The organism is Lentzea sp. NPDC006480 (assembly GCF_040611995.1).
GTDB lineage: Bacteria > Actinomycetota > Actinomycetes > Mycobacteriales > Pseudonocardiaceae > Lentzea.
In genome coordinates, this window is sequence record NZ_JBEXPJ010000032.1 from 1 (window position 1) to 57,671 (window position 57,671).

Genomic DNA, 57,671 nt, shown 5'->3' on the forward strand with positions numbered 1-57,671 from the left:
GCTTCGTCGTCGGGCTGCCGCGGGACTTCTTCGCCGCGGTGCGTGCGGACGCCGCTGAGCGTTCGGTGAAGTTCAGCCCGCAGACCAGGGACATGAATCCCGTCTACACCGGCAAGGACGTCTCGTACATCGACACCAAACAGGCGCAGCGTGCCGCTGAGGTGGCGGTGCTCGACGGTGAGCGGATGGCGGCGCTGTCGACGTTGCTCGGCGCGGGACATCCGGCGTTCGCGCTGGACAAGGCGTGGCGGCAGCTGGTGTACGGCGCGCACCACGACGCGATCACCGGTACCGAGTCGGACCAGGTGTACCTGGATCTGCTGACCGGGTGGCGGGAAGCCGACGAGCTCGGCCGTGCGGTGCTCGGCGACGCGATCTCGCACTTGGCCTCCTGTGCCGACACCTCCGGCGAGGGTGAGGCGGTGATCGTCGTCAACTCGCTGGCCTTCGCCCGCGATGCCGTGGCGACCGTGGAACTTCGTCTGCCCGGGTTCAAAGGCGCGCGCGTGTTCGACGCCGATGGCGCAGAGGTCGCCGCGGTGACCGAGGCGGTGATCAGGCATCCGGACGACACTCTCGAACTGACGCTGACGTTCGTGGCTCAGCAGGTTCCCGCTTGTGGTTACCGGGTGTACCGGGTGGTCGACGACGCCAGGATGCCGCCGTACTGGATGCCTCAGCCCGGGGTGACGATCGAGTCCTCGTCGTTCATCGTCGAGGCCGATCCGGAGCGCGGTGGTGCGTTGTCCCGCGTGTACGACGTGGCGGCCGATCGTGAGCTGCTGCGGCCCGGCGGTCTCGCGGCGGAGCTGCTCGTGCAAGAGGAACATCCCGGGCATCCGGTGTGGGGTGAGGGGCCGTGGCACCTGCTGCCCAAGGGCCCCGGGACGACCGCCGGACCGGCCGTCGTGCGTTCCGAGACGAGTCCGGTCGGCGAGCGGCTGATCAGCTCCTGCCAGCTCGGGGAGCTGCGGATCAGGCAGCAGGTCACGTTGTGGCACGGGGTGCCGCGCGTCGACGTCCGGTCCTTCGTGGACGGTTCGATCGGCCAGGACCGGTTGCTGCGCAGCCGGTTCGCCTTCGACCTGCCCGGCGCACTGCCCGTGGCCGAGGTCGGGTTCGCCGCGGTGGGCCGCTCGTTCGGCTTCCCGGACGTCGACGCGGCCACGCATCTTTGGACGCTGGACAGCCCCGCGCACACCTGGGCCGGGCTGTCCGCACCCGTGCGGCTCAGGCTGCCCGACGGCGTTGTCCACGCCATCGGGGTCGCGGAGGTGATCGCCGACGACGCCCGCGAGCTCATGGCCGCGTTGGTGGCCAAGGGTGTCACGGCCACCTGCACCAGCGCCGCGGGGCCGCGCTACGGCTCGCTCGACGTGGACTCCAACCTGCCCGACGTGCGCATCGTCGTCGGCCACAACGACTTCACGGCGGCGGTGCTCGACAGCGCGCCCGAGTACCGCGCCGCGCTCGACACCACCGGACGAGTGCTCGTGCCCGCCTCCTGTTCGCGAGCGCGGCGCTGGGTGCCGGACGCCGACCTGCGCGGGCCGCGTGACCTGCCGGTGCTGATCGTGACCGACGTGCTCGCCCTGATCGACGACCTCGCGGACGCGTGCGTCGAGGTGTCCGGCGGCACCACCGATCCTGCCGTGGACTTCTCCGCGGCCGTCGTCAACCGCGGCACCCCGGGTTTCGTCGTGGCACCGGACGGCACGCTGCACGTGTCGCTGATGCGTTCGTGCAGTGGCTGGCCTGCGGAGGTGTGGGTCGACGGCGACCGGCGCACGGTGCCGGACGGGTCCAGCTTCGCCTACCAGCACTGGTCCCACACGTTCGACCTCAGCGTGGTCGCCGGAGCGGGTGACTGGCGCCGGGCCGGGTTCGCCCGCGCCGGCCAGGACGTCAACCATCCGCTGCACGCCCGCCAGGTGCCGTCGAGTCCTGGCGACCTGCCTGCCTCGTTGAGCCTGCTGGCCGTGTCCCCGCCCAGCGTGCTGCTGACCGCGGCCAAGATCCGCGGCAACCCTCTCGCGTCCTGCACCGACGACCACGGCTCAGACCTCTCGGTGCGGCTGTACGAGTCGACCGGAACGCCGGTGACCGCCTCGGTGTCGCTGCACGGCGGAATCGAAGCGGTACAACGCGTGGATCTCCTGGAGGAACGCGATGTCGAAACGCTTCCGGTCCGCTCCGGGCAGGCCGAGGTCCCACTCGGCGCGGCGGACGTCGTGACACTGCGGCTGGCGCCTTCGGCACCGCTTCCCGTCGCGCCGGCCGAAACGCTGGAACCCGTCCAGCCGGTCTACACCCGCTACTGGCGGCACAACTCCGGCCCCGCGCCGATCGGCAACCTGCCGGTCTCCGTGCACGTCACGCCGTCGTTCACCCGACTCGCGCCTGGCACCACAGCCCAGGCGCGGATCACCGTGAGCTGCAGCGGTACACCCGCCAAGGGGCGCTTGGAGTTCAGCGACGGTCAGTCGTGGGACTACGACCTCGCTGCCGGTGAGTTCGCCGAGTTCACCGCCAAGCTCAGGGCCCGCCCGGGGCGCCACCTGCACGCCGCCCGCATCCGCGACCACCTAGGCCAGGTGCTGGAGGACAGCGTCGAGGTGGTGTCGGGCCCCACCACCGACCGGGAACTGGTCGACGTCCTGCTCAGGGCAGGCGCCCTCCTGCTCGCACCGGGAGAACACTCCCTGCTGCCGGTGACCCTGCACAACCGGATCCAGAGCGAGGTGCGCGGGGAGATCACCGTGATCAGCCCGTTCGGCACCTGGGGCGACGACGTCACCATCGGCCCGCGCACTCAGCCGTTCGTGATCCCACCGGCGGGCAAGATCACCGTGCCGGTGACCGCCACCGCGGCACCCACCGCTCGCCGTGGCGCGCACTGGTGGGCGCTGGTGCGGGTGGCCTCGCACGGCAGGCTGCACTACTCCCCCGCGATTCCCGTCAGCATCCGGTAGTCGGCGCGGCGGATGACGGCGGGATGCGCATCCACCGGCTGACCGCGGAGGACCACGACCTGCTCGACGCCGCGGTGCGGAAGTTCCGCGGCGTCGAGGTGCGGGACCACACGCCGTTCCTGGCGGACCTGGCGACCATCGCGTTGCTGGCAGGTGTACGAGATCGGCGTCGACCACGCAGCGCGGCGACGCGGCATCGGGCGCGCGCTGCTGACGGCCTTCCGCGACCAGGCCGTCAGCGAGGGGCACCGGAAGATGTGGCTGTTCACCGACGAGGACAACCACGCCGCGAAGGCGCTGTACGAAGCAGCCGGCGGGCAGCCATCACCTCACGACGACGACGGCTACCGGTGGCGGCTGGATGATCACTGGAGAGCTTCGCGGTAGATGAAGCCGGAGAAGTCGGCCCACGAGTCGCTCGGCACACCGTTGCTCGTCGCATACAGTCCGATGTGGACTCCGGTGAACCCACCGGCTACCGGCGTGCTGAGGAACAGGCCGTCGAACGGCGCGCCCAGTGGTCGTCCGTCGACCAACGCCTGGTGCTCCTGCCCGTGCGCCTCCACACCGAGCCTCACCGCCCCCTCGCCGACCTCGGTCTTGGCGAGCGCCTCGTCGTGCCCGCCGACCCGGCGCACCAGCGTGACCTCGCGACCGGCGCCCAGCATCAGCCGCACGTGATGGTCGTTGTTCTGCAGCAGCACCAAACCCGCGGCCTCGGATCCGGCGGGCGAGAAATCGAGCGAGCACGACGCGTGGAACGACTGGTGTTGCTGACGTCGCACCACCGCACTCGGGTTGACCAGATCAGTGATCGACTCTGGACGCAGGCGCAGGCGTACGTGACCGGAATCGAGCGACAGGAAGTCGGACTCCGGTGTGCGCACGAACATCCACGCCGGCTCCTCCTCGGGCCACGGGTGCGCAGGCAGGTCCGGCACGGGGTACGAGACCTCGACCCGCCCGGTGCCGGGACTGAACACCGGACCGTCGGCCTCCCACCGCACCGGCACGAGAAAGGTCTCGCGCCCGAGGTTGTAGTAGTAGCCGCCGTACGGCCGCACGGCCAGCAACACCGCGTACCACTGACCGTTCTGCGTGCATATGAGATCCGCATGCCCTACCGCAGCGATCGGATGCGAACGGCCGAGATGCCGATGGGTCAGCACCGGGTTCAGCTGCGACCCGCGATACGGCCCGGTGACCTCGTCCGCGAACGCCACCACCACCGAGTGCTCGAAGTCCGTGCCACCCTCGGCGCACACCAGCACATATCGTCCATCCACTTTGTACAGATGTGGAGCTTCGAGCCACCGGGACTCCGCCATCGCCCCGCGGAACACCACGTGCTCCGAGCCCGTCAGGGAAAGCGTCTCCACGTCGAACTCGCGCAGGTAGACCTCGGTCCGGCCGTCGCGAATCTCCCGCGTCGCCGTCCACCACGCCCGCCCGTCGTCATCGAAGAACAACGACGGATCGAACCCCTCGGCCTCGGCAAGCCACGTCGGCTCGGACCACGGCCCGGCCGGATCAGTGGCCGTCACGACGAAGTTGCCGTTCTCCCGCGTGCCGTGCACCAGCGTGCACACCACGTAGAACACACCGTCGTGGTGCCGGATCGTCGGGGCGTACAGCCCGCCGGAGGCCCGCACCCCCTGCAACGGCAGCTGCGACGGCCGGTCCAGCACGTGGCCGAGCTGCCGCCAGTGCACCAGGTCGCGGCTGTGGTGGACCGGCAGGCCCGGGAAGTACTCGAAGGTGGACGTGACCAGGTAGTAGTCCGGTCCCACCCGGCACACCGACGGATCGGGGTGCGAGCCGGGCAGGACCGGGTTCGAGAACTGTGCCAAGTGGACTCTCCAGCTACGGGTTGAGCCTGGTGTAGGCGGGTTTCGGCCGCAGGTTCGAGTCGAACAGGCAAGCCGCGCCCTCACCGGGGAACGTGCCCGGCACCCACGAGTGGCGGTCGGTGTAGCCCCACGTCGTGAACTCCACGCACCGCGGGACGGCGTGGCAGGCGTCCCAGATCTGCCGGTAGTAGCTCGCCTGCGTCGCGAGCTTCCCCGAGTCCGCGGGCAACGGGATGCGCACGTCCGCCTCGGTGATCGCGATGTCGAGACCGAGAGCGGCGAACCGCTCCATGTTCTGCCGGAAGCTCGTCGGGAACCCGTACTTCGTCGCCAGGTGCGTCTGGATGCCGATGCCGTCGATCGGCACGCCCTGCTGCTTCAACGTGCGCACCAGGTCGTACAAGCCGGTGCTCTTGGCGTTGATGCCTTCGGTGTTGTAGTCGTTGATGTAGAGCTTGGCCGACGGGTCAGCCGCACGAGCCCAGCGGAACGCGTCGGCGACATAACCGTCACCGAGCTTCTGCTGGAAGATCGACTGCCGCCGCGACCCGTCCTCGTTGAACATCTCGTTGACGACGTCCCACGCCCGGATGCGGCCGCGGTACCGGCCCATCTCGGTGTTGATGTGCTGCTGCACCACACCTCGCAGCTCAGCAGAACCGAGGTTGTTGAGCCAGCCGGGGTACTGGCTGTGCCACACCAGCGTGTGCCCGCGCACCGACTTCCCGTTCTGCTGCGCGTAGTTCACGATCGCGTCCGCACCGGACCAGTTGAACTGGCCGCGGTTCGGTTCGACGACCGCCCACTTCATCTCGTTCTCCGGCGTGACGTTGTCGAACTCGCGCGTCAGCACCGACCTGAAGTCGGCTTCGTTCAGGTTCTGGGCAGCCACCGCGCTACCCACATACCTGTTCGTGATGTCCTTCAACGGTCCCGCGGCGTGCGCAGGAGCGGGAACCAGCAACAGCAGGGCAACCGCGACCGTTAATCGACTGATCATCTCTATCCCTTCACCGAACCGGTGAGACCACCGACCATGCGGCGTTCGGCGAGCACGAAGAACGTGAGCGCCGGAATCATCGACAGCGCCGTGAAGGCGAGCACCTTCGCGGTGTCCTGGGTGTGCTCCGACTGGAACATCGCGACGCCCAGCGGAAGCGTGAAGTTGGTGGAGTCGTTGAACACGAGCAACGGCAAGAGGTAGAAGTTCCAGCTGCTGACGAACGCGAGCACGGAGACCGTGATCAGCGCGGGACGCGACAGCGGCAGCAGGATCCGCCAGAAGAACCCGAGCTTGGCCGCGCCGTCGAGCAGCGCGGCGTCCTCCAGCTCGCCCGGGATGGCGTGCATGAACGGCCGCAGGATCACGATCGTGACCGGCAACGAGAACGCCGCCTCGGGAATCGCCACGCCGAGCGGGTTCTCCAGCAGCCCGAGCAGCCGCAGCCACAGGTACAACGGCAGCGCGGCCACGCCCAGCGGGAACAGCAGGCCGAGCGTGAACAGCGTGTAGAACGCCTCCCGGCCGCGGAAGGCGTAGCGGGACAACGCGAACGCCGCCATCGAGCCGAGCGCGACCGCGAGCGTTGTCGCGATCACCGCGATCAGCGCGCTGTTGCCGAGCAGCCGCCAGAACACCGGCGAGGTCAGCACGGCCCGGTAGTTGTCCCACACCCACGGGCCGGGCAGCCCGGCCGGTGCGGAGTTGATCTGCGCCGTGGTCCGGAACCCGCCCAGCAGCACGAACAGCAGCGGCACGACCGTGACGCCCACGACGGCGAACGCGGCGAGGTAGCCGGCGGTGTTGCGACGTGCCATCTCAGCTCACCGCCCTGGTCAGCGCGCCCTCGGTGTCGCGGCGCAACGCGAACCGCTGGTACAGCAACGCGAAGGTGAAGCAGATGATGAACAGGATCACCGCGACCGCGCTGCCGAACCCGAACTCGTAGCGCTTGAACCCGTGGTCGGTCAGGTAGCTCACCATGGTCGCGGACGCGTTGGCAGGTCCGCCGAGCGTCATGATCCAGACCAGGTCGAACAGCTGCAGCGACCCGATCACCGACAGGAAGATCCACACCCGGATCGTCGGCCCCAGCAACGGGATCACGACGTGCCGGGTCGCCTGCCAGCTCGAAGCGCCGTCCAGCGCGGCGGCCTCCCGCAGTTCGGCCGGGATGCCCTGCAACCCGGCCAGCAGCAGGATCACGCCGAACCCGATGTACTTCCAGGTGATCACGACGAACAGCGTGTAGAGCACGATCTTCGGGTCGGCGAGCCACTGCCGCACGAGGAAGCCGAGCCCGGCGCCGCGCAGCACCTCGTCCATGAACCCGCCCGGCTGCAGGATCAGCAACCAGATCACGGCGGTGACGGCCTCCGACAGCACGTACGGCGCGAAGACCACCATCCGCAGGAACGTCCGGCCGCGCAGCCTCCGGTTGAGCAGCAACGCCAGACCGATGCTCAGCGGGAGCTGCACGACGATCGAGAGGACCACGATGATCAGGTTGTGCCCGATGGCGCTCTGGAACACGTCACCGGAGAACGCGTCGACGTAGTTGCCCAGCCCGACGAACTCCGTCAGCGGGCCGAAACCGTTCCACGAGTAGAGGCTGTAGTACGCGGCCACGCCGATCGGGATCAGCACGAACGCCGTGAACAGCACCAGACCGGGACCCAGCAGGACCGCGAGCTCGAGCCGCGTGCGGGTGTGGGACCGCCGCCGGGCGCCCCCAGCCGCGGGCGCGTGCGGGCTGGGGGCGGTCAACGGCCGCGAACTGGTCGCGGTGCTCATCACTTGTTCCCGGCGGCCGCCTGGCTCACCGACTTCACGATCGTGTCCGGCCCGCCCTGCCCGGCGAAGAAGTTCGCGATCGCGTCGTTGAGCGCCTGGCCGACGTTGGTCGGCATGGCGATGTCGAAGTAGAACTGCAGGTGCGGCGCCTTCGACACGTACTCCGAGATCTTCTTGTGGGTCTCGGTCTTCAGTGATGCCACGGCGGCCGGGTGCACGGGCAGGCCGGACCCCGTCGCGGCGAGCTTCTTCTGCACGTCCTCGCTGACCAGATGGCCCAGGAAGTCCGCGCACGCCTTGGCAGCGCGCGTGGTGCAGGAGAAGCCGTCACCACCGCCGAGGACCGAGTTCGGGTCGCCCTGCCCGCCCGGCACCGCCGGGAACGGGAACCAGCCGATCTTCGAGTCCAGGTCCTTGTCCTCGGACAGCGACTGCATCACGTCCGGGTTCCAGTCGCCCTGCAGTTCCATGGCGGCCTTGCCGTTCGCGAGCATGCCGGCTGAACTTCCGGCTCCCTGCTGGGCCGGGGTGCCGACGAAGCCGTCCTGGAACGGCTTGGTGTCCAGGAACGCCTTGAGGTTCTCCCCCGCCTTGGTGAAGCACGGGTCGGCGAAGTCCTTCTTCTCCACCGCGGTCTTCAGCGCGTCAACCGAGCACTGGCGGATCGCGAAGTAGTTGAAGTAGAACGCGTCCGGCCAGCGGTCCTTGCCCCCGACCGCGATCGGCACCAGGTTCGCGGTCTTCAGCTTGGCGACCGCCGCGTTCAGCTCGTCCAACGTGGACGGCGGACTGGTGACGCCGGCCGTGGCGAAGAGGTCCTTGCGGTACCAGAAGCCGACGGCGTGCATCTGGTACGGCACGCCGTACTGCTTGCCGCCGGACTGCCAGCCCTGGGCCGCCTGGCCGAGCGGGCCGATCCAACCGGACGACGCCTGCGTGATGTCGGCGATCTTGCCGGAGCTGAGCTGCGAGACGAGCGAGCCGCCGCCCCACTGCTGGAAGATGTCCGGCGGCGTGCTGCCCTGCAGCGCGAGCGGCACCTTGGTCTGGAACTGCTCGTTCTGCAGCGGTTCGACCGTGAACGAGACGTCCGGGTGCGTCTTGTGGAAGTCGTCGGCGATTCCCTGCCAGATCGACTTCATCGGTTCGGTCGTGCGGTTGTGCCACCAGGTGAGGGTCACCGGGCCGGTGGCAGAGGCATCGCCGCCGGAGCCGCTGCACGCGGCCAGCAGGAGCGTCGCCGCGGCGGCTAAAGCGACGGACAGCTTGTGCGAACAACGCATTGGGTCCACTCCTGACGACGTCGGCCGAGTGTGACGGTCCGCGACGATGCGCGACGGCTAGTGAGAATTCCCCGTCGATCTCGCCGTGTCAATCGTTGTCGATAACGTTTTACACGGCTAGGGTGACCCGGTGCCTCCTCGCTCTCGTGTCACCATCCGTGACGTCGCGGCTCAAGCCGGCGTCTCGGTCGCGACCGTCTCCAAGGTCCTCAACCAGCGCTACGGTGTCGCCGCCGAGACGCTCGCGCGGGTGCAGGCCGTGATCAAGGAGCTGGGGTACGAGGCGAGCCTGGTCGCGCAGAGCCTGCGCAACCACCGCACCAACGTCATCGGGATCCTGGTCGCCGACATCGAACCGTTCAGCACCGAACTGCTCAAAGGCGCGGCGGATGCCATCCGCGGCACCGGTTTCGAGCTGGTCGTGTACTCGGCGGGCGGACGCACCGGTGATCCGCAGGGCTGGGAACAGCGGTACCTCACGCGGCTCAGCGGCACCCTGGTCGACGGCGCCGTGCTGGTCACGCCCGCGGTCGATCTCGAAGGACTGCCGGGCACCCCGGTCGTCGCGGTCGACCCGCACACCGGCCGCTCGCCGCTGCCCACGGTCGACTCCGACAACCTGCACGGCGGGCAGCTCGCGACCGAGCACCTGATCTCGTTGGGGCACAGCCGGATCGCGCTGCTCACCGGCCGCGAGGACCTGAAGTCGGCCCAGCAGCGCGAGACCGGCTACCGGCGCGCGCTGGCCGCCGCCGGCATCGCCGTGCAGGAGAACCTGATCCGCCGCGGTGACTACGACCACGACATCGCCGCCGAGTCGGCCCGCGAACTGCTGGCCGGCCCCGATCGGCCGACGGCCGTGTTCGCAGCCAACGACATCACGGCCATCGCCACCATCGAGGCGGCTCTCGAACTCGGCCTGCGGGTGCCCGACGACGTCTCGGTGGTCGGCTTCGACAACATCCCGGAATCCGCCCTGTGCACCCCGCCGCTGACGACGGTGCAACAGCCGATCCGCGAGATGGGCCGGCGCGCGATCACGTTGCTGGTGCGGCTCATCAACGGCGAGTCGCCGGACGAAACGCACATCACGCTCGGCACCGAGCTGATCGTGCGCCACTCGGCCCGCGCGTTGACCCTCTCCGAAGACAGGCGGTTCTCGTGACGACCGAAGCCACCACGCCGGCCGAGCGCTGGCGCGACCCGCGCGTGCCCGTCGCCGAGCGGGTGCGGGACCTGATGGCACGGATGACCCCGCGCGAGAAGGTCGCCCAGCTGTACGGCGTCTGGGTCGGCATCGACTCCGGCGGCGAGGTCGCCCCGCACCAGCACGACTTCGTGGCACAGCTGGACTTCGACGAGTTGCCGCAGCACGGCATCGGTCAGCTCACCCGCGTCTTCGGCACCCGGCCGATCGCGCCGGAGGTGGGCGCGCACAGCCTCGCCCGCACCCAGCGGCAGATCATCGAGGGCGGCAGGTTCGGGATTCCCGCGGTGGTGCACGAGGAGTGCCTCACCGGGCTGGCCGCGTGGCAGGCGACGGTGTACCCGTCACCGCTGTGCTGGGGAGCGAGCTTCGAGCCGGACCTGGTGCGGCGCATGGCTTTCCACATCGGCCGCTCGATGCGCGCCCTCGGCGTGCACCAGGGTCTCGCCCCGGTCCTCGACGTCACGCGGGACCTGCGCTGGGGCCGGGTCGAGGAGACCATCGGCGAGGACCCGCACCTGGTCGGCACGATCGGCGCCGCGTTCGTCGAGGGCCTGGAGTCGGCGGGGATCGTGGCCACGCTCAAGCACTTCGCCGGTCACTCGGCCTCGCGGGCAGGCCGCAACCTCGCGCCGGTGTCCATCGGCCCGCGCGAGATGGCCGACGTGATCCTGCCGCCGTTCGAGATGGCGCTGCGGGCGGGCGCGCGCTCGGTGATGAACTCCTACTCCGGCGTCGACGGTGTCCCGGTCGCCGCCGATCCCACGATCCTGACCGACCTGCTGCGCGGTGAGTACGGCTTCACCGGAACCGTGGTGGCGGACTACTTCGCGGTGCCGTTCCTGCACATGCTGCACGGCGTCGCCACCGGCCGCGAGGACTCGGCCGGCCAGGCGCTGACCGCGGGCATCGACGTCGAACTGCCCACTGTGGACTGTTACGGCGATCCGCTGCTGGCCGCGGTGGAGTCCGATCAGGTCGACGGCGCGCTGATCGACCGGGCGCTGGAACGCGTGCTGCGGCAGAAGTGCGAACTCGGGCTGCTGGACCCCGGCTACTCCCCCGACCCCGCCGCGAACCTGGACCTCGACGACGAGGAGTCCCGCGCGCTGGCCGGCGAGCTGGCCGAACGCTCGATCGTGTTGCTGCACAACGACGGCGTGCTGCCGATGACCGGCAGGCGCGTCGCCGTCGTCGGCCCGAGGGCCAACGATCCCGGCGCGCTGATGGGCTGCTACTCGTTCCCGTTGCACGTCGGCGTGCACCACCCGGACGTGCCGATGGGCATCGACGTGCCGACCGTGCTGGACTGCTTGCGCGGTGACCACGACGTCACGTTCGCACTCGGGTGCCCGGTCCTCGGCGGTACCGACGACGAGATCGCGGAAGCCGTCGAGACCGCCCGGCACGCGGAGGTCTGCGTCGCGGTGCTCGGCGACCAGGCCGGCCTGTTCGGTGGCGGCACGTCCGGCGAGGGCTGCGACGCCGCGGACCTCACACTGCCCGGCAGGCAAGAGGAACTCCTCGAAGCGCTGCTCGCCACCGGAACCCCGGTCGTACTCGTCCTGTTGTCCGGACGGCCTTATGAGCTCTCCCGGCAGATCGACCGGCTCGCCGCGGTCGTGTGCGGCTTCTACCCCGGTGAGGAAGGCGCGGCCGCGGTCGCCGGAGTCCTCAGTGGACGGATCAATCCGTCCGGCCGGCTGCCGGTCGGCTTCCCCGGTGCCGGCGCGAGCCAGCCGTCGACCTACCTCACCGCCGCGCTCGGCGCCCGCAGCGAGGTCAGCACCGTCGACCCGACGCCGCTGTTCCCGTTCGGCCACGGCCTCTCCTACGCCCCCGCCACCTGGATGCGGGTGACCGGGGAGACGCGGGAATGGCCGACCGACGGCGTCACCCGCGTCGTCACGACCCTGCACAACGGCAGCGGCACCAGCACCAGCGAGGTCGTCCAGATCTACCTGCACGACCCGGTGGCCGAGGTCGCCCGGCCCGTCCGGCAGCTGATCGGCGCGGTGAAGGTCGACCTCGCCCCCGGCCAGACGCGCACCGTCACCGCCGTGCTGCACGCCGATCTGACCGCTTACACCGGCCGGGCCGGTCACCGGCAGGTCGACGCCGGTGAGGTCGAGCTGCACGTGGGCAGGTCGAGCGCGGACATTCACACCACGGTGCGCCTCACGATGACCGGACCTCGTCGCGAGGCCGGCTTCGACCGCGTCCGCACGCCGGAGTTCGAGATCGACTGTTAGCGCTAACATAGCGGGATGCTGGTCGACACAGAGCACTTCGGCAGGGTCGGTGACGCGGACGTGCACCGATACGCGCTGGTCAACCCGGGCGGCATCACCGTGCGGGTGCTGGACCTCGGCGGCGTCGTCCAGTCGGTCGACGCACCGGACCGCGACGGCGCGCTCGCGAACGTCGTGCTCGGTTTCGGCGACCTCGACGGATACGTGGCCAACAACCGCCCGGACGCGGGCCGCGTGTTCTTCGGCGCGCTGATCGGCCGGTACGCCAACCGGATCGGCGGCGCGGCGTTCACCCTCGACGGCGAGCAGTACCGGGTCAAGGCCAACGAGAGCACCAACTGCCTGCACGGCGGTCCCGAAGGCTTCGACACGCACGTCTGGCAGGCGAGCCCGTTCCGCGACGACGACGGCGTCGGTGTGCGGCTCAGCCACGTCAGCCCGGACGGCGACCAGGGCTTCCCGGGGCGGGTCACGACCGCGGTGACGTACCACCTCGACACGCGGAACCGGTTGACCATCGGTTATCGCGCGGAAACCGACGCGCCGACCGTGCTGAACCTGACCAACCACACGTACTGGAACCTGGCCGGCGAGGGCTCGGGCGACATTCACGACCACCTGCTGACGATCCGCGCGGGGTCGTTCTGCGCGGTCGACGACTCGCTGATCCCGGCCGGCCTCCCGGTTCCGGTCGGCGGTACCCCGTTCGACTTCCGCGAGCCGACGCCGATCGGCGCCCGCATCGAAGCGCCGGACGACCAACTGCGGATCGCGCACGGGTACGACCACAACTGGGTGCTCGACGGGGCGGGTTCGCTCGCGTTCGCCGCACGCGCGCACGATCTGGGTTCCGGCCGGATGCTCACCGTGCACACGACCGAGCCCGGTCTGCAGTTCTACTCCGGCAACTTCCTGACCGACGCGCTGGTCGGCACGAGCGGCCGGCCCTACCGGCGCGGCGCGGGTTTCGCGTTGGAGGCACAGCACTTCCCCGACTCGCCGAACCGTCCGGACTTCCCCAGCACGGTGTTGCGTCCCGGCCAGACCTACCACCAGGAGACGGTGTACGAGCTGACCGTCCAGTGAGAATGGTCGAATTCGAGTCGAAGGAAGTTATCGGCAAGAAGTCCACCGCACCGCCGGATTGAGTGCACCACAACGCTTCCACCACGCTGACTGGATGAGATCAGCAGTGTCCGTCCTGGCGTTGCTCCTCATGAGCACGCTCGTCTCCCCCACCGCACACGCTGCCACGACGATCACCGTCGACGGCTCCGGAGAGCACCAGACGATCGACGGGTTCGGGTTCTCCGAGGCGTTCGGCCGCGGTGAGATCATGCACGGCTCACAAGGCCTGTCCGCGCCGAAACAACGTGAGATCCTCGACCTGCTGCTCTCGCGCAACACCGGCGCGGGCATGTCGATCCTGCGACTGGGCATCGGGTCGACCTCGGCCAACTCCATCCAGCCGACGAACCCGGGCGGCCCCGATGCGACCCCGCGGTACGTGTGGGACCGCGACGACGAGAGCCAGGTGTGGCTCGCCCAGCAGGCCAAGGCGTACGGGGTGGACCGCTTCTACGCCGACGCCTGGAGCGCGCCCGGTTACATGAAGACCAACGGCGACGAGGCCAACGGCGGCAGTCTGTGCGGGCTGGCCGGCGCGTCGTGCGCGAGCGGTGACTGGCGCCGCGCCTACGCGAACTACCTGGTGCAGTACACCAAGTTCTACGCGCAGGAAGGCATCAGGATCACCGACCTCGGGTTCACCAACGAACCCGACTACACCAGCGACTACTCGTCGATGCGCTTCACCCCGGCCCAGGCGGCGGAGTTCGTGAAGGTGCTCGGGCCGATCGCCGCCGGTCTCAAGGTCACGTGCTGCGACTCGTTCGGCTGGAACCAGCAAAGCGCCTACACCAAGGCGATCGAGGCCGACCCGGCCGCGCGTGGGATCGTCGCCACGCACACCGGCCACACCTACGCGTCCCAGATCACCGGTCCGCTGCCGACGACCCGGCGCAGCTGGATGTCCGAGTGGTCGCCGAACGGCACGACGTGGAACGAGAACTGGGACGACGGCAGCGGTTACGACGGTCTCACCATCGCCAAGGCCGTGCACACCGCGCTCACCACCGGCAACGTCAACGGCTACGTCTACTGGTACGGCGCTTCGACCGGCGCCACCCGCGGGCTCATCCAGCTGAACGGCGACGGCTACCGCGTGTCGAAACGGTTGTGGGCGCTGGCGAACTACAGCCGCTTCATCCGTCCCAACGCGACTCGGATCGACGCGACCTCGTCCGGCGATCTGCTGATGTCCGCCTTCCGCAACACCGACGGCACTCTCGCCGTGGTGGCCCTGAACACCGGCACGACCGCCAACTCGGTGTCCTACAAGCTGAAGAACGTCATCGCCGGCACCGCGACCCCGTACCTGACGAACACGACCGGCAACACCACGGCTCAGTCCTCCGTCCGCGTCACCGGCGGCACGTTCACCGCGACCGTCCCGGCCCGTTCGCTGATCACCTACCGGATCACGCCATAACCGCCCTGCGCACTCGAACCGCTAGTACATCCCGGCAGAACGCCTTCCCGCGACAAACCAGAGAACGCTTCCCAAGAACGGCAAAGCGAACACCACGAGCAGCCAGAGGATCTTGGCACCGCATCCGATCGGCGCACCCAGCACGCTGATCAACGCGGCGATCCAGAAGATCAGCAGAGCGACGGCCCCGAGCAGCACGAGCACGAGGCCGCCGCCCTCCAGCAACCTGGTCTGCTGATCGGACAAAGCCTGCACCACCTGATGTGACATGGCGCAAAGGTTAGGTCCGTTCGGACGCGCAAGGCATCGGCCTGCAGGACGATCGCCAGTCCTACCCGGAGCGGACAACCGATCGACGAACGTCCATTTTGCACTGTGCGGTGTTGCGCCGTTCAGTCCTGGTGGCGGGTGTTTTTCGAACATAGATTCCCGGGACTCGCTTCGGCGTCCGACCAACTGGGGGTTGGCAATGCTGCGTTCTCGTCGGTCTGCGCTCAGACGCCGGATGGTCCTCCTGCCGTTGCTGGCCGTGCTCAGCCTCATCGCCCCAGCGCTCCAGGCCACCGCCGCGGTGCCCACCACCATGTCGGCGGCCCAGCTCAACACGATGTTCGCCAACTACGGCAACCAGGGCGGCCACTGGACCGGCGCCGACAGCACGACGTCGATCCCGCTGCCGGACGGGCGCATTGCCTGGCTGTTCTCCGACACGTTCCTCGGCACGGTCAACCCGGACTTCTCCCGGCCGCAGGGCACGCCCATGGTGCACAACACGATTGTCGTGCAGGACGGGACCGCGCCCACCCAGACCATCCACGGCGGCACCCCCACGGCACCGAAAGCCGTGGTGGAGGCCACTGATCCGGCGGACATGTACTGGGTCGGCGACGGCACTGTCACGGGCAACGAGCTCAAGGTCTTCTACAACCGCTACCACCGCACGGGCGACGGCCCGCTCGACTTCGCTCTCGCCGGGACCGCGCTCGTCACCTTCGCGCTGCCCGGTCTCACCGTGTCGGGCATCCAGGCGCTGCCGCTCGGCGCGACGATCGGCTGGGGTTCCGCCGTGCTGGACGACGGTGGCTACACCTACGTCTACGGCACGGAGTCCGCCGGCGCGCTGAAGTTCGCGCACCTCGCGAGAACCCCGGCCGGGCTGGCCGGGGCGTGGCAGTTCTGGACCGGCAGCGGCTGGTCCGCGGACGAGAGCGCGTCCACCAGGATGATGAGCGGTGTCGGAACGGCGTTCTCCGTCGACAAGATCGGCGCGCAGTACGTGCTGGTCACGCAGGACGCCAACACCGGTTTCTCGCCGTCGATCGTCGCGCACGTCGCGTCCTCGCCGACCGGGCCGTTCGACGCGCCGCGCTACCTGTTCGACGCGCCGGAACCCAGCAACGGCAAGCAACAGCAGATCTACGACCCCCGGACGCATCCCGAACTGGCTGCGAGCGGCAAGCTGCTGATCTCCTACAACGTCAACTCGCTCGACAACGCCCAGAACTTCGCCGACGCCCGCATCTACCGCGCCCGTTTCGTCGAGGTCGCCTGGCCGCCACCCGCTCCCGGCGCGGTGCCGGCCGCGCCGTCCGGACTGACCGCGACCGGCACCGGCAGCCCCGTCACGCTGTCCTGGCAGGCGGTGAGCGGTGCGACCTCCTATCGCGTCTACCGCCGGGACGTCACGCACGGCCAGACCTACTTCAGCCGCATGCCGTCGAGCTACACCGCCACGAGAGCCGACCTCGACTTCCTGGCCGACGGGGTGACCTACGAGTTCAAGGTCGCCGCGGTGAACGCCGCGGGTGAGGGCCCGCCGAGCGCGGTCAGGAGCGTCGACGTCCACGTCGTGCCACCGCCCGCGCCGACGAACCTGCGAGCCACCGCCAACGGATCCGGTGGGGTGTCGCTCAGCTGGACCGGAGTTCCCGTCACCGCGCGGTATTCGGTCTACCAGCGCGACGTCACGGGCGGGCAGACGGACTTCACGCAGGTCGTCGTGCTGGATCCGCTCGCCACCACCGCGACCGCGCCGGACCTCGCGAACCAGCACGCCTACGAGTTCAAGGTGACCGCGAGCAACGGCGGTGGCGAGAGCGGGCCGAGCAACCTGGTCCAGGCCACCGCCCGGTACGACGCACCGCTGGCACCGGGCAACCTGACCGCCACGCCGGACGGGCTCGGCGCCGTCCAGCTGTCCTGGTCCGCACCACCCGGCCGCAACTGGTACTGGATCTACGAACGCGACGTGACCGCGGGCGAAACCGACTTCACGCGGATGACCTACCCGGTCACCGACGGAACTTCCGCCAAGCCGGGCGGGTTCGTCAACGGCCACGAGTACGAGTTCGCCGTCTCCGCGATCAACTCCGGCGGTGAGGGGCCGCGCAGCGCACCGGTCCGCGCCACCGTCCGTTACGACAAGCCAGGCGCGCCAACAGGTCTGACCGCGACCGCGAACAACGATGGTTCGATCAGTCTGCAGTGGACGGCGCCGACCCCCGGCGACAACCTCTGGTACTGGATCTACCAGCGGGACGTCACCGGCGGCGAGACCACCTTCACCAAGCTCGAATATCCCATCACGGACGGGACCTCGTTCCGCCCCGGCTACCTCATGGCTGGCCACGAGTACGAGTTCCAGGTCGCCGCGATCAACGCGGGCGGCGACGGCCCGCTCAGCACCACCGCCAGGGCGACGGCCAGGTACGACAAGCCACCGGCACCGACGGGGCTGACCGCGACACCGGGCGACGGCCAGGTCTCGCTGTCGTGGACGGCACCGGGACCCGACCTCTGGTACTGGATCTACTACCGCGACGTCACAGCCGGCGAGGCGAACTTCACCCGCGCCCAGTACCCGATCACCGACGGCACGACCGCGACGCTCGGGTTGCTCGCCAACGGGCACAACTACGAGTTCAAGGTCGCCGCGATCAACGCGGGCGGTGAGGGCGACGCGAGCGCCGTCGTGACGGTGAAACCGCTGCCACCGCTGCCCGCCAAGGTCACCGGACTGGCCGCGGCCCCGCAGGCCGACGGCACGGTCAAGCTGACCTGGGACGCGCAGAGCTCCGTCTACTACTGGGTCTACTACCGCGACAGCGCCACCGGTGGCGCCTACACCAAGCTCCCGTACCCGGCCGGCGACCCGACGACGACCGTCGGCCTGCTGACCAACGGGCACCGGTACGACTTCAAGGTCGCGGCGACGAACCTGGCGGGCGACGGACCGGACTCCGACGTGGTCAGCGCGGTGGCGAGCGTGGCCCTGCCAGGCGCGCCCGCGAACCTCACCGGCGTCGCGGCCGGTGACGGCAGCGTCGACCTGTCCTGGGACCCCGCCGGGCCGAACATGTACTACTGGATGTACCGGCGCGACGTCACCGCGGGCGAGACCGGCTTCACCAAGGCCCTCTACCCGACCGACAAGACCGACGCGAGCTGGGAAGGCCTGCAGGACAGCCACGTCTACGAGTTCCAGGTGCGGGCGGAGAACGCGGCCGGGCTGGGCGCGCCGTCCAACACGGTCTCCGTCACCGCGCACGGCGGATTGCCCGCGCCGCCGACCAACCTCCGTCTCACCGCGGGCAACGGTCAGATCGTGGTGAACTGGACGGCCAGCACGACGTCCAACGTGTACTACTGGGTCTACTACCGCGACGTGAGCACCGGCGAGTCGTTCCACAAACTCTCGGTGCCGTTCAGCGGGACCACGGCCACGCTCTCGCCGCTGACCAACGGGCACACCTACGAGGTCAAGGTCTCGACGACGAACTGGGCCGGGGACAGCAGGACGACCCCGGTGGCGAGCGCCCGGCCGCTGCCTCCGGTGCCGGCGGCACCGTCGCTCACGGCGATCGCGGGCAACGGCGAGGTCGGCCTCGGCTGGCAGGGCGCCGAGCACGCGACCTACTTCTGGGTGGAGTACCGCGACACCACGGCCGGGCAGCAGGGCTGGACGCGCCTGCCGTTGCCGGTCAACAGCTACGCGCACACCGTCAAGCCGCTCGCGAACGGGCACCGGTTCGAGTTCCGCGTGATCGGCGGCAACGTGGCCGGCGAGAGCGGACCGTCCAACGTGGTCGCCGCGACGCCGGTGCCGCCACCGCCGGCCGCACCGTCGAACCTGCGGGCCACCGCGGGCAACGGCCAGGTGTCGCTGTCGTGGAACGCGAGCCCGACGCCGGACGTCTACTACTGGGTCTACTTCCGGCCGCAGGGCCAGTCGGCCTGGTACAACGTGTCGACACCGGTGCGTGGGACGTCGTTCGTGCACAAGCCGCTGTACAACGGTTTCCGGGTCGAGTACAAGATCACCGCGGCGAACCTCGGCGGCCAGAGCGGGTTCTCGAACACCGCGGCGGCGACACCGTTCCTGCCGCTGCCCGCCGCGCCCTCGGGTCTCAGCGCGGTGGCGGGCGACCGGCAGGTGACGCTGTCGTGGAACGCCAGCCCGACGCCGAACGTGTACTACTGGGTCTACTACCGGCCGCAGGGCCAGAGCACGTGGCTGTACCACCCGAAACCGGTCTACGGCACGTCGTTCGTCCACACCGGACAGTGGAACGGCTTCAGCATCGAGTACAAGGTGACGGCGGCGAACGCGGCCGGGCAGAGCGGGTACTCCAACACCGTCAGCGCCCGCCCGCTGCCACCACTGCCGGCGAAACCGACGCTGTTCGCCTACCCGATCGCCCAGACCGGGCTGGTGCACACGGAGTGGTTCGGCCCCTACTCGGACGGGCTGTACTTCCAGCTGCAGCACCGGGGCCCGTCCACGTGGGGCGTCTGGACGAACACGTACGCGCCGATCATCGCGAACCCGGCGACCGGCACCTACTTCGCCGACGTGCCGGTGACGTCGCTGCTGCCGTTCGAGAACTTCGACTTCCGGGTGATCGCCCACAACCTCGCGGGCGAGACGATCTCGGACTGGAAGACGGCCAAGGCGTGGCCCAGCTTCGCCAGCGTGTACGTCGACTTCACCGGCCCGGCGGAGACCAGCTACGACCGCTTCGCCTTCGCCCGCAACAACGACTACTGGCACCTCTACTACTTCAACTGGTCGACTGACGGCTGCTCGGTGCCGTTCCTGCCGGGCAGCTGGTCCGACTACCCGCTCGGCTTCCCCTTCCGCCCGTACTGCCTGCGCCACGACTTCGGCTATCGCAACCACTACGCCGCCGGGCTCAACGAGGACGGCTGGTGGCATCGCGTGAACGGCTCGATGTTGTTCGATCTGCGCCGAATGTGCGACAAGCAGCCCTGGTACGCCGTCATCACCTGCTACGACCTGGCCAACACGTACTACCTCGGGGTCGAGACCGGCGGTGGTCACGACGCCTGGGTCTCCGGCGGGCGCTGATCCGGTGTGACAGGCCGGGCACGCGATGATCGACAACGCGCGCCCGGCCTGCCAGGCTGGAGGGCGTCGACGGGAGGCAGCATGGCGCCGTTGGAGGCGAAAACCGAACAACGGGACAACGCGGTGATCCTGCAGGTCACCGGCGAGGTCGACTCCTACACCGCACCGCGGCTGGACGAGCACCTGGCCGCGGCGTTCACCGAGGCGGCGAGACACGGGTTCGCGGTCGTGCTGGACATGACGGGTGTCTCGTTCCTCTCGTCGTCCGGCCTTTCGGTGCTCGTCGACCACCACACGCGCGGCGAGGACCGGGGCACACCGCTGCGGGTGGTGGCACCGGCCGGAAGCGTGTTGCGCGCGTTGCGGGCGACCATGCTGAACGACCTGCTGGAGCTGCACGACACCGTGCGCGAGGCCCTGGCGGCAGGCTGAGTCTCAGCCTGACGTGGTGCTGATGCTGGCCACCAGGTTGATCGTGGTGGCCAGCACGCCGGTGCCGAACAGGTACGAGAGCAAGGAGTGCTTGAGCACGGTGCGGCGGATGTCGCGGGTCGACAGCGAGGTGTCGGAGACCTGGAAGGTCATGCCGATGCTGAACGCGACGTAGGCGAAGTCGCCGTAGTCGGGCGGTTCGGGCTGGTTGAAGTCGATGCCGCCGTCCACGTCGTAGTAGTAGAGCCGGGCGTAGCGCAACGTGAAAATCGTGTGCACGACCATCCACGACAGCACCACGGACAGCACGCCGAGCCCCACGCGCAGCAGTTCCGAGCCGCCGGACGTCTGCGACGCGCGGGCGAGCACGAAACCGACCGAAACGAGGCTCGCCGTCGACGCGAGCAGCAGCACGATCTCGGTCACGGTGCGCGTGGGGTCGTTGCGCACGGCGTGCCTGGCGGTCTCCTCGGCGTCCATCGGCCAGATCAGCAGCCACACCCAGGTCAGGTAGACCAGCGTCGCCACGTCCCAGCCGACGAGCGGCCCGAACTCCGCGTGGCCGGTCACCGAGACCGCCAGGCCCGCGGCGACACCGGCCGCGATCACCGTCGCGAACTTCGCCTTCGCCAGGACGAAGCCGTCGTCGGACGGTGGGCGGGTCGGAAGATCCTGCGGCATGAGGCTGGAAGGTACGACATGAGGCCCGCCGCCGCGACAGGAGCCGCCCTGTTCGGTCCAACGCGCTCAGTGACCGAAGTCCCGCAGCAGCCCCGTGTACCGCTTCGGCGGCGGGGCGGCGAACTCGTCCCGCTTGCCCGTGCGCAAACCCTGCTCCACCAAGGCCTGCACCGTGAGCACGGCGGCCTGGACACCGTCGACCACCGGCACGCCGATGGCCTCCGCGATCGGTGCCGCCCAGTCCGTCATGCCCGCGCAACCGAGCACCACCGCGTCCGCGCCGTCCTCCTCCACGGCGCGGGCGCAGGCGGACGTGACCGCGCTCAAAGCACTGTCGCCGAGCTCCAGCACGGGGATCTCGCAGGCGTGCACGCCGAGGCACAGCCCGCGCATCCCGTACCGTTCGGCGAGATCCCGCGCCCGGCCACGAGTGCGGGACAGAGTCGTCACCACGGTGAAACCCCGTCCCAGGTAGGCGGCCGTGCGCATGGCCGCTTCGGCGATGCCCACGACCGGACCGCGAGCCAACTCCCGTGCGGCGTCGATCCCGGGATCGCCGAAGCACGCGACGACATAACCGTCCACACCGGACACTTCTCCCGCCGCGATCTCCGTCAGCAGGCCCGGCACGCTCAGGGCCTCGTCGTAGTGGCTCTCGATCGACGCCGGCCCCATCGCCGGACTCACCGCGTACACCGAGGTGTCCGAGCCCGCCACGGCTTTGGCCGAGCGTTCCACCAGCGCGGTCATCTCCTGGCTGGTGTTGGGGTTCACGACCTTGATGATCACCGAGCACGCCGGGACGCGAGAGCATAGGTGCACAGCGCCACTGCCATGCCGATGAACCAGGTGTACTGCGCGGCACCGGCCAGCGCGGGCACCAGGACCGGGGCCACCGCGACGATCGCGCCCAGAGCCGTGGCGATGATCGCCTTGGGGTTGTAGCCCTTGCGGTAGTGGTAGCGGCCTTCCGGTGACATGGTGAACAGGTCGTCCACCACCACCTTCTGCTTGCGCACCAGGTAGTAGTCGGCGATCAGCACGCCGAACAGCGGGCCGATGAACGCGCCGAGCACCTCCAGCGTGTAGTGGATGACCTCCGGGCTGTTGTAGAGGTTCCACGGCGTGATCAGCACCGAGCCGACCGCCGCGATCATGCCGCCCGCGCGCCAGCTGATCTTCTGCGGGCTGACGTTGGAGAAGTCGAACGCGGGCGAGATGAAGTTCGCGACGATGTTGATCCCGACCGTCGCGACGCTGAAGGTCAACGCGCCCAGCACGATCGCGAACGTGCTGTCGACGCGCGCAACCGTTTCGACGGGGTCGGTGATGAGCTCGCCGAACACCGGCAGGGTCAGCGACGTCGTCACGACCACCAGCACCGAGAACACCAGGAAGTTCACCGGCAGACCGAGCAGGTTGCCGCGCTTCACCGCGGCGAACGAGCGGCCGTAGCGGGAGAAGTCGCCGAAGTTGAGCATCGGCCCGGAGAAGTACGAGACCACGAGGGCGATCGCGCCGAGCATGACGGGGATGGAGGCGAGGCCGGTGTGTTCGACCTCGCCGAGGCTCAGGTCGATCGCGCCCCAGCCGGCCCGGTAGATCAGGTAGCCGGTGAGCAGGAACATCACCACGTACACGGCGGGGCCGCAGAAGTCGATGAACCGGCGGATCGTCTCCATGCCTGTCCAGAACACCGCCGCCTGCACGATCCACAGCAGCGCGAACGAACCCCAGCCGAGCAACGGCAGCCCGAGGAATCCGTACTGCCGCACGTCCGCGTAGGGCATCAACGCCGGGAAGAGCTTGAGCAGCACCACGTTCAGCGCCGCCGACGCGAGGTAGGTCTGGATCCCGTACCAGGCGACGGCGATGAGCCCGCGGATGATCGCCGGGACGTTCGCGCCCAGCACGCCGAACGACGCCCGGCAGATGACCGGGTACGGCACCCCGGTCACCTGGCTGGGCTTCGCGACCAGGTTGCAGAAGACGTTCACGATGCCGATGCCGACGAGCAGCGCCAGCAGCACCTGCCAGCTCGACAGGCCGAGCATGAACAGGCTGCCCGCCGTCACGTACCCGCCGACGCTGTGCACATCGGACATCCAGAACGCGAAGATGTTGTACGAGCCCCAGGACTGCTTCTTCAGCGGCGCCAGGTCCTCGTTCGTGAGACGTGGGTCGTACTGCGGCTTCGTGGTGCTCGCCGGGCGGGAGACTGTATCTGTCATCACCAACTCCTCGTGCCCTCGGATGTGGTGCGAGCAGCCTGGTCCCGCCGTATTACGCGCTCATGACGCGAACCGTATATCTTTCCGCGGCGCCAGACGTTCGCTTCCAAGGCCATGCAGGAGAGCGCTCTCAGTGAGCAATATGCCTGGTATGCACGTTCTGGCTGGTCCATGAAGGGCGCATTCATGGACCTCAGGTGGATGAAAGCGCCGTTCATGGACGTGGGCGGGACGGCGCCCTGGGTATCAACCGCCTAGTCGGTGTCGACGAACAACCCCGTGTGACGAGGCAACGCGGCGAGTGACGCCCGCAGCCTGCCGTGGTGTGCCCGCGCCGCCGCGACCAGCCGTTCCTCGTCCCGCGCGAGGAACGCGGCGAGCATCTCCCCGTGGTCGTGGTGCATCACGGCTTTCACGTCGTCGGACACGTGAGCCATGGGCTGCACCGGTTCCGTGGTGTTCCACGCCGACTCCAGCATGGCCAGCAGCCGGTGCATCCCGCACGGCCGGACCAGCGCGAGGTGGAACCGCCTGCTGTCGCGGTGATACCCGCGCACGTCCTGAGCCTTGATGGCCTGCCCCAACGCTTCGTGCGTGGCGGTGGCCTCGATGTCGTCCTGCTCGGTCGCTGCCGTCACCGCCGCGGTCAGGGCCGCTATCTCCAGCACTTCCCTCACCACGTACAGCTCGTGCAGCTCACGGGGCGTCAGCTTCGCGACCTGGTAACCGAAGTTGGGCTGGTGCTCGACCAGACCCTCGCCGATCAGCGTCTTGAGCGCCTCGCGCACCGGGATGCGGCTCACCCCGAACACCTGCGCGACCTCGTCGAGCGGGATCGCGGTGCCCGGTGGCACGCCGCCGTCGAGCAGGCACCGGCGCAGCTCCTCCAGGATCGCGGCCTGTGAACCGCCCTGCTGGTCGCTGACCAGCAGGGCGATCAACGCAGAACGCTTCCGCGGACCCGGCATGCCGCGGAGCCTATGCCACCAGCATCGTCCCGTGAGGACTTGTGGCAGTGCGTCGAGCGGCGGATGGGCGCCACCTTCAGCCGCAGCCCCACCCCGATCAGCGCCGGGCCTGTCGATGGCGTTCGACGAGATCAACAGGCCGGAAGCGCGGATGGCGGGCAGATGAACAGCGAGCGAACTCGATCATCGCGAGCTTGCCGCCCTCCGCAGCGGACGTAACCTGGCGGCGGGCTGCCCAAAGGATTCGAGGTGCGATGTTTTCTTTCGCCAGAACGGTTTTCGCCGGTGTCGCCATGTTCGGCATCGCCCTGGCGGTGACCCCGCCGGCCAGCGCGGCGACCTACTACAACCTGGTGAACTACCACAGCGGCAAGTGCATGTCCGTCGAAGGCGGCGGCAGCACCGCCAACGGCGCGAACGTCATCCAGTGGAGCTGCAACGACGGTGGCGAGCAGCTCTGGTACTGGTCGGGCAGCGCGCTCAAGAACCGCAAGAGCGGCAAGTGCCTCTCGGTCTCGGGCGGCGGCAGCACGGCCAACGGCGCCGAGCTCGTCCAGTGGAACTGCAACGGCGAGGCCGAGCAGTCGTGGGACGCGAGCAACGGTTACCTGGTCAACGCGAAGAGCGGCAAGGTCGCCTCGGTCTCCGGCGGCGGCAGCACCGCCAACGGCGCCAAGATCGTCCAATGGAGCGCCAACGGCGGCGCCGAGCAGGGCTGGCAGTTCAAGGCCCGCTTCATCGACGCCTGATCCGGCACTCCACCACGAAGAAGAACTGGGGATTTCGCATGTCCTTGAACGCTGTCAAGAAGATCGGCGCCGTGCTCGCCGCCGCGGTCGGCATCAGCCTGCTCGCCGTCACGCCCGCCTCGGCCGCCCAGCAGTGCTCCGACCTGGACGGCCCCGCCGGTGGCTCGGTGCGGCTCTGCAAGTCCTGGAACTGGGACGGCAACGACTACGACGGCAAGTGGTGGACCGACGGTCCTTCCTCCCTGCCGACGCAGACGTACCTGCAGCGCCGTGAGGACGGCGTCGTGAGGAACTCGGCGTACTCCGGGTCCTACAACGACGTCTCGAAGATCGCCTTCCGGCTGTGCGACCGTCTCCAGGGCGGCTGCACCGGCTGGTGGTGACCGTCAACGCGCGGCGAACTGCACGTTCGTCGGCTGGGTCACGTCCGGCTTGACCGGCAGGGGGTTCACGACGAGGCGCTCACCGTAGATGTCGGTGAGCGCCATCGTCCCACCGCAGCCGGCGCCGTTCTCGGACTGGAAGTAGTTGTACTCCTTGCGCGGCAGCTCCTTCCACTGCCCGCCGACCTGAACCTCCAGCCGCGCCAACGGGTTGCGGTGGTCGATCGCCTGGATTCCGCACCAGTACCGCGATGAGCCGGTCTTGTAACGCACGGAGATCTTCTTCTCCAGCGGCGGGCTGACGAGCGTCCACGTCACCGGGATCTCGCCGGTCTGCGGGTTCGCCAGCCGCGCGAACGCTTCCCGACTCAGGTCCAGTTGCCCGACCCGGCACGGCGCCGGGCAGAGGTTGGTGACCCGCACGGTGATGCTCTTGCCGTTGGCCGTCACCAGGATGTAGGCGCCGCACGCCGCGGAGTCCTCGTAGTCGGACCAGTTCATGGCGACCGTCAACGGGTCTGGGCCGGGGTCGTACGAGCACGCACCGCCGCCGTCGGAGGCGTAGAACGTCGCCGGGCCGCTGTGGGCGACACCGGGTTTGATCTTGCTCGCGAGCGGTGCGTCTGCCGCTGCGGCGACGGGCGCCGGTTGGGCCGAGGAAGTCGCCGGTGAAGATGACGTCACCGGCGGCTCGGACGTTGGTGGCGGCGCCGTGGTCGTGGTGGTGAGCGGGGCGGAGACAGCGACCGGGCGGCCTGAGACGCTCGCGTTGCCCCGCAATGCGATTCCCGCTGTCACCACCAGGAGCGCGGCAGCCACCAGCACCGCGAGACGACCTCGTGTCACCAAATCAGCCCCATTTTCGTGATGTGGTCATTGTGAGCCGAAAGCTGTCACGGCGTCTTGAGGTCGTCAAGACGCCGTGCCAGAAATTCACTCCTTGCACTTCTTGCCGGTGTTCACGCAGTTGACCAGCCTGTCCATGATCTGCTGCGACATCACGTTGGCGAAGTCGTCGTGGTCGGAGAACGGGTTGTGCGCCTCCTCCGGGAAGGAATCGACCTTGTACTGACCCTTCTGCTGGATGTCCCTGGGGATGTTGTAGGTCAGGGAGATCCGCAGCTGCGGCACGGCCTTGAAACCCTTCTGGCACCGGCCGTTCCCGTCGGGGAAGACGATGTGCTCGCGGTGCTTCGCGGAGTCGATGTTCTTGCCGTCCCAGCAGCTCGGGAAGTCGTGGACGCGCTTGACCTTCGAGCCCTGCGGGCAGATCGGGTACTTGTTGATCTGCACCTTGTCCTCGAAGCCCGTGCAGGTCCACGAGTCCTTGGCGTTCTTCACACCGTTGGCCGTGACCTTGGCGTCGCCGTACAGGATGCGCAGGAACTTCGGCATCGCGACGACCTTGCCCACTGGCGAACCGCGGAACTGCAGCTCGGCGACCTCGGGACGCTGGATCTCGCCGTCGTTGCCCTCCAGCTCGTTCTCGTTCGCCTTGCCCTCGCCCAGCTGACACGGCGCCAGCTTCTCGAGACCCTGCGGTTTCGGCGCGTTGCGGCCGATCGCGATGGCGATGCGGTCGATGGTGGCGACCCGCTTGTCCTTCAACGGCCCCACGATCGCGTTCTGGTTGAAGTTGCGGTCGCGGGGGTTCTCGTTCTTGGCGAGACGCTTGTTGGCCTCGTCGATCTGGGTCTTGAGCAGCTGCAGGTTGCGGTCGACCTCCGCCTTCGCCTGGTTCGGCACGTCCGGCAGCTTGCTCCTGACGTCCGGGCAGCTCACCGTCTTGGTCTGGTCGTCATCGTCGTCGATGCGGATCACGGGCCAGAAGTAGGCGGACTTGTCGCCGTTCTTGCAGGTCGTGCCCGCCGCTTCGAGCGACTTGTTGTTCGAGTCCGCGTCCGTGTCCAGGTTGCCCACGTAGTCGTGCAGGTGCTGGGCACCGTTGCGGACACCCGGCTGCGCGATGAAGTTGTCCGGGTTGAAGTGCTTGTTCTCGTTGCGGCCGCAGTCGACCGTGAACGTGCCTGTGGTCGCGCCGTTCTCCGGTCTGGGTTTCTTGACGTTGGGCTTCACCTTCGTGATGTCGACGAAGAAGCTCTTGTCCGCCCCGTCGGCCAGCGCGGATTCGTCGCTGCTCGTCGTGGCCACCACGAGCGCACCGACCGCGACGAGGCCCAGCACGCCCGCCGCGGCCTTCAGCACGAGAGGCTGTCCTTTGTAGAGGCTCATACCCCGGGGTACGGACGGGGAGCCGAAACGGCTCATTTCGACTGCGTTCGAATCGAACAACTGTCGAACGGCCTGGTCGACATCGATTCGACGGCATTGTCCGGATCGACGATTCCGCCCTAGCCTCAACGGATGCGGCGATCGAAACGTTTCCTGTCTTTGACGGTGCTCGCGGTCCTGCCGTTCGTCGTCGGTGCCGATCCGGCAGCCGCGGATCAACCCGGCTGCTCCCCCGCCACCGCCGGCGCGTCGACGAACGCCGCGAGCGTGAAGGTCTGGCTCGCCGGCGACTCGACCATGGCCGACCCGCGGTCCAGCTGCCCGGTGGGCTGGGGCAGCCGGTTCGACCCGCTGTTCAAGGACGACGTCACCGTCGTGAACAACGCCGTGGCGGGCAGGAGCATCCAGACCTGGCTGTACGAGTCGAACGTGAAGAGCACCAAGGACTCCGCGGGCGAGTGCGTCGTGAGCCCCAGGACGTTCCACCAGCGTTGGCTGACCATGCTCGATCCCGCGAACGGGATGAAGGCAGGCGACTACCTGATGATCCAGTTCGGGATCAACGACGGCGACTCCAACTGTCCCCGGCACGTCGGTTCCGCGCGGTACGAAGAACTCCTGGGCCTGATGGCCAAGGCGGCCAAGGACCGCGGTGTCACCCCGATCTTCCTCACGCCCGTCTCGGCGATCAGGTGCAGCGGCAGCTCTGCCGTCGGCACCCGAGGCTTCCTCACCGAGACGGCCGACGCGGGCAGGGCCGCCGGTGTCACCGTCATCGACCTGCACAAGCTGAGCTACACGCTCTACAACACGCTCAAGCTGTGCCCCAACGACGGTGACTACACCAAGGGCCCGGTCGGTGCCTTCTTCTGCAACGACCACACCCACTTCGAAGCCGCCGGAGCCGGGCAGATCGCCGGTGTCGTCGCCAAAGCCCTGCGCGACCAGCGAATTCCGCTCTCGTCTTACCTCAAATGAGGGATTTCAGCGGACGAACACCGGCGGTTCGCCGGCGGCCAGATCGTCCGGCAGACGCATGCCCGTCTGCCGCGGCACGAGCTCGGACTGCAGCACGATCGCCGCGGCGCCGATGGCCGGTGCCGACGCGGCCGACGGCGACAACCGCACGGAGACCGGATGCGCGGCCCTGGCGATGAACGCGCGATCGAGCTCCGCGCGCAGCACCGGCAGGTAGACCGAGCCCGCGATGGCGAAGCTCGGCCCGGTGAGCACGAGCACCTCGAGGTCCAGCACGTTGGCCAGCGCGCGGGCACTGACCGCGAGGTACCGGGCAGACCGTTCCAGCAACGCCAAAGCCCGCGCGTTGCCTCGCCGCGCCGCTCGGCTGATCGCCGCGAAGTCCGCCGCGACCGGTGCCGCGGCCCGCGTCCGGCCGCCGGCCAGACCGGCCGCACGGCTCAGCGCGCGGTCCGCCCGTGCCTGTGCCACGACCGCGCCGGGACCGGCCAGCACCTCCAGGCACCCTCTTGCGCCACAACGGCATTCCGGGCCGTCGACATCCAGGCAGAGGTGGCCGATCTCGCCTGCGTGGCCGCTCGGGCCGCGGTAGGTCGTGCCGCCGAGCACCACCCCCGCGCCGATCCCGGTCCCCAGGTACAGCGCGGCGAACGTCGACGTGGCGCCGACACCGCCGGACCAGTGCTCACCGATCGCGGCGGCGGTGGCGTCGTTGTCGAGCACCACCGGCAGCCCGGTCGCCCGTTCCAGCGCCTGACCGAACTCGTGGTGCTCCGACGGGCGTGCCGACACCAGGCCCAGCCCGAGGATTCGATCGCGTTCGACACCGACGCTGTCGATCAGCGCGTCGACCTCGCGGGCCATCCTGGCGACCACATCAGAAACCTCTGCGTCGCCACTGCCCGCGCGCGAGATGCGCGCCACGACTGCGCCACCGAGGTTCGTGAGCACGTAGGTGATCCGTGCTTCGTCCAGGTGCACGCCGACGGCATAGCGCGCGAAGTGGTTGAGCTGCAACATGACCCGGCGTTTGCCGCCGGTCGACTCCGCGTGCCCCGTCTCGGCGACGAGGCCCTCGTCGATCAGCCCGCGCACGACGGTGGAGATCGTCCCGCCGGTCAGCCCGGTGGCGTTGACCAGGCCGACGCGGCTGATCATGCCCGCCGCCCGGACCAGGTCCAGCACGGCCGCCCTGGTGCTGGCGTGGGTCATCCGCGCCGGTCCGCTCACTGCATTCCTCCGTCGAACGACGAACTTCGCTCATCGACAAGTCGCGACCAGTAAACCATCTGGACGCGTTGACTTTCTTTGTTTAGTGACTGAAGAATCCTCGCCGCGGACCACCCAGCGACGGGAGGATCAACGATGCTCAAGAAGCTCTGCGCACTCGGTCTGACGGTGGTGGTCGCGGCGACCGCGGCCTGTTCAGGATCCAGCGGGGGCGGTGGGACCCGCGACACCCTCGTCGTCTACACCGGGCAGGCCGGCGACTTCCAGCTCAACTTCAACCCGTACGCCCCCACCCAGATCGAGGGGCCGGGCACGATCTACGAGCCGCTGTTCTTCTACAACATCGCGCGGGACGTGCCGCCGAAACCGTTGTTGGGCAAGGACTTCAAGTGGAACTCTGACGGCACGGAACTGTCGGTCACGCTGCGGGACAACGCCACGTGGTCCGACGGTCAGAAGTTCACCGCGAAGGACGTGGCGTTCACCCTGGACATGGTCGCGAAGACCCCGGCCATGAACCGGACCGGGTTCAAGGGCACGACCACCGCGGTCGACGACACCCATGTCACCGTCAAGTTCCCCGAACCGTCCTACATGGACGGACCGCAGGTGCTCGGCCAGCTGTGGATCATGCCAGAGCACATCTGGAAGAACATCGGCAACCCGGCGACCGAGGTGAACCAGAACCCGGTCGGCACCGGCCCGTTCCAGCTCGGCGACTTCAAGGCGCAGTCGTTCACCCTCAAGGCGAACCCGAAGTACTGGGGCGGTGAGCCCGCGGTCAAGCAGGTCCGCTACCTGTCGCTGTCCGGCAACCAGGCCGGGGTGGACGCGCTGAAGGCGGGATCGATCGACTGGCAGACCGGCCCGATCCCGGACATCAAGGACATCGAGCAGAACTACCCCGGCTACAAGGCGATCACGTTGCCGCTCAACCAGGTCGCGCTGTTCTCGTGCTCCAACGCACAGCTGGGCTGCCAGGGCGCGCAGACCGACCCGGCCGTGCGCAGGGCCATCTACTACGGCATGAACCGCACCCAGGTGAACTCGCTGGCGTTCCAGAACGTCAACACCGAGATGTCGCCCGGTTTCACGTTGCAGCCGCGGGACGCGTCGCTGATCTCCAGCAAGCTGACCGACCGCATGGCGCCGATGAACCCGGACGTCGCCAAGGCCAGCGAACTCCTCACCTCCGCCGGCTACGTCAAGGGCGCCGACGGCATCTACGCCAAGGACGGCAAACCACTGGCGCTCAGCGTGAAGGTGGTCGCCGGCTGGACCGACTACATCACCGCGCTGGAGACGCTGAGCCAGCAGCTGCTGCAGATCGGCGTCAAGATCACCCCGCAGCAGCTGTCCTGGAACGAGTGGGCCGACGCACGCGGCCGCGGCCAGTACGAGCTGCTGATCGACTCGGTGGAGCAGGGCCCCGCGCCCGACCCGTACTACACCTACAGCTACTTCTTCTCCACCGCGACCACCGCACCGGTCGGCCAGACCGCGACGCCGAACTTCTCCCGGTTCAGCAACCCGATCGTCGACAACGCGCTGGCGGAGCTGAAGAAGACCGACCGGGGCAACCCCGCGCGGCAACCGTTCTACGACGCCATCCAGGTCGAGCTGGAGAAGTACCTGCCGTACATCCCGGTGCTGACCGGCGGAATCCCGACCGAGTACCACGACAGGGCGTTCACCGGCTGGCCGAGCGAGGACGACCTGTACGCGTTCCCGGCGGTGTGGAAGCGGCCCGACGCCTCGCAGGTGTACGTGAAGCTCAAGCCCGCCGGGAAGTGAGCGATGAACTACTACGTGCGCAAGGCCGCTTTCTACCTGGTGGCTCTGTGGGCGGCGGTGACGCTGAACTTCGTCATCCCCAGAATGCTGCCGGGCAACCCCGTCGACATCCTGATGGCCAAGCTCCAGCAACGCGGCGGGACCGTCGATCCCGCCGCCCGCAAGGCCTACGAGACCCTGCTCGGCACGGGTGGCGACGGCTCGGTGGTCAAGGAGTACTTCAGCTACCTGGGCAACCTGCTGCGCGGCGAGCTGGGGGTGTCGGTCAGCGCGTTCCCGGCGAAGGTGTCCGACGTGATCGCGGACTCGCTGCCGTGGACCATCGTGCTGGTCGGACTTTCCACCCTGCTGTCGTTCCTGCTCGGCGTCGGGCTCGGCGCGCTCGTGGGGTGGAAGCGCGGCACGTGGCTCGACGCACTGGTGCCCGCGACCACCGTGCTGTCAGCGGTGCCGTACTTCTGGCTGGCGCTGATCCTGGTCGCGCTGCTGTCGACCGGACTGGGCTGGTTCCCGCTCAACGGCGGCTACGACGTCGTGCTCGATCCCGGCTGGGACGGCGAGTTCCTCGGTTCGGCGGTCTACCACGGCATCCTGCCCGCGCTGACGATCGTGATCTCGTCGGTCGGCGGGTGGCTGCTGGGCATGCGCAACATGATGGTGTCGGCGATGTCCGAGGACTACGTGCTGACCGCGCGCGCCAAGGGACTGAAGGACAGCCGGATCATGATCCGGTACGCGGCCCGCAACGCGGTGCTGCCGTCCGTCGCCGGGTTCGCGATCTCACTCGGGTTCGTGGTGTCCGGGTCGATCGTCACCGAGCTGGTGTTCTCCTACCCCGGCATCGGCTCGAAACTGCTGCAGGCCGTGCAGAACAACGACTACGCGCTGATGCAGGGGATCTTCCTGGTGATCACCATCGCGGTGCTGGGCGCCAACCTGGTCGTGGACCTGCTGTACGGCCTGGTCGACGCCCGGACGAGGGATCGGAGCGCGGTGTCATGACCTGGTCTCCCAAACTCGGCGCCGGGCTCGGCCTGGCCGCGCTGATCGTCCTGTTCGGACTGTTCGGCCCGTTGTTCACCGGTGATCCGGCCACGATCAGGGACATCGGGCTCACCCCGCCCGGCGGCGAGCACCTCCTGGGCACCACGGTGACCGGCCAGGACATCCTCGCCCAGCTGGCCCACGCCACTCGCGGATCGCTGTGGATCGGCTTGCTCGTCGGGGTCATGGCGACCGTGCTGTCCGGCATCTTCGGCATCTTCGGCGCCTACGCCGGCGGACTGGTGGACGAGGCCTTCTCGGTCTTCTCCAACGTGATGCTGGTGATTCCCGGGTTGCCGCTGGTGATCGTGATCGCCGGGTTCGTGCCTCCCGACCAGCGCGGCACCGGGACGATTTCGCTGGTGCTGGCGGTCACCGGGTGGGCAGCGGCGGCTCGCGTGCTGCGGGCGCAAACGTTGTCGTTGCGCAACAGGGACTACGTGGCCGCGGCGCGGGTGTCCGGGGAGAAGACGTGGCGGGTGATCTGCGTGGAGATCCTGCCGAACCTGCTGCCGATCCTGGCCTCGCAGTTCGTGTTCGCCGTCGTGCTGGCGATCCTGAGCGAGGCGGGGCTGTCGTTCCTCGGGCTCGGCGCGGCGAACTCGTCCACGCTCGGCACGATGCTCTACTACGCCCAGAACGGCTTCGCGCTGCAACGGGAAGCGTGGTGGTGGTTCGTCCCACCCGGACTGATCATCGCGCTGCTCGGTGGTGCGCTGGCGCTGGTGAACTTCAGCATCGACGAGATCATCAACCCGCGGCTGCGCGACAAGGCGCGGCGCGAGCGTGACGTGGTGGCGGTCGACGCGGAGATCGTGCCGGTCGACCAGGACGCCGTGCTGACGGTCCGGAACCTCGACGTGGTGTACCAGGCCGCGAAGCCGGTGCACGCGGTGAAGGACGTGTCGCTGACCTTGCGCCGGGGCGAGATCCTCGGCCTGGCCGGGGAGTCCGGCTGCGGCAAGACCACGCTCGCCTACGCGATCAACCGCCTGCATCGGCCGCCCGCCGAGGTCACGTCCGGGTCAGTCATGTTCGACGACGTCGACGTTCTCGCGCTGGGACCGGAAGAGCTGCGGGAGTTCCGCTGGGTCCGGCTCTCGATGGTGTTCCAGGGCGCCATGAACTCGCTGAACCCCGTCACGCCCGTCCGCGCACAACTGCAGGACGTCCTGCGCACGCATCGACCTGAGATGTCCGCGCCGGACCGTGAACTGCGGTGTGCGGAAGTGCTGCGGCTCGTCGGTGTGGACCCTGCGCGGCTGGGCGCTCACCCGCACGAGCTGTCCGGCGGCATGCGGCAACGGGTCATGATCGCGATGGCGCTGTTGCTCGACCCGCCGGTGATGATCATGGATGAGCCGACCACCGCGCTGGACGTCCTGGTCCAGCGCGAGATCCTCAACGAGATCAGGCGGTTGCGCGACGAGCTGCGGTTCGCGGTCGTGTTCATCACGCACGACCTGCCGTTGTTGCTGGAGCTGAGCGACCGGATCGCGGTGATGCGCGACGGCAGGGTCGTCGAGCACGCGACCGCCGAGGACATGTACCTGCGGCCCCAGCACCCGTACACGCGTGAGCTGCTGGCGTCGTTCCCCAGCCTGACCGGCGAGCGAGGAGCGCTGATCACATGACCACGCTGGAAGTCCGCGACCTGACCAAGACCTTCCACCAGATCCACGCGGTCGACCACGTCTCGTTCACGCTCACCGCGGGCCGCACGGTCGCGCTGGTCGGTGAGTCCGGGTCGGGCAAGTCGACGATCGCGCGGATGATCGCCCGCCTGGTCCGCCCGACGTCCGGGGAGATCGTGCTGACCGGCCCGGACGGCGAACCGGTGCCGCGCCGGGGCTATCGCGACCACGTGCAGATGATCTTCCAGGACCCGTTCGCCTCGCTGAACCCGTTCCACACCGTCGAACATCACCTCACCAGGCCGTTGAAGCTGCACGGACGTTCTCGCGCCGAGGTTCCCCACCTGCTGGAACGGGTCAGCCTCACCCCGGACTTCGCACACCGCAGGCCGCACGAGCTGTCCGGCGGGCAACGGCAACGCGTGGCCATCGCCCGAGCGCTCGCACCCGGCGCCAAGGTGATCATCGCGGACGAGCCGGTGTCCATGCTGGACGTCTCGATCCGGCTGGGAGTGCTGAAACTCCTCGCCCGCCTGCAGCGCGAGGAGAACCTCGCGGTCCTCTACATCACGCACGACCTCGCCACCGCCCGGCACTTCTCCGACGAGGTCCTGGTGATGCACCGCGGCCGGATCGTGGAGCGCGGGCCGAGCGACGACGTGCTCGTGCGCCCGCAGGACCCGTACACCCGCCGGCTGGCCGCCGCCGCGCCGAACCCCGAAGCACGTTTCTCCCCGGGAGGACAGCCTTGATCCGTCAGCACCTGCACGACGGCTGGCAGCTGACCGCGACGACGGCCGAGGTGCCGGACAACGTCCGTGGCCGCGCCGTACCCGCGACCGTGCCCGGCAGCACGCACCTGGACCTGCTGGCGTCCGGGCTGATCACCGATCCGTTCCTCGACCGGGCCGAGACCGAGCTGACCTGGATGCACCGCGCGGACTGGCACTACCGCACCACCTTCCTGGCCGCCGCGGTCACCTCGGACCAACGGGTGGACCTCGTGTTCGACGGCCTGGACACGATGGCGACTGTCGAGCTCAACGGGCATCTGCTCGGCCAGACCGCGAACATGCACCGGAGCTACCGGTTCGACGTCCGGCGGTTCCTCGTCGACGGCGGCAACGATCTCACCGTGTCGTTCTCCTCCGCGCTGGCGCACGCCGAGAAGGCCGAGGCCGGGCTCGGGTACCGCCCCCATGTGAACGCCCACCCGTTCAACATGATCCGCAAGATGGCGTGCAGCTTCGGCTGGGACTGGGGCCCCGACCTGCAGACCGCGGGCATCTGGCGGCCGGTCCGGCTGGAGCGCTGGCACACCGCCCGGCTCGCGCAGGTGCGCCCGGTCGTGACCGTTTCCCCGGACGGGACCGGATGTGTCGAGCTGCACGTCGAGGTCGAGTGGGCCGACGACGACGTCCTGACGTTGCAGATAGCGGTGGGCACCTGTCAGCGCACCGTCGTGGTTCCGCCCGGGCAACGTACCGTGGTCGCACGCGTCGACGTACCGGATGTCTCGCTGTGGTGGCCGGTCGGACACGGCTCACAACCGTTGTACGACCTGGAGGTCGTGCTACGAGGCCGATCGACCATTTTGGACGCTGTGTCGCGGCGGATCGGGTTCCGCACGGTCACCGTCGACACGACGCCCGACGAGATCGGCACGCCGTTCACCGTCGTGGTGAACTCCAAGCCGCTCTTCGTCAAGGGCGCCAACTGGATTCCCGACGACCACTTCCTCACCCGGATCACGCCCGAGCGGCTGGCCCGGCGCGTCGACCAGGCGGTGGAGGCACACATCAACCTGTTGCGCGTGTGGGGTGGCGGGATCTACGAGTCCGACGACTTCTACGACGTGTGCGACGAGCGCGGTGTCCTGGTGTGGCAGGACTTCCCGCTCGCGTGTGCCGCGTACCCGGAGGAGGAGCCGGTGCGGGGTGAGCTGGAGGCCGAGGCGCGCGAGAACGTCGTCCGCCTGATGTCGCACGCGTCGCTGGCGTTGTGGAACGGCGGCAACGAGAACCTGTGGGGTTTCGCGGACTGGGGCTGGCCCGCGCAGCTCGACGGCCGCACTTGGGGCCTCGCGTACTACGACGAGCTGCTGCCGCGGATAGTCGCCGAGCTCGACCCGACCCGGTTCTACTGCCCCGGCAGCCCGTACAGCCCCGGCGGCCTCCATCCGAACGACGAGAACCACGGCACCCGGCACGAGTGGCAGGTGTGGAACGAGGTCGACCACACCCACTACCGCGACCACGTGCCGCGGTTCTGCTCGGAGTTCGGCTTCCAGGGCCCGCCGACGTGGTCCACGCTGACTCGGTGGGTCCACGACGAACCGCTGACGCCGTCGTCGCCGAGTTTCCTGACGCACCAGAAGGCCGAGGACGGCAACGGCAAGCTCGACCGCGGCCTGGCGGCGCATCTGCCGGTGCCGCAACGGTTCCCGGACTGGCACTGGGCGACGCAGCTCAACCAGGCCCGCGCGGTGAGCTTCGGCATCGAGCACTTCCGCTCGTGGTGGCCGCGCACGGCGGGCGCGGTCGTCTGGCAGCTCAACGACTGCTGGCCCGTCACGTCGTGGGCGGCGATCGACAGCGAGGAACGCCGCAAGCCGCTCTGGTACGGGCTGCGGCACGCGTTCGCGCCGCGGCTGCTGACGTTCCAGCCCCGCGACGGCAGGCTGGTGCTCATCGCCGTGAACGACCACGACGAACCGTGGGACGCGCACATCACGCAGGATCGGCAGAGCTTCCGGGGTGTCACGCTGCACCTGACTAGACTGCGCCGAACGGTTCCGCCCAGGTCAGTCGTCGAACTGGCCCTGGACGAACCGCTGCTGCGAGCGGTGCACGAGGACGAGGAGGTGCTGGTGGCGACGACCGCCGACGCGCGCGCCATCCTGCGGTTCCGGCCCGACTCCGAGCTGGCGTACCACCCGCAACCGCTTGTCGCCCAAGCGGAAGCCGTCCCCGGCGGCTACGAGGTCGAGGTGTCCGCCCAGTCGTTCGCGCAGGACGTGGCGATCCTGGCCGACCGGGTCGCGCCGGATGCCGTGGTGGACGACATGCTCGTGCCGATGCTGGCCGGCGAGGTACGCGTGTTCCACATCCGCACGAACGCCGTCGTCGACCCCGCGGCCTTCACCGATCCGCTGGTGTTGCGCTGTGCCAACGACCTGAGCGTGGTGCCGCGATGAGCACGTCCGCCGTCGGGCTCGTGCTCGCCCGGCCCGCGCGGCTGCTGGGCGTCGAGCCGTTCTTCATGGAGTTCATCGCGGGCATCGAGGAACGGCTGGCCGAGCGCGACCTCTCGGTGCTGCTGCACGTCGTGGCGGACCACGAGGCCGAGATCGCCGCCTATCGCCGCTGGTCCGCGCGCGGTCTCGTCGACGCGACCGTCGTGGTCAATCCCGTGGTGGACGACCCGCGCCCGGCCGTGCTCGTCGAACTGGGCCTGCCGGCGGTGGTCGTCGGTGATGATCCGGAACTGCCCGCGGTGCGCACCGATCACGCCGGACCGGTGGCCGAGGCGCTCCGGCACCTCCTCGAACTGGGGCATCGGCGGATCGCCCGCGTGACCGGGCCTGCCGCCTTGCAGCACACCCGAGCCCGCACCGCCGCGTTGCTCTCGGGGTGCTTCGAAGCCGGTGTCGAACCCGTGATCGTCGAGGGCGACTACTCGGAGGAAGCGGGCGCCAAGCTGACCACGGCGCTGCTGGGCCGTGCCGAACCGCCCACCGCGATCCTCTACGACAACGACGTGATGGCCGTGGCGGGTCTGGCCGCGGCAGCGTCGCTGGGCGTCGCGGTGCCGGACGAGCTCAGCCTGGTGGCGTGGGACGACTCCACGTTGTGCCGCCTGGCTTCTCCTGCGCTGACCACGATGAGCGTGGACGTGCATCAGTTCGGTGTGTCGGTGGCGGAGTCGGTGCTCGAACGGATCGACGGCGTTCCCGTCACGCCGCGCTGGTCCCCCACCGCGCACTGCATCCCGCGCGGCACCACGGCATCCGCTCCGGCGTGACCTCCACCAGGCGGTTCGCTCGTTGACGCACCGGCGGCGGCGCGGGCAACAACGTGAAAAATATTCGGCTGACTCCGGCCCACGATCTTGTGGCGGGGATCACGCTTGCCTACTATCCAGTAGGTAGGCGCCGAACCCGGCCAGTTCCGCGCTCTCCTCAGGAACGTGCCCTTCCCACGTTCGCGCCCGAAGCGCCCACTTCACCCGGAGAAGCAGCCATGTCCGACCCTGCACGCAACGCTCCTGGCGGGAGCGCTCTCAAACGTCTGGCGAAGGCCGCCGCGGCGGCCACGATCCTCGCCTCCTGCGTCGCCGCGACCACTGCCTCCGCCAACGCCTCGGCCGAGCTGCGCGAGGTGATGTTCGTCGGCAACAACTGGGACGGCACCGCCGACGTCGTGAAGTCCACCGGCGACTTCGCGAAGATCGGCCGCGTCAACGTCATCCCGGACAAGTCCCAGCGACTCGCCGAGATCTACCTCAACCCCATCAAGCTGGCGTTCTTCCTCGGCATCCGCAACGGTCCCGGCGAGGGTCACGACCAGTTCGTCGACGACATGTACACCACGCCCGACGGAAGTGCCGTGGTCGTCTCGCGGCCCAGCTTCGCCGACGTCGTGTCGCTCGACCTGGCCACCGGCAAGATCAAGTGGCGGTTCCCGGTGTCGGGCTTCCGCTCCGACCACATGGCCGTCTCCCCCGACGGCAGCAGGGTCGCGGTCTCTGCGTCGACCTCCAACACCGTGCACGTGCTGGACATCAACACCGGCCGGCAGCTCGGTTCGTTCAAGACGGGTGACAAGCCGCACGAGAACGTGTTCACCAACGGCGGCCGGTACCTCTGGAACATGTCGATCGGCGAGGTGAACAACGACTTCGACGCGCCGGACCAGGACTGGCTCAAGGGTGACCGGCACATCACCGTCGTCGACGCGAACACCTACCAGACCGTCAAGACCATCGACATGCGCAGCCGGTTGAACGCGTTCGGCCGCAGCGACCTGTCCAACGCCGTGCGGCCCGCGGTGTTCTCGCCGGACTTCTCGAAGCTGTACTTCCAGGTGTCGTACTTCAACGGCTTCGTCGAGTACGACGTCGCCTCCGACGCCATCACGCAGGTGAAGACGCTGCCGAAGAACTCGAACACGAGCGACGACCGCAAGACGTTCGTCAACGACTCGCGCCACCACGGCCTGTCGATGAACCCCGACGGCAGCAAGCTCTGCGTCGCCGGGACGATGGACGACTACGCCACGGTCGTCGACCGCGCCTCGCTGCAGCAGGACCCGCTCGTCGCGGCTTCGAAGCCCTACTGGGCAACGGTCAGCGGTGACGGTCGCCAGTGCGTGATCTCCGAGAGCGGCTCCGACCAGATCACCGCGATCGACTTCGCCACCGGGCAGAAGACGGTCTCCGTGCCGGTGGGCGACCACCCGCAGCGCGTCCGGATCGGGCACGTGCCCACGGGGTGGACCGGTCCGGCCAACTGATCGCACCAGGTCGCAGGGCGTGCGCGCCGCCGCCCTGCGACCTGGTGAACCACTCGCTTTCCGTTGAGCCGCAAGGGTTACGTGTTCGCACAATCGAGTTCGCTGCTCACGGAACTCGATTGCTCGACTCCGGTTGCTCCTCTCCGAGCCGGCGCAACGCGTCCGCGAGCCGTTCCCTGCGGACTCGTTCCGCACGTGCCGCGAGCCAGAAGCACACCAGCCCGAGCGGGAGCTCGACGAACAGCGCCTGGGCCCAGGCGAGCGGGCGGTCCCGGCGCGGGCTCGACATCGTGTCGAACCACGCGTCCACGAACAGCAACGCGCCCGTCACCGACGCGGGCAGCTGCACGTGGTCCCGTCGCCGCAGCGCCAGCCACCCGGTGACGACCAGCATGATGGCGAGCGCGATGTCGAAGATCACCCAGGAGAGGGTGTACTGACGCAACGAGGTGGTCAGGAACGCCCCGCAGCGCACCCTGGTGTCCGGGCACCGTTCGGGCGCGTTCAGGAAGTCGTTGAACAGCACACCCGCCCAGACCAGCGTGACCACGCCGGCGACCAGGTAGAACGGGCCCGCCCACCGGGGCAGCCCGCCTCCGCGCTTCTTCCCCAACACGCCCGCAAGCCTAGTGACACCGTCGATCTTGTGCTCGCTACGCGCGGGACCTGCCCTTCAAGCCGGCCTCAGGGCAGATCGGCCAGTCGTTTCTCCATCCGTTGTGCCGCCGTGGTACGGCCCTGGGCCCGGTAGAGAGCGAGCGCCTGCGTCCACGCCTGTTCTGCCTCGCGGTACCGGCCGCGGGCGAGCTCGGTCTCGCCGAGCCCCGCTTGCAGGCTGGCCTCGACGTAGGTGTGGCCGAGGCGCCGGGAGAGCGCGATCGCCTCGCTGTAGTGGCGCACGGCCCCGGTGTGGTCACCGGTGCGGTGGGCCAGACAGCCGAGGCTTTTCAGGGTGTGCGTGGCGCCGTCGAGGTGACCGTGGCGGCGGCACAGGGACAGCGCGGCCTCGCAGAGTGCCCGGGCCTGGTCGTGGTCGCCGATCATGATGTGGCACCAGCCGGCGCAGTTGAGCATGTCGGCTTGCCAATGTGGGTGGCCGAGGGCTTGGTAGAGCGCCAATGCGCGCATGGCGTGCTCCAGCGCGCGAGGGTGGTCGTCGAGCTGATCGTGCATCCACGCCAGGGAGTTGTGGGCATGCGCTTCTTCGGTTCTGGCCCCGGCGCGGTGGGCCAGGTTCACCGCCTCGTCCAGATGGTGTTGCGCGGCGGCGAACTGCGACACGGCCGCGTAGCCGTCGCCGAGCGAGCGCTGGGCCAGCAGGCGTGCGTCCGGATCCGCCAGTCGTTCGGCCTCGGCCAGGGCGACGTGCCACACGTCCACGGAGTCGTGCACTCGCCCTTTCCGCCACTGGTAGACGCCCATCGCGCGGGCGAGCAGCCAGGACTGCGGGCCACCTCGGCGTTGCGCGGCCAGCAGGCAAGCGTTTTCCGTCTCGAACCACGCCAGCGCGTCGGACATGTCGGCCGGTGTGGCCGGGACGCATCCTGGTGGCGGAGGTTCCGCGGCTGGTTGTTCGCGATGCGGCGAGAGGACGTCGTGCGCTGCCCGTGCGCTGTGCAGGTAGAACTGGGTGACGCGGTGCAGGGCCTCCTGCTTCTCCCGCGCGGTGCAGAGTTCGGCGGCGTGCAGACGAGTGAGGTCGTGCAGTCGGAAGCGGCCCGGCACGTCCTCGTCGACGAGATGGGCAACGCGAAGAAGGTCCAGCGACAGCACCGTTTCCGCCGCGGAAGCGCCGATGAGGCTTGCCGCCGCGGCGATCCCGATCTCGGGACCCGGTGCGGTGCCCAGCAGGCGGAACGTCCGCACGGCCTCCGGCGACAGACTCGTGAGCGACGCGGTGAACACGGCGCGGAGATCGACGGCGAGCTCGCCCGCGTCGAACGCGTCCAGCCCGGCCGCCGCATCGCGCAGTTCGGTGGCGATGGCCGCGAGCGGAAGAGCGGGTTCCGTGGCGGCCCGCGCGGTCAGAATGCTCAGCGCCAGCGGAAGACCCGCGCACCGGCGCACCACCTCGGCCACGGCATCGGGTTCCGCGCTGAGCCTGTCGTCGCCGAGGTGGCTCGCCAGCAGCTCGCAGGACTCGTGGTCGTCGAGAACGCCGGCGGTGACGATCGACGCGCCGTGTGCGGACACCAGGCCCGGTAATCGCCGGCGGCTGGTGACGAGGACCGCGCAGGTGTCCCCGCCGGGCAACAGGCCATCCACGTGCGCGGTGTCGCGGGCGTTGTCCAGCACCACGAGCATTCGCTTGTCCGCCAGCAAAGTGCGGTACATCGCGGCCTGTGCGACGAAGTTCGACGGTATCTCGCACGCCGCGACGCCGAGTGCTTCGAGGAACGCTCGTATCGCCACTTCCGGTGGCACGGGGTTCTCCCCCGGATCGAAGCCGCACAGGTTCACGTACAGCTGCCCGTCCGGGAAGCGGGCTCGGACGGTGTGCGCCCACTGCAGCGCCAGCCAGGTCTTCCCCACCCCGGCCGGACCGCAGATGACCGACACCCCGGTGAGTGCGAGCTGGGCCAGTTGCCGGGCACGTCCGACGAACCGTCTCGGCGCCGAAGGCAGCTGGCGAGGTACCTGCTCGGGCGCGGCGGCCGGTTCCGCGCCTCGCAACACGCGTTGTTGTGCTTGCCGCAGCTCGGTTCCCGGCTCGACGCCGAGCTCGTCGGCGAGCATCCGCCGGATCTCCGCGCAGACCGCCAGCGCCTCGCTCTGCTGACCGTTGGCCGCCAGCGCGAGCACGAGTCTGGCGTGCAGTCCCTCGTGCAGCGGTTCGGTTGACGCGAGCGCGCGAAGCCGGGGTACCACCGCCGCGGTGTCACCGGACGTGATCGCTTCGTCGGCCAAGGCGATCGTCACCGCCAGGCGTCGTTCCTCCAGCGCCAGCACGCTCGGCAGCCACCGCACCGGATCCGGCAGGTCCGCGAGCACCGGGCCGCGCCAGTGGTCGAGCGCTTCCGACCAGCGCGACTGGTGCGTGAGATCGGTGAACTGGAGCACGTCGACCTGGTCCTGCCCCGCCTTGAGCAGGTAGCCGGATCTCGTCTGCGTCTCCACCCGATCCCCGATGATCTTGCGCAGCTGTGAGACGTAGCCGTGCAACAGATCCCGGTAGGTCGCCGGCGGACGCTCGCCCCACAGCACCTCCACCAGCTGGTCCGCCGACACGACTTCGTTGGCGTGCAAGGCGAGCACGCCGAGCAACGTGCGCACCTTCCCCGTCTTGACGTCGAGCGGGCGGTCGAACCTGCGGACCGTCAACGGTCCCAGCACCTCGATGCGCAGATGCGGCAGCGGACTGTGCCGCAACGCGCGTTCGAGCTGCAGCAACGAGGCCTGGTGCGGGCGTTCGACCTGTCCCTGCTCGATGGCCCGCACCGTGCGCACGCTGACTCCCGCCAGCTTCCCCAGTTCCTGCTGTGTGAGCCCTGCCTTGATGCGGTCTGTGCGCAGCTCGGCGCCGAACGCACGAAAATCGTCGTGCATGTGTCCGTTCTCCCCAGTGTGCCGGTGCCGGCCTCCCAACCGGCAGTCCTGCTCCTTTCGAGCTTGGCCCATCCCCGGATGATCTGGCTACTGCGAATCTCCCGCCCCTGGTCAGGCAGCGTCGCAGCACCAGCTGGAGATCACGCTGTCGCACACCAGACTTCGTGCCAACGGTGCTCGGTAGCTTCGTTCTCGGTGATCGGGCGGCAACACCGCCGGCGGAAGGGGACCGCCGTGAGGCTGGGGGCAGCCACCCGTCCGGCGCCCTCATGTTCTTGTACCGGAATGGAGATGTGGTCTTGAGTACTTCGATCAAAGCATTCGCGGGTCGTGCGGCTCTGGCTGTCGCGTTGGGAGTGGCCGCGCTCATCGGTGGTACCGGTGCGGCTTCCGCCAGCGACTTCCAGACTCAGTACTGGAGCGACCATTGCGACTACGGGCGCGCTTGCGTCCATCACGTCAACGGATCCGTCTGGAACGTCGAGCACTGCGGCGTGACCGGTCTCGACGACTACTACCGCCACGCTTCGGCGCACGGCAACCCGTTCACGGTCTTCTACAAGGACGGCAGCAGCGTCTACGTCGCGGCGTGGACGAACAGGACGATCCCCGCGAAGCTGGCGAGCGGGGTCCAGGTCTACTGCTGACGCGGTGAACACCTCGGTCCGCGACTGTCCATGAACGACTGCGGCCCGGCGCGTGGTGTGCCGGGCCGCAGTGCGCTACTCGACCGAGCACTGCGCACCGTTGAACGTGAACGCGGCCGGCGCCGAGTGCGGGCCACTCGCGTTGCCGTTGTAACCGATCTGCACCGAGCCACCCGGTGCGATCTGCGGGTTGTAGTCGGCGTTGACCGCCGTGACGGTCGAACCGGACTGCCGCGGCGAGGCGTTCCACATGTCCCGCACCGATTCGCCGTTGGAGAAGCTCCACCGCAACGACCAGCCGCTGGTCGGTTGAGTGCCGGTGTTGCGCACGGTCACGCTGGCCTGGAAACCGCCCTGCCACTGACCCGTGACCCGGTAGGCGACAGCGCAGGTCTTCGCGGGCGGTCGCGCAGTGGTCGGCGGAGTTTCGCGCGATGTCGCCGGCGGTGCGGGAGGAGGCATGGTCGGTGGCTGGGGTGAAGGAGACTTCGCCGTCTCCGAGCCGTCGCAGGGCGGGCCCCACAGGCCGCGCCTGGCCGCGGCGGCCTCCTCCTGGGCGTTGATCAGCGGGCCGCCGTCGACGCCTTCCGGTCGCAACGCGCCCCGCTGCACGGCGAGCACCGCGTAGTCGGTGCCGTCCTCGAGTTCGAGGGTGATCTCGCCGGGGGTGAGGCCGGTGAACCGCACGGATCGCGCCAGCAGCGTCGACCTGGCGAAGTCGAGTGACGCCGCGGCCCAGCACGCCTTGGGTTCCGCCAGCGACGCGACCCGGACGCGGGAGCCGTCGGCGAGCTCGACCGTGCGGGCGTCGAGCACGTCGCTCACCACGGTGATCACGTTCTGCGGCGGTACCACCTCGTTGATCAGCGACGGTGGTTTCAGCGGTGTTCGGGAGGACGGTGGCGGCGCCGCCGGGTCGGCTGAGCACCCCGCGCAGAGCAGGGTCAACATCACCAGCACGTGCTTGCGCGCCACCGTCACTCCTGAATGCTCAACTCAACGAGATCTTGCTGTCCAGCGTTGGTTTGCACCAGAAGTCGCGTGGTACAAACCGATCCTGGCTCCGTCCTCGCGCGACTCGCCGACGACGTCCAGCAGCGCCCCGGTCGCGGCGTTCACGAACGTCCAGCTGTCGTCACCGGTCGACGACAGCAGCCACCGGGCAGCGGGACTGTCGGACTTGGTCAGCGTCGCGTTACCGTCCACGGCCGCGATCCGTTGGCCGCTGGCGGTGTTCACCACGGCGAACTGGACGTCGCTGTCGTAGCCGCTCGTCTTGCGCTCGAGCCGCCACACCTGGTCGCTCGCGGCGGTGTCCGTAGTGCGCTGCACCAGCGAAGTTCCGGACGGGGCGAGGGACTTGTCGCTCTGCACACCGGTCAGCCGGTACTCGCCGTTCAACGCCGCCGAGCGGTTGAGACCGCTCACACCCGACACGTCGAACGTGACGACCGACCGCGCGGGCACGGTGAGCGTCGCCTTGCGGTCCTTCACCCGGACCGCGGCGCCCTTGGTCAGCGCGCCGAACATGTCGGTGACGATCGGCCGCACGGAAGCGTTGGGGCGCACCGAGCCGAAGCCCGAGAGGTCCAGCGTCACGGACTGCGGCTGCTCGGACTGGTTGAGGTGCACCACGGTCTTCAGCTCGGTGTTGCGCACCGCGGCCACGTCCGACGTGGTGTTGACCTTGACCAGGCGGTCGCCGGGCTTGACGTAGTGGGTGAAGTTCCGCAGCGTGTGGAACTTGGAGTTGACGCGCGCCGGGCAGGTCGCGAGCGTGTCCTGCGGGCCGCAGTTGAACGGGATCTGGACGACGCCCCAGTTCATGCCGTTCGGCGTCTCGCCGCCGGGCTTCATGTTGTCGTAGTCCTCGACCGCCTGCCACAGCAGCCACGCGCGTGGTTCGAGCTCACGCAGATCGTCGATCACGCGGGCGGCGATGCCCAGGCCGGAGTCCATGGCGGTGAAGTCCTGCTTCGTCCCCCACGAGCCGTCGACCTCGCTCATCCACAACGGTTTGTCCGCTGCCTTGGCGATGTCACGGGCGGACGTGCGGCGGTCCTGGCCGTAGGTGTGCACGTTCAACTGGCCGAGCTGCTGACGCACTTCGGCCGGATAGCCCGCCCAGTCGTCCGCGAAGATGCCGGGGTTGGTCTCGTCCGGAGCGGACACGACGGCCTTGAGTCGCTTGGCGCGCAACGCGTCCGCCACCGCGGGCACAACCTTCGCCTGCAGCGCCGGGCTGATGTGAGCGCCCTCCTGGCGGCCGCCGGTGGGGTTGCCGTCCGGGCCGAGCTTCGTGCTCCAGTACGGGGTGTTGGGCTCGTTGAACGGGTCGAGCGTCGAGAACTTGATGCCGTGTGAACGCTCAAGCTCCGCGGTCGCCTGCGTCAGATACGCGGCGAAGTCCTTGATGCGGTCCTCGCGCAGCTGATCGGCATTGGCGTCGAGCCCACCCGACACGTAACCGCTGACGGTCTGGAACCACGGCGGCGAGTTGCTGAACGCCTCCCACCTGGTGACGTCCGACTTGATCCGGTCGACCCACCAGCGCTGGTTCGGGTCCGCCGAGGCGTCGAAGAACCTGGGGTCGTTCGGTTTCCACCAGTCGGTGTCGGTGCGCTTGGTGCCCGCCGGTGCCTTCCACCAGCCGGGCACGGCCGCACCCGCGCGCAGGTACTGCGGCACGTCCGGGGCGTTGCCGCCGCCGATGTTGTAGCGGGCGATGTTGAGGTTCAATCCGTCCTCACCGAACAGCAGCTCCGCGAGCTGGTTGCGGATCTCGTCCGGGTAGCCGCCGGTGGCGTTCGCGAACCACACCAGGCTCGTGCCCCAGCCCTGGAACGGCTCTTGCTGATAGGTCGGATCCGGCCGCACGGTCACGGACTCCACGGCGGCAGTGGCAGGGACGCCGCTGGAGACCACTGTGGACAGCGTGAGCGCCGAAGCGGCGAGAAGGGCAGGGAATCTGGTCATCGGTTCTCCGTTGAACGGGCGATGTTCGCGCTAACATCTACCGAGGACCGCGTGGTGCGTCAAGGGACTGCCGAGCGGTGGCGCTTCCGCTCGGCAGTCCCTCACCGGAACGCTCATCCCGAGGAGACACGGGCCCTGCTGCTCTCGACCCCGAGGAGGGTTATTTGAGCGAACAGGTGGCGAAACGCTCCAGTCCCTGAGGCCGCGTGCCGACGCGGCCGATGGCGATCGCGATCCGGTCGAGCGCGGAGGCGCGCTTGCCCGTCAACGGCCCGAGAATCGCGTTCTGCACGAAGTTCGGCCCACCCTGACCGGCTGAGGTGCGCAGCCGCTCGTTGGCTTCGGCCTGCTGCTTGTTGAGGTTCTGCAGTTCGCGGTCCACTTCGGCCTGAGCCTTCGCGGGAACGTTCTGCAGCACCGGCACCGGGCACTCGATCGTCTTCCCCGACGCCTGCGATCCGTTGCCGGAACCGGTTCCGGTGTTGTTCCCCGAGGACGCCTGGCGCGAGGTCGTCGGCGCCGCGCCGACGGCCGGAGCCGTGCCAAGTCCGCAGGTCGCGAACCTTTCCAGGCCTTCCGGCTTCTCGGCGACCCGGCCGATGGCCGTCTCGATGCGGTTCAGCGCGGCGACGCGCTTGTCCTTCAGCGGACCGAGAATCGCGTTCTGCACGAAGTTCGGGCCGCCCTCTCCCGCGGAAGTGCGCAGCCTGTTGTTCGCCTCGGCGATCTGCTTGTCCAGGTTGGCCAGTTCACGTTGGACCTCGGCCTGCGCCTGGGCGGGAACGGCCACCGGAATGACGGGCTTCGGGCACGCGATCGACTGACCGGCGGCGTTGTCGCCACCGGCGGCGAACGCGGCGATCGCGGTCCCCGCGGTCAAGCTGGCGGCGACGGCGATTCCGGCAATGAGCACCCGCTTGCGCCGCTCTGGTTTTGCATGAGCTCTCGACATTTCGAACCCTCACGAATCAGTGGACGGATGTGCCGGCACACCGGGATACGGACCGGGACGGTCCGGGGTTCAACTACTTGTGAGCGTTCACAGTTGGTGCGATGCTGGCCGTCTCGTACCGCAGACGCACCTGCGCAGAATTCGGGGACCACCATGCCATCGGCGCACAGACTCGTGCACGAACAGCTTCTCCTGAGAGTTCAGGGGGTCAACCTCAAGATCGCCGCCGTGCACCGCGGCGGCGCCACCGAGCCGATCGTGTTCCTGCACGGGTTCGGCACGAGCAAGGAGGACTACACCGACATCACGCAGCGGCACGACTTCGCCGACCGCGCCTTCCTCGCCTACGACCTGCCGGGGTGCGGCGCCACGGAGTGCTCGGATCTCGGGGCGATCGACGTACCGTTCCTGGTGGAGACCGCACGCGCGATGCTCGACCGGGCGGGCATCGGCCGCTACCACGTCGTCGGGCACTCGCTCGGCGGGCTCACGGCACTGCTGCTCGCACACCGCGAGCCGGGCCGGGTGCTCAGCTTCGTCAACATCAAGGGCACGCTCACACCAGAGGACTGCGCGCCCACCAAACAGGTGCTGTCCCACCAGGAACCGGGCGACCTCTTCCAACGCTTCCTGGAGGGCATCCGCCGCGGCCAGGGCTATTCCAGCGGCCTGTACGCCGCGAACCTGCCGCACAAGGTCCGGCCAGGAGCCGTGCACGGCATCTTCCGGTCCGTGGTCGAGCTCGCCGACCACGGAGACCTGCTGAACAAGTTCCTCGCACTCCCCTTCCCGAAGATGTACCTCTACGGCGAGGAGTGCGCGTCACTGTCCTTTCTGCCGCTGCTGGACGCGAACGGGGTGGAGCTCGCCGAGATCCCGCACAGCGGGCACCTGCCGATGTACTCCAACCCCGTCGCGACCTGGAAGCGGATCGCCGCGTTCTACGCGGGCGACGTCAGTCAGCGCATCCCCGCCGCGAGGCGGTGGTAGGCCGCGTTCCAGCGCAGGCGGTCGCCGAACTGGCCGGGGGTGGTCGCCGAGTCGATCAGCACCAGCTCGGTGGCCGCCATGGTGGCGAAGTCGTGCAGCGTCTCGGATCCGACGGCCTGGGTCAGCACGGTGTGGTGCGGTCCGCCCGCGGTGAGCCAGCACTCGGCCGACGTCGAGAGCGACGGCGCCGGCCGCCACACCGCGCGGGCGACGGGCAGGTTCGGCAGTGGCTCGTCCGGTCCGACGACCTCGACCTCGTTGGCCACCAGGCGGAAGCGGTCGCCGAGGTCGGCGAGGCCGATGACCACGGCCGGGCCCGCCGCCGCGTCGAACACCAGGCGCACCGGGTCCTCGCGGTCGCCGATGTCGAGCCGGTGGATCTCGCACGACGGCACGCCGTCCGCGATCGTCGGGCACACCTCCAGCATGTGCGCGCCGAGCACCTTCGGCGTGCCCGGCCCGAAGTGGTAGGTGTAGTCCTCCATGAACGAGGTGCCGCGCCCGGTTCCGGCGCCCATCACCTTCACCGCGGCGAGAAGTGCGGACGTCTTCCAGTCGCCCTCGCCGCCGAAGCCGTAGCCGTCGGCCATCAGTCGTTGCACGGCAAGGCCCGGCAGCTGCTTCAGGCCGCCGAGGTCCTGGAAGTTCGTGGTGAACGCCCCGAAACCGCCATCGTCCAAAAAGGATCGCAGGCCGATCTCGATGCGGGCGGCGTAGCGCAGCGACGCGTGCCGGTCTCCCCCGCGCGCCAGTTCCGGTGCCAGGCGGTAGGTCTCGGCGTAGTCGGCGACCAGCAGGTCGATGTCGGCGTCCGCCACCGCGTCCACCACGTCGACGAGGTCGTTGACGCCGTAGGTGTTCACCGAGACGCCGAACCGCAACTCGGCCTCGACCTTGTCGCCCTCGGTCACCGCGACGTCGCGCATGTTGTCGCCGAACCGTGCGAGCTTCAACGACCGCAGGTGCGCCAACCCTGCCGCGGCGCGCGCCCAGCCGTCGATGCGCGAGGCCAGCTGCGGGTCGCTCGCGTGACCCGCCACCGTCTTGCGCGCCACGCCGATGCGCGTCTGCACGTAGGCGAACTCGCGGTCACCGTGCGCGGCCTGGTTGAGGTTCATGAAGTCCATGTCGATCGTGGACCACGGCAGCGCCTCGTTCAGCTGGGTGTGCAGGTGCAGCAACGGTTTGCGCAGCAGGTCGAGGCCGGTGATCCACATCTTCGCCGGCGAGAACGTGTGCATCCACGCGATCACGCCGACGCACGACGGGTCGTTGTTCGCCGTCTGCATGATCGAGCGGATCGCGGCCGCGTCGGTGAGCACCGGCTTCCACACGATCTCGGTGCTGATCCGGCCGGAGTCGGCGAGCATGCGCTGGATCTGCTGGGACTGCGCCGCCACCTGGTCGAGCGTCTCCTGGCCGTAGAGGTGCTGGCTGCCGGTGAGGAACCAGACCTGCGGCTTGCCCGCGAACGACATGTGTTCTCCTCGTGGGCTCACTGCCCGTAGACGTTCTGGTAGCGCTCGTAAAGCTTGTCGACGTCGTGCTGCTCGATGGCACTCGCCTTGCCCAGCTGGAGTGCGAAGTGGACGGTGCGCGCCACGTCCTCCAGCATCACGGCGGACTTCACCGCCGACTTCGCGGTCGGGCCGACCGTGAACGGGCCGTGGTTGCGCATGAGCACGGCTTTCGACCTGCTGGTCCTCAGCGTCTCCACGATGCCCTGGCCGATCGAGTCGTCGCCGATCAACGCGAACGGGCCGACCGGGATCTCGCCGCCGAACTCGTCCGCGATCATCGTCAGCACGCACGGGATGGGCTCGCCGCGCGCCGCCCACGCTGTGGCGTACGGGGAATGCGTGTGCACGACCCCGTTCACCTCGGGCATGTGCCGGTACACGTACGCGTGTGCGGCGGTGTCCGACGACGGCGCGAACTCGCCTTCCACGAGGTTGCCGTGCAGGTCTGTCACGACCATCGCGTCCGGTCCGAGCTCGTCGTAGGACACGCCGGACGGCTTGATCACCATCAGGTCGTGGCCGGGAACCCGCGCGGAGACGTTGCCCGCGGTCCAGATCACCAGCTCGTACTTCGTGAGCTCGCGGTGCAGGTCGGCGACCGTGCGGCGCAGCTCTGCCGTGGCGGACATCAGCTCTTCCCCTCCAGTGCCTCACGGCGGAACTTGCGCAGCCGGCGCATGACATCGTTGCCACCGCGACCGAAGTGGTCGTGCAGCTCCTGGTACTCGACGAACAAACGCTCGTAGGCGACGACGTTCTGCGGAATCGGCATGAAGACGTTGCGCTGGACGGAACCCATGGCTCCGGCTGCCTCGCGGATGTCCTCGTAGGCGCCTGCCGCGACGGCCGCGTGCATGGCGCTGCCGAGCGCCGGGCCCTGCTCGGAACCGATGACGGACAACGGCAGATCGGTGACGTCGGCGTAGATCTGCATCAGCAGCCGGTTCTTGATCAGCCCGCCCGCGATCACCAGCTCGGTGACCGGCACGCCCGCGTCGGTGAACGTGTCCACGATGACCCGCGTGCCGAACGCGGTGGCTTCGAGGAGTGCGCGGTAGACGTCTTCCGCTTTCGTGGCCAGGGTCTGTCCGAGGATCACACCGGACAGCTCGTGGTCGACCAGCACGGACCTGTTGCCGCTGTGCCAGTCCAGCGCGATCAGCCCGTGCTCGCCTGGCGCCTGGTGGGCCGCCAGCTCGGAAAGCAGCTCGTGCACGGAGATTCCGCGTTCGCTCGCCTGCTCGTGGTAGGCGGGCGGCACCTGGTTCTTCACGTACCAGGCGAAGATGTCGCCGACGCCGGACTGCCCTGCCTCGTAACCCCAGAGGCCCGGCACGATGCCACCGTCGACCACGCCGCACATGCCCGGGACCTCCGCCAGGGCCTCGCCGCTCATGACGTGGCAGGTGGAGGTGCCCATGATCGCGACCATCTGGCCGGGCTCGACGGCCTGCGCGGCGGGTGCGGTGACGTGGGCGTCGACGTTGCCGACAGAGACCGCGATCCCCTGCGGCAGCCCGGTCCATTCAGCGGCTTGCGCCGTCAGCGATCCGGCGCGGTCGCCGAGTGCGGACAGCGGGTGGTCGAGCTTGTCCTGGACGAACGTGCGGAACTCCGGGTTGAGCTCGGCCAGGAACTCCTCGCTCGGGTACCCGCCGTCCTGGTGGATGCCCTTGTAGCCGGCGGTGCAGGCGTTGCGGGTGTACTCGCCGGTGAGCTGCCAGACGATCCAGTCGGCGGCCTCGACCCAGCGGTCCATCGCCGCGTAGACCTCGGGCGCCTCCTCCAGCACCTGCAGGCCCTTGGCGAACTCCCACTCCGACGAGATGAGCCCGCCGTAGCGCGGGAGCCACGCTTCCTTGCGCTCGCGGGCCAGGTCGTTGATGCGGTCGGCCTGCGGCTGGGCGGCGTGGTGGCGCCAGAGCTTGATGTAGGCGTGCGGGTTGTCCGTGAACTCCGGCAGCTCGCACAACGGCTTCCCGTCGGCCGTCACCGGAACCATGGTGCACGCCGTGAAGTCCGTGCCGATGCCGATCACGAGCTCCGGCGCGACCCCGGCGGCCTCGACGGCCTGCGGGACGGCGGTCCGCAGGACGTCGAGGTAGTCGGCCGGCACCTGCAGCGCCCACTCCGGCGACAGGGCCCGGCCCGTCACCGGCAGAACGCTGTCCACCACGCCGTGGCGGTAGTCGTGCACCGCGGTGCCGAGCTCGGCGCCGTCGCGAACGCGCACAACCACCGCGCGCCCCGACAACGTGCCGAAGTCGACGCCCACCACACACGCGTCGGGATGGATCGTCTCGTCAGTCACGAGCTGAGTGTTATCGCTAACATTCGGCCCGTCAAGATGCTGATGAGACGTCACGAAAAGCCTTGATAGAACCGGTATGAGCAAGAGAGTGAGCGCACGACAAAAGACCCCGCTCGGCGAGACACCGGGCGGGGTCCTCCGCTGACTGGGTCAGGCCGGCGGGGCCACGCTCTCGCGCTGCACCAGCACCGGTGCGATCGTCCGGCGAGACCGCGCGGACTCGCCCTCGCTGACCTGCTCGAGCAGCAGGCTGAGCGTCTCCCGCGCCACCGCTGCGAAGTCCGGGCGGACCGTCGTCAGCGGCGGGATGAAGTAGGCCGCCTCCGGCACGTCGTCGAACCCGACGACGCTCACGTCGTGCGGCACCCGGCGTCCGCGTTCGTGCATCGCGCGCAGGACACCCAGAGCGAGGTGGTCGTTGGACGCGAACACCGCGGTCACCTCGGGCATCCTGGCCAGCATCTGTCCGGCCTTGTAACCCGCCGCGGCACTCCAGTCGGCCGCCACCACCGGCGGCACCTCGGCGTGGCGCCGCTCCAGTGCCCGCCGCCAGCCGTCCACGCGCCCGGCCGCGTCGAACCAGTCGGTCGGACCCGAGACGTGCCACACCGTCGGGTGTCCAGCCTCCAGGAGGTGCTCGGTGGCGGCGTAGGCGCCGGCGGCCTGGTCGACCGTGACCAGGGGCGTCGGGCGTTCCGGATCGCCGTCCACGGTGACCAGCGGCAGGTCCGCCGGGACGTCGGCCAGGGCGTCGGCCGCGGACGAGTTCGGCGCTATCACCACGATCCCGGCCACCCGCTGGTCGCGGTGGCGTTCGACGGCGGCTGCTATCGACTCGCGGTCCAGCACCTTGACCCTGCCGACGCTGACCGCGAACCCGGCCTCCCCCGCCGCTTCCTCGAAGGCGGACAGGAGCGAGGCCGGACCGTACAGCGTCGAGTTCTGCGCCACGACGCCAATGAGCTGCGTCTTGCCCGTGACCAGCGCACGAGCCGCGCGATTGGGCCGGTAACCCAACTCCTTGATGGCGGCCCGGACCCGAAGGCGGGTCTGCTCCCGGACGTTCGGATGGTCGTTGAGCACGCGCGAGACCGTCTGGTGCGACACCCCGGCGAGGCGGGCGACGTCGGTCATCGCGGGGTCACGCACGGTCTTCTGGTCCACGGACGGTCTCCGATCCTTGGTCTAGACCGATCATGTTAGCGATAACACGCCTCGGTCTCGGTGCAGCAGGCCCATTGTGACCGCTATTCGAGCCGGAACGTCGCACGTCGGCGCGCGTCGCGGTCATTGCCGGGCCTGCCGGCCACCAGTCTGCCCCGATCGTGAATGAGATAAGAATCTGCTCCAACATTCAACGAAATCGCCTTGCTGTCCGCGAGCCCGGAGACCCGCCGGAAGCTCGCCGCCCGGCCGTACGCGTCCGTGTCTTCGAACGGGTCGATGCGCACGACGTCACCGTCCACCCGCACGTACCGGTCGGGGAAGTTGACCGACTGCAGCGCGACGGTGCCGGAGCCGAGGAAGCCCGGCACGAACCGGAACTGCGAGTCGGCCAGCTCGCGGACGTTGCCGTCGACCCGCAGCCGGTACTCGTAGTGCCGCACGAACAGTCCGTCCAGCGTGGCCAGCCGGCTGATCGGACCGCCCTTGCCCACCGGGACACCGAACGACGGCGTGCCGTCGTCGTTCCAGTGCAACCGCTGCACGCGGGTGTGCCGGTTCGGGTCGAACAGCGGGTCGCCGGTGATGTCGCGGTAGTCGCGGGCGTGGTAGACCAGCACGTCCACGTCGCCGGCCGTGGTGAAGGAGTTGTGCCCCGGCCCGTACTGCGAGGTCGGCGCGTGCGTCGAGAAGACCGGCTGAGCGGACTTGGTCCACGACCGAGCGTCGAGCAGGTTCGCGTTCTCGTCGGCGGTCAGCAGCCCCATGCAGTAGCGCGCGTCGGTGGCGCTCGCGGAGAACGTCACGAACACCCGGCCGTTGCGGACCAGCACCGCCGGCCCCTCGTTCACCCGGAAGCCCTGCACCTCCCACGACGCCGTGGGCGTGGCGATCCGTACCGGGGTGGTCTTCAACGCGAGCGGTGAGGCCATCTCCGCGATGTAGAGGTTGGTGCCGGACCCCACGGCCGGGTCGTTCTGCGCCCACACGAAGTACCGCTTGCCGCGGTGCGCGAACGTGGTCGCGTCCAGGGTGAACGTGTCCAGGTGCGTGACGATCTGACCGCGCAGCACCCAGCCGCCCTCACGCGGGTCGGCGTTGGGCGACTCCAGCACGTAGGTGCGGATGCGGAACGGCTCGTCCTTGTCCCCCGCGGCGAAGTAGACGTACCACTTGCCGTCGATGCGGTGCAGCTCCGGAGCCCAGATGTAGCCGCCCATCTTGCCGGCCGCCGGGCGACGCCAGATCGTCCGTTCCCGTGCCGCCGCCTGACCGTCCAGAGTGGACGCGCCGCGGACCACGATCCGGTCGTACTCCGGCACCGACCCGGTCAGGTAGTACATGCCGTCGGTCGGCGGCGTGATGAACGGGTCGGCGCGCTGCTCGACCAGTGGGCTGCGCGTCGGCAACCCGGTGTCAGGTTCCGCCGCAGGTGCGGCAGCGGCGGAGACAGCAGCCGAACCCGCGAGCGAAAGGGTGCCGGTGGCGGCGAGGACACCGCCCGTGCCCAGCAGCAGGGATCTGCGGTCGATCACTTGCGGCTCCTGTCCTTGACGCGGAAGACCGTGACGGAGTTCGGCGGGAACGTGTAGGTGAAGACGGTGCGCACGCTCACCTGGCTGGTGCGCGGCTTGATCGGCTGGGCGAACTCGGTGTTCACGTCGTCGGGACGCCCCTGCAGAGTGGTGACCTTCGCGGTCGACGCCACCGGTGTGCCGAGGTCGATCGAGGTGCGGGCGGCGTTGTCCTGCGCGTTGACGACCTTGACGATCAGCTCGCCGGTCGCCACGTCCCGGGTCACGACCTGTCGAAACGGTTCAACGCGCGAGTCGTCGTTGAACTCGCCCCACTTCTGCCCGTCCAGGAACAGCGCGACCTTGCGCCCGCGGACCTCGACCCGCACGTCGTAGATGCGGCCCGTTTCGACGCTGGTGTTGTTGGTGATCAGCGTGCTCTTGGCGCCACCAACGGCCTTTTCCACGGCGGACTGGGTGTTGTTCCAGCCGCCGAGGTTCCACCAGTAGTGGTTGCCGGTGTCCTGCACGCCGAACGCTACGAGGAAGCCCTCCTTGCCGGACTGCTTCGTGGCCTTGAGGTTCAGCGTGTAGTCGCGCCAGTTCTTGTCGCCCGCGGTGACCAAGGTGTTCTCAGCTGCGGCGTCGGACTGGACGTAGGCGCCGTTCACCACGTTCCAGGCACCCTTGCCGGTCTTGGTCCACTGCGCGTCGGTGCCGGAGAAGTCATCGCCGAACAACTGCTGGCCACTGGCGTTGGTAACGCGCACATCGTCGTAGGCAGCGGCGGTCGCCCACGTCGACAGCCCGATAGCGCCGGTGATCGGCGCCTGGGCGGACGGGGTGCTGGACGCGGTGCTCGGCACGACCTCGTCGCCCACGTTGGTCATGAACAGCTTCTGGGTCTCGTAGCTCGCCGAGCCCCACGACGCGTGGTTGTTGAACCAGATCATGTCCGGCTTCCACTGCACGTAGTCCTCATTGGACAGCAGCGGTGCGTACGAGGCGAGCTTCACCACGTCGGCGTTGCGTTCCAAGCCGGTCATGTACGCGGCTTCGCTCAAAGCGTTGAAGTACTTGTTGTCCAGGGAGGCGTACTCGCCGAGGAACACCTTCGGACCGTTGCGGTCGTAGGAGTCGTAACGGTTGTTGTTCTCCAGGAACCACGACGGGCTGTTGTAGTAGTGCTCGTCGACCATCTTCACGCCGGCCTGCTTGTTGAGCTGCCACAACCGGTCGAACGTGCCGCCGGTGTCGTCGGGGCCGGAGTTGCCGACGACCGTGATGTCCGGGTACTTGGCGTTGATCGCCTTGCGGAACTCGGTGAAGCGGGCGAAGTACTCGTCCGGCAGGTTCTCCTCGTTGCCGACCGAGAGGTGGGTGAGCCTGAACGGCTCGGGGTGCCCCATCTCGGCGCGCTTGCGGCCCCAGGCCGAGTCGGCGGCCCCGTTCGCGAACTCGATCAGGTCGAGCGTGTCCTGGATGTGCCGCTGCAGCAGCGCGGGGTCGTCCGTGGCGCGGTTCTGGCCGCAGCCGGTGACCAGCGCGGGCACGACGGGCAGCGGCATCGCGCCGACGTCCTCGGCGAACTGGAAGTACTCGTAGTAGCCGAGCCCGTAGGACTGGTTGTAGCCCCAGAAGTTCCAGTTCGTCGCGCGCTGCTCGACCGGGCCGATCGTGTCCTTCCACTGGTACGAACGGCGGCGTTCGTACGCCGGAGCGTCGTAGCCGTAGTGGCTGCCGGTGTTGACCAGGCAGCCGCCCGGGAACCGCACGAAGCCGGGCTTCAACGCGGCGACCTTCTCGGCGAGGTCGCGGCGCAGCCCGTGCCCCTTGAACGTGTCCTGCGGCAGCAGCGAGATCATGTCCAGCCGCAGGGTTCCGGTGCCGCCGCCGGTGACCAGC

At 68.8% G+C, this 57,671-nt stretch carries 44 protein-coding genes and 1 pseudogene (1 of these 45 running past the window's edge); 20 read left to right on the forward strand and 25 right to left on the reverse strand.

Features of this window, described 5'->3' with window-relative positions:
• Nucleotides 1-2,972 (forward strand): glycosyl hydrolase-related protein (locus ABZX92_RS15430; protein ID WP_355558843.1); only part of this gene is annotated, 2,972 nt, incomplete at its 5' end.
• On the opposite strand, the gene ABZX92_RS15435 is transcribed toward ABZX92_RS15430, so the two are convergent.
• Nucleotides 2,939-3,082 carry a hypothetical protein gene (locus ABZX92_RS15435; protein WP_355558846.1) on the reverse strand — a complete coding sequence of 48 codons (144 nt, stop codon included), beginning with the start codon at nt 3,080-3,082 and terminating at the stop codon, nt 2,939-2,941. The two genes, ABZX92_RS15430 and ABZX92_RS15435, sit on opposite strands and share 34 nt — an antisense overlap.
• Before the next feature lie 31 nt (nt 3,083-3,113).
• On the opposite strand from ABZX92_RS15435, the pseudogene ABZX92_RS15440 reads away from it, so the two are divergent.
• Nucleotides 3,114-3,359: pseudogene (locus ABZX92_RS15440) on the forward strand (GNAT family N-acetyltransferase); the annotation flags it as partial.
• Here ABZX92_RS15440 and ABZX92_RS15445 read toward each other — a convergent pair.
• The 5 genes from ABZX92_RS15445 to ABZX92_RS15465 are packed head-to-tail and all read right to left on the reverse strand — an operon-like array spanning nt 3,338 to nt 8,899.
• The gene (locus ABZX92_RS15445; protein ID WP_355558849.1) at nt 3,338-4,822 is read right to left on the reverse strand and encodes a glycoside hydrolase family 43 protein; all 1,485 of its coding nucleotides are present in this window, start codon (nt 4,820-4,822) and stop codon (nt 3,338-3,340) included. The pseudogene ABZX92_RS15440 and the gene ABZX92_RS15445 overlap by 22 nt on opposite strands.
• 13 nt (nt 4,823-4,835) lie before the next feature.
• A complete protein-coding gene (locus tag ABZX92_RS15450) occupies nt 4,836-5,822 on the reverse strand; it encodes an endo-1,4-beta-xylanase (RefSeq protein WP_355558852.1) in 987 nt (328 codons plus the stop codon).
• Between the two features lie 2 nt (nt 5,823-5,824).
• Nucleotides 5,825-6,640 carry a carbohydrate ABC transporter permease gene (locus tag ABZX92_RS15455; RefSeq protein WP_355558855.1) on the reverse strand — a complete coding sequence of 272 codons (816 nt, stop codon included), beginning with the start codon at nt 6,638-6,640 and terminating at the stop codon, nt 5,825-5,827.
• Nucleotide 6,641: 1 nt separating this feature from the next.
• The gene (locus ABZX92_RS15460) at nt 6,642-7,616 is read right to left on the reverse strand and encodes a sugar ABC transporter permease (protein ID WP_355558857.1); all 975 of its coding nucleotides are present in this window, start codon (nt 7,614-7,616) and stop codon (nt 6,642-6,644) included.
• Nucleotides 7,616-8,899, reverse strand: a complete 1,284-nt coding sequence (locus tag ABZX92_RS15465; RefSeq protein ID WP_355558859.1) for an extracellular solute-binding protein — start codon at nt 8,897-8,899, stop codon at nt 7,616-7,618. The genes ABZX92_RS15460 and ABZX92_RS15465 overlap by 1 nt, the downstream gene beginning before the upstream one ends.
• A gap of 130 nt (nt 8,900-9,029) precedes the next feature.
• Here ABZX92_RS15465 and ABZX92_RS15470 point away from each other — a divergent pair, with 130 nt between their 5' ends.
• The 4 genes from ABZX92_RS15470 (at nt 9,030) to ABZX92_RS15485 (ending at nt 14,909) form a co-directional block, all read left to right on the forward strand.
• A complete protein-coding gene (locus ABZX92_RS15470; protein ID WP_355558862.1) occupies nt 9,030-10,064 on the forward strand; it encodes a LacI family DNA-binding transcriptional regulator in 1,035 nt (344 codons plus the stop codon).
• Nucleotides 10,061-12,358 carry a glycoside hydrolase family 3 N-terminal domain-containing protein gene (locus tag ABZX92_RS15475; protein ID WP_355558864.1) on the forward strand — a complete coding sequence of 766 codons (2,298 nt, stop codon included), beginning with the start codon at nt 10,061-10,063 and terminating at the stop codon, nt 12,356-12,358. The genes ABZX92_RS15470 and ABZX92_RS15475 overlap by 4 nt, the downstream gene beginning before the upstream one ends.
• Nucleotides 12,359-12,373: 15 nt before the next feature.
• The gene (locus ABZX92_RS15480; protein ID WP_355558867.1) at nt 12,374-13,444 is read left to right on the forward strand and encodes an aldose epimerase family protein; all 1,071 of its coding nucleotides are present in this window, start codon (nt 12,374-12,376) and stop codon (nt 13,442-13,444) included.
• Between the two features lie 94 nt (nt 13,445-13,538).
• Nucleotides 13,539-14,909 (forward strand): glycoside hydrolase, encoded by a 1,371-nt coding sequence (locus ABZX92_RS15485; protein WP_355558870.1) that lies wholly within the window; start codon nt 13,539-13,541, stop codon nt 14,907-14,909.
• Between the two features lie 21 nt (nt 14,910-14,930).
• Here ABZX92_RS15485 and ABZX92_RS15490 read toward each other — a convergent pair whose 3' ends face one another.
• Nucleotides 14,931-15,179 (reverse strand): PLD nuclease N-terminal domain-containing protein, encoded by a 249-nt coding sequence (locus ABZX92_RS15490; protein WP_355558873.1) that lies wholly within the window; start codon nt 15,177-15,179, stop codon nt 14,931-14,933.
• A 199-nt stretch (nt 15,180-15,378) separates the two neighbouring features.
• Between ABZX92_RS15490 and ABZX92_RS15495 the strand changes: the two genes are divergently transcribed.
• Both ABZX92_RS15495 and ABZX92_RS15500 read left to right on the forward strand, forming a co-directional pair.
• Nucleotides 15,379-20,277 carry a phospholipase A2 gene (locus ABZX92_RS15495; protein ID WP_355558876.1) on the forward strand — a complete coding sequence of 1,633 codons (4,899 nt, stop codon included), beginning with the start codon at nt 15,379-15,381 and terminating at the stop codon, nt 20,275-20,277.
• Between the two features lie 81 nt (nt 20,278-20,358).
• A complete protein-coding gene (locus tag ABZX92_RS15500) occupies nt 20,359-20,709 on the forward strand; it encodes an STAS domain-containing protein (RefSeq protein WP_355558879.1) in 351 nt (116 codons plus the stop codon).
• Nucleotides 20,710-20,712: 3 nt separating this feature from the next.
• On the opposite strand, the gene ABZX92_RS15505 is transcribed toward ABZX92_RS15500, so the two are convergent.
• From ABZX92_RS15505 to ABZX92_RS15520, 4 genes are all read right to left on the reverse strand, one after another.
• Nucleotides 20,713-21,390, reverse strand: coding sequence for a DUF1345 domain-containing protein (locus tag ABZX92_RS15505; protein ID WP_355558881.1), 678 nt, complete (start codon nt 21,388-21,390; stop codon nt 20,713-20,715).
• A 66-nt stretch (nt 21,391-21,456) separates the two neighbouring features.
• Entirely contained in the window at nt 21,457-22,179 is a 723-nt protein-coding gene (locus ABZX92_RS15510) for an aspartate/glutamate racemase family protein (RefSeq protein WP_355558884.1), read from the reverse strand.
• Nucleotides 22,176-23,621, reverse strand: a complete 1,446-nt coding sequence (locus tag ABZX92_RS15515) for an NCS1 family nucleobase:cation symporter-1 (protein WP_355558887.1) — start codon at nt 23,619-23,621, stop codon at nt 22,176-22,178. Before ABZX92_RS15515 ends, ABZX92_RS15510 begins: the two co-directional genes overlap by 4 nt.
• Before the next feature lie 254 nt (nt 23,622-23,875).
• Nucleotides 23,876-24,589 carry a GntR family transcriptional regulator gene (locus ABZX92_RS15520; RefSeq protein ID WP_355558890.1) on the reverse strand — a complete coding sequence of 238 codons (714 nt, stop codon included), beginning with the start codon at nt 24,587-24,589 and terminating at the stop codon, nt 23,876-23,878.
• Between the two features lie 254 nt (nt 24,590-24,843).
• Here ABZX92_RS15520 and ABZX92_RS15525 point away from each other — a divergent pair, with 254 nt between their 5' ends.
• On the forward strand, nt 24,844-25,338 hold the full coding sequence (locus ABZX92_RS15525; protein ID WP_355558892.1) for an RICIN domain-containing protein: 495 nt from the start codon (nt 24,844-24,846) through the stop codon (nt 25,336-25,338).
• A 38-nt stretch (nt 25,339-25,376) separates the two neighbouring features.
• Nucleotides 25,377-25,721 (forward strand): hypothetical protein, encoded by a 345-nt coding sequence (locus ABZX92_RS15530; RefSeq protein ID WP_355558895.1) that lies wholly within the window; start codon nt 25,377-25,379, stop codon nt 25,719-25,721.
• Between the two features lie 3 nt (nt 25,722-25,724).
• Here the strand turns inward: ABZX92_RS15530 and ABZX92_RS15535 are convergent, their stop codons facing one another.
• Nucleotides 25,725-26,567 (reverse strand): expansin EXLX1 family cellulose-binding protein, encoded by an 843-nt coding sequence (locus tag ABZX92_RS15535; protein ID WP_355558897.1) that lies wholly within the window; start codon nt 26,565-26,567, stop codon nt 25,725-25,727.
• An 87-nt stretch (nt 26,568-26,654) separates the two neighbouring features.
• Nucleotides 26,655-27,953 (reverse strand): DUF1996 domain-containing protein, encoded by a 1,299-nt coding sequence (locus ABZX92_RS15540; RefSeq protein WP_355558899.1) that lies wholly within the window; start codon nt 27,951-27,953, stop codon nt 26,655-26,657.
• Between the two features lie 132 nt (nt 27,954-28,085).
• Here ABZX92_RS15540 and ABZX92_RS15545 point away from each other — a divergent pair, with 132 nt between their 5' ends.
• Nucleotides 28,086-28,931 (forward strand): SGNH/GDSL hydrolase family protein, encoded by an 846-nt coding sequence (locus tag ABZX92_RS15545; protein ID WP_355558902.1) that lies wholly within the window; start codon nt 28,086-28,088, stop codon nt 28,929-28,931.
• Nucleotides 28,932-28,937: 6 nt separating this feature from the next.
• Here ABZX92_RS15545 and ABZX92_RS15550 read toward each other — a convergent pair whose 3' ends face one another.
• Complete coding sequence (locus tag ABZX92_RS15550) at nt 28,938-30,161, reverse strand: ROK family protein (protein WP_355558905.1); 1,224 nt, start codon at nt 30,159-30,161, stop codon at nt 28,938-28,940.
• 135 nt (nt 30,162-30,296) lie between these two features.
• Between ABZX92_RS15550 and ABZX92_RS15555 the strand changes: the two genes are divergently transcribed.
• From ABZX92_RS15555 to ABZX92_RS15585, 7 genes are all read left to right on the forward strand, one after another.
• Nucleotides 30,297-31,955, forward strand: a complete 1,659-nt coding sequence (locus ABZX92_RS15555) for an ABC transporter substrate-binding protein (RefSeq protein ID WP_355558908.1) — start codon at nt 30,297-30,299, stop codon at nt 31,953-31,955.
• Between the two features lie 3 nt (nt 31,956-31,958).
• Nucleotides 31,959-32,957: an ABC transporter permease gene (locus ABZX92_RS15560; RefSeq protein WP_355558911.1), complete on the forward strand. Its 999-nt coding sequence runs from the start codon at nt 31,959-31,961 to the stop codon at nt 32,955-32,957.
• On the forward strand, nt 32,954-34,633 hold the full coding sequence (locus ABZX92_RS15565) for a dipeptide/oligopeptide/nickel ABC transporter permease/ATP-binding protein (protein WP_355558914.1): 1,680 nt from the start codon (nt 32,954-32,956) through the stop codon (nt 34,631-34,633). Before ABZX92_RS15560 ends, ABZX92_RS15565 begins: the two co-directional genes overlap by 4 nt.
• Nucleotides 34,630-35,385, forward strand: a complete 756-nt coding sequence (locus ABZX92_RS15570) for an ATP-binding cassette domain-containing protein (protein ID WP_355558917.1) — start codon at nt 34,630-34,632, stop codon at nt 35,383-35,385. The genes ABZX92_RS15565 and ABZX92_RS15570 overlap by 4 nt, the downstream gene beginning before the upstream one ends.
• Nucleotides 35,382-37,829, forward strand: coding sequence for a sugar-binding domain-containing protein (locus ABZX92_RS15575; RefSeq protein WP_355558920.1), 2,448 nt, complete (start codon nt 35,382-35,384; stop codon nt 37,827-37,829). The genes ABZX92_RS15570 and ABZX92_RS15575 overlap by 4 nt, the downstream gene beginning before the upstream one ends.
• The gene (locus ABZX92_RS15580) at nt 37,826-38,656 is read left to right on the forward strand and encodes a substrate-binding domain-containing protein (RefSeq protein ID WP_355558923.1); all 831 of its coding nucleotides are present in this window, start codon (nt 37,826-37,828) and stop codon (nt 38,654-38,656) included. The genes ABZX92_RS15575 and ABZX92_RS15580 overlap by 4 nt, the downstream gene beginning before the upstream one ends.
• A 218-nt stretch (nt 38,657-38,874) precedes the next feature.
• On the forward strand, nt 38,875-40,146 hold the full coding sequence (locus tag ABZX92_RS15585) for a YncE family protein (protein ID WP_355558926.1): 1,272 nt from the start codon (nt 38,875-38,877) through the stop codon (nt 40,144-40,146).
• A gap of 106 nt (nt 40,147-40,252) precedes the next feature.
• Here the strand turns inward: ABZX92_RS15585 and ABZX92_RS15590 are convergent, their stop codons facing one another.
• Entirely contained in the window at nt 40,253-40,762 is a 510-nt protein-coding gene (locus ABZX92_RS15590) for a hypothetical protein (RefSeq protein WP_355558927.1), read from the reverse strand.
• A gap of 68 nt (nt 40,763-40,830) precedes the next feature.
• Nucleotides 40,831-43,692 (reverse strand): BTAD domain-containing putative transcriptional regulator, encoded by a 2,862-nt coding sequence (locus ABZX92_RS15595; RefSeq protein ID WP_355558930.1) that lies wholly within the window; start codon nt 43,690-43,692, stop codon nt 40,831-40,833.
• A 299-nt stretch (nt 43,693-43,991) separates the two neighbouring features.
• Here ABZX92_RS15595 and ABZX92_RS15600 point away from each other — a divergent pair, with 299 nt between their 5' ends.
• Nucleotides 43,992-44,339 (forward strand): hypothetical protein, encoded by a 348-nt coding sequence (locus tag ABZX92_RS15600; protein WP_355558932.1) that lies wholly within the window; start codon nt 43,992-43,994, stop codon nt 44,337-44,339.
• A gap of 75 nt (nt 44,340-44,414) precedes the next feature.
• On the opposite strand, the gene ABZX92_RS15605 is transcribed toward ABZX92_RS15600, so the two are convergent.
• The 3 genes from ABZX92_RS15605 to ABZX92_RS15615 all read right to left on the reverse strand — a co-directional run bounded on the left by ABZX92_RS15605 (nt 44,415) and on the right by ABZX92_RS15615 (nt 48,267).
• Nucleotides 44,415-45,314: a cellulose-binding domain-containing protein gene (locus ABZX92_RS15605; RefSeq protein WP_355558935.1), complete on the reverse strand. Its 900-nt coding sequence runs from the start codon at nt 45,312-45,314 to the stop codon at nt 44,415-44,417.
• Nucleotides 45,315-45,335: 21 nt separating this feature from the next.
• Nucleotides 45,336-47,315 (reverse strand): RICIN domain-containing protein, encoded by a 1,980-nt coding sequence (locus ABZX92_RS15610; RefSeq protein WP_355558938.1) that lies wholly within the window; start codon nt 47,313-47,315, stop codon nt 45,336-45,338.
• A gap of 160 nt (nt 47,316-47,475) precedes the next feature.
• Nucleotides 47,476-48,267, reverse strand: coding sequence for a hypothetical protein (locus ABZX92_RS15615; protein ID WP_355558940.1), 792 nt, complete (start codon nt 48,265-48,267; stop codon nt 47,476-47,478).
• A 174-nt stretch (nt 48,268-48,441) separates the two neighbouring features.
• Between ABZX92_RS15615 and ABZX92_RS15620 the strand changes: the two genes are divergently transcribed.
• Nucleotides 48,442-49,257 carry an alpha/beta hydrolase gene (locus ABZX92_RS15620; RefSeq protein WP_355558943.1) on the forward strand — a complete coding sequence of 272 codons (816 nt, stop codon included), beginning with the start codon at nt 48,442-48,444 and terminating at the stop codon, nt 49,255-49,257.
• Here ABZX92_RS15620 and araA read toward each other — a convergent pair.
• The 6 genes from araA to ABZX92_RS15650 all read right to left on the reverse strand — a co-directional run.
• Complete coding sequence (gene araA, locus ABZX92_RS15625; RefSeq protein WP_355558945.1) at nt 49,227-50,735, reverse strand: L-arabinose isomerase; 1,509 nt, start codon at nt 50,733-50,735, stop codon at nt 49,227-49,229. The two genes, ABZX92_RS15620 and araA, sit on opposite strands and share 31 nt — an antisense overlap.
• A gap of 17 nt (nt 50,736-50,752) precedes the next feature.
• Nucleotides 50,753-51,406, reverse strand: a complete 654-nt coding sequence (locus ABZX92_RS15630; protein WP_355558948.1) for an L-ribulose-5-phosphate 4-epimerase — start codon at nt 51,404-51,406, stop codon at nt 50,753-50,755.
• Nucleotides 51,406-53,088, reverse strand: a complete 1,683-nt coding sequence (gene araB / locus ABZX92_RS15635; protein WP_355558950.1) for a ribulokinase — start codon at nt 53,086-53,088, stop codon at nt 51,406-51,408. The genes ABZX92_RS15630 and araB overlap by 1 nt, the downstream gene beginning before the upstream one ends.
• A gap of 150 nt (nt 53,089-53,238) precedes the next feature.
• A complete protein-coding gene (locus tag ABZX92_RS15640) occupies nt 53,239-54,252 on the reverse strand; it encodes a LacI family DNA-binding transcriptional regulator (protein ID WP_355558953.1) in 1,014 nt (337 codons plus the stop codon).
• A gap of 83 nt (nt 54,253-54,335) precedes the next feature.
• Entirely contained in the window at nt 54,336-55,787 is a 1,452-nt protein-coding gene (locus ABZX92_RS15645) for a family 43 glycosylhydrolase (protein WP_355558956.1), read from the reverse strand.
• Nucleotides 55,784-57,671: the 3' portion of an alpha-L-arabinofuranosidase C-terminal domain-containing protein gene (locus ABZX92_RS15650; protein ID WP_355558959.1), read on the reverse strand. The gene runs 590 nt beyond the window's last position; only the last 1,888 of its 2,478 coding nucleotides appear in the window; its start codon lies beyond the right edge, outside the window; it ends in the stop codon at nt 55,784-55,786. Before ABZX92_RS15650 ends, ABZX92_RS15645 begins: the two co-directional genes overlap by 4 nt.

What these genes read in the sequence shown, in the direction of transcription:
- ABZX92_RS15450 (WP_355558852.1), bottom strand. Translation starts at nt 5,822, where the DNA reads ATGATCAGTCGATTAACGGTCGCGGTTGCCCTGCTGTTGCTGGTTCCC.
- ABZX92_RS15455 (WP_355558855.1), bottom strand. Translation starts at nt 6,640, where the DNA reads ATGGCACGTCGCAACACCGCCGGCTACCTCGCCGCGTTCGCCGTCGTG.
- ABZX92_RS15460 (WP_355558857.1), bottom strand. Translation starts at nt 7,616, where the DNA reads ATGAGCACCGCGACCAGTTCGCGGCCGTTGACCGCCCCCAGCCCGCAC.
- ABZX92_RS15465 (WP_355558859.1), bottom strand. Translation starts at nt 8,899, where the DNA reads ATGCGTTGTTCGCACAAGCTGTCCGTCGCTTTAGCCGCCGCGGCGACG.
- ABZX92_RS15480 (WP_355558867.1), top strand. Translation starts at nt 12,374, where the DNA reads ATGCTGGTCGACACAGAGCACTTCGGCAGGGTCGGTGACGCGGACGTG.
- ABZX92_RS15485 (WP_355558870.1), top strand. Translation starts at nt 13,539, where the DNA reads ATGAGATCAGCAGTGTCCGTCCTGGCGTTGCTCCTCATGAGCACGCTC.
- ABZX92_RS15490 (WP_355558873.1), bottom strand. Translation starts at nt 15,179, where the DNA reads ATGTCACATCAGGTGGTGCAGGCTTTGTCCGATCAGCAGACCAGGTTG.
- ABZX92_RS15495 (WP_355558876.1), top strand. Translation starts at nt 15,379, where the DNA reads ATGCTGCGTTCTCGTCGGTCTGCGCTCAGACGCCGGATGGTCCTCCTG.
- ABZX92_RS15500 (WP_355558879.1), top strand. Translation starts at nt 20,359, where the DNA reads ATGGCGCCGTTGGAGGCGAAAACCGAACAACGGGACAACGCGGTGATC.
- ABZX92_RS15505 (WP_355558881.1), bottom strand. Translation starts at nt 21,390, where the DNA reads ATGCCGCAGGATCTTCCGACCCGCCCACCGTCCGACGACGGCTTCGTC.
- ABZX92_RS15515 (WP_355558887.1), bottom strand. Translation starts at nt 23,621, where the DNA reads ATGACAGATACAGTCTCCCGCCCGGCGAGCACCACGAAGCCGCAGTAC.
- ABZX92_RS15520 (WP_355558890.1), bottom strand. Translation starts at nt 24,589, where the DNA reads ATGCCGGGTCCGCGGAAGCGTTCTGCGTTGATCGCCCTGCTGGTCAGC.
- ABZX92_RS15525 (WP_355558892.1), top strand. Translation starts at nt 24,844, where the DNA reads ATGTTTTCTTTCGCCAGAACGGTTTTCGCCGGTGTCGCCATGTTCGGC.
- ABZX92_RS15530 (WP_355558895.1), top strand. Translation starts at nt 25,377, where the DNA reads ATGTCCTTGAACGCTGTCAAGAAGATCGGCGCCGTGCTCGCCGCCGCG.
- ABZX92_RS15540 (WP_355558899.1), bottom strand. Translation starts at nt 27,953, where the DNA reads ATGAGCCTCTACAAAGGACAGCCTCTCGTGCTGAAGGCCGCGGCGGGC.
- ABZX92_RS15545 (WP_355558902.1), top strand. Translation starts at nt 28,086, where the DNA reads ATGCGGCGATCGAAACGTTTCCTGTCTTTGACGGTGCTCGCGGTCCTG.
- ABZX92_RS15555 (WP_355558908.1), top strand. Translation starts at nt 30,297, where the DNA reads ATGCTCAAGAAGCTCTGCGCACTCGGTCTGACGGTGGTGGTCGCGGCG.
- ABZX92_RS15560 (WP_355558911.1), top strand. Translation starts at nt 31,959, where the DNA reads ATGAACTACTACGTGCGCAAGGCCGCTTTCTACCTGGTGGCTCTGTGG.
- ABZX92_RS15565 (WP_355558914.1), top strand. Translation starts at nt 32,954, where the DNA reads ATGACCTGGTCTCCCAAACTCGGCGCCGGGCTCGGCCTGGCCGCGCTG.
- ABZX92_RS15570 (WP_355558917.1), top strand. Translation starts at nt 34,630, where the DNA reads ATGACCACGCTGGAAGTCCGCGACCTGACCAAGACCTTCCACCAGATC.
- ABZX92_RS15580 (WP_355558923.1), top strand. Translation starts at nt 37,826, where the DNA reads ATGAGCACGTCCGCCGTCGGGCTCGTGCTCGCCCGGCCCGCGCGGCTG.
- ABZX92_RS15585 (WP_355558926.1), top strand. Translation starts at nt 38,875, where the DNA reads ATGTCCGACCCTGCACGCAACGCTCCTGGCGGGAGCGCTCTCAAACGT.
- ABZX92_RS15595 (WP_355558930.1), bottom strand. Translation starts at nt 43,692, where the DNA reads ATGCACGACGATTTTCGTGCGTTCGGCGCCGAGCTGCGCACAGACCGC.
- ABZX92_RS15610 (WP_355558938.1), bottom strand. Translation starts at nt 47,315, where the DNA reads ATGACCAGATTCCCTGCCCTTCTCGCCGCTTCGGCGCTCACGCTGTCC.
- ABZX92_RS15615 (WP_355558940.1), bottom strand. Translation starts at nt 48,267, where the DNA reads ATGTCGAGAGCTCATGCAAAACCAGAGCGGCGCAAGCGGGTGCTCATT.
- araA (WP_355558945.1), bottom strand. Translation starts at nt 50,735, where the DNA reads ATGTCGTTCGCGGGCAAGCCGCAGGTCTGGTTCCTCACCGGCAGCCAG.
- ABZX92_RS15630 (WP_355558948.1), bottom strand. Translation starts at nt 51,406, where the DNA reads ATGTCCGCCACGGCAGAGCTGCGCCGCACGGTCGCCGACCTGCACCGC.